Genomic DNA, 56597 nt, shown 5'->3' with positions numbered 1-56597 from the left:
ACCGCACTGCTGGCTTGGGCGGGATCCTACTGGGCGGTGTCGGTGTATATCATCGGGCTCTCGATCATCACGATCATCGCGAGCTTGCTGGCGCCGGAGACGGCGCGCGACGCTCTGAAATAGCAGCTTGCTTCAGCGACAGGCCGCGGCGTCCGGCATCACCAGGAAGGTGATGCTGGCGGGCGGCAGCCGGAGCCGGCCCGCCGGCGCGGGACGCCCCTGAAGGCGCGGCAGGCCGTCGTTGGCGGCCAATTCCATGGGCTCGCCATTCAACCGGACGGTCGCGCTTTGCAGGCGATCAGCTTGCAGCGTGTAGCGCTCGGCAGGGCCCGCCAAGGTCACGACGTGCGGTGCGTTTCGCGCGCTGTTGATGAGGAGCACGGAGACGGCGCCCTTCGTGTTGGGGTGACAATGCGCGTAGGCGTGAAAGTCGGGCATCGATGGAGTCTCCGCCTCGAGCACGGTCGTGCCCATCAGGCGCCGCCACAGCAGGGCGGCCCAATAATTTGGCCTTGGACGAAACGATTGCTCGTCGAGCAAGCCGTAGTCGCTGGCCGCGAGCGTGTTGTGCATCACCACCTGCACGCCGGCTCTCGCCAGACGGCCGAGCTGGTCGAGATAGCGGAAGGTGTCGAGGAAGGTCGCATCCCAGGGATTGCCGCCGCAGGCAGCGTCCGCCGTTTCCGTCAGCCAGATCGGCTTGTCCGGCTCGAACGCGTCGCGCAGCGCGCGGTAGACGGCGAGCGTGGCGTCAGTGCGGGCCAGCCACTCCTCCGACAGCGCCTGCAACGGATCGTCATGGACACCGCAGCGGGGCGAGAGCGTGTTGTAGTGGTGATAGGAGAAGCGATCGACACTGGGACCGGATGCGGCAAGCAGGTCGCGTGTGGTGATGCCCGAGCCGGACGGTGATGGTGCATCGCCGATCGAGCCCGGTCCGAGGATCAGTGCCTCCGGCGCGCTGCGTCGCATCCAGTCGCGGAAGATCCTGAAGTCGCGGCCATAAGCCTCCGCGTCATATCCCGGCGGCGCGCCGTTGTTCGCTGCAAGCGTCGGCTCGTTCATGAACTCGGCGGCGGCGATGCGACCGCCGAGCGAGCGTGTCGCATCGATGAGGCGCTGCGCCTGGTCCGGCATCCACACGCCATTTGCGTCGCGGCTGCCGGGGCTGACCGCAAAGGACGTCACGATCTCCGCATCGGCCGCGCGGGCGAAGTCGATGACGCCGCGCCATTGCGCGCGGCTGAGCACAGTGTTGAAGCCGGCAGGCGGAGCCGACGGCGCGGTCTCGGTGTCCGCAACATAGGTCGCGTTCGCCCAGGTGCCGCTGACGCGGATATAGGCCGGCGACAGCGCCGCCGCGACCTTGCGCAGGCGAGTGTTGGCGAGATCGATCGGAGGCCTGCCGCTGTAGCGATCGCGCTGCATCCGGCCTTCCGCGTAAGGTTTCCAGAAACGTCCGCCCGTCACCTCCACCATCTCGACATTGTAGGATTGGAAGCGCGAGTCGACTGTGCCGATCGCCTTCATGCGCGGCGGCGCGATCACGACTTCGCTCGCGCATGCTGTGCGACTTGTCGCCGCGACGAGCAATGCGACGCCGATCACGTGCGCGATGCGGACGTTGCCGCATCGTCCAGTCGCCGTCCTTGTATACACGTCCTGACGCCTTCTTATGCGCGCTGCCAAAAGCCAATGCAGCGGTCTGACCCATTAGCCGCGTTTATATCGCGAATTTTTACTTCCAATTTTACTTCGCAAAATCTCAGCCATAGCCTCACGCGCAACTGATCACATCCGCAGCCGATCAGCGGCGATCGGGGCGAGCGTTCATCGTAACCAATGAGGGTTGCCATGTCTGACAGGATTAAGGGGACGTCCACTTCCGATCCGGCGGGAACGGAAGCGACACTTACGAAAAAGCTGAGCCGGCGCATGCTGTTGAAGGGGGCAGCCGCGGTTGCGGGCGCAGCCGCAGGGTCGGACGCGATCCGCGGCTTCCCGACCATCTGGGCACAGGAGATCAAGGACATCGAGCTCCGCCATGTCGGCGTGTCCTATTCGGTGGTGAAGGCGATCGGCGACCAGGCTGCCAAGGATCTCGGCTTCAAGGTGACGATGCAGAACCTCGACACCTCCGCCGCCATCAACCGCTTCATAAGCCAGCCTAATACGGTCGACATTGCCGATCTTGAGGGCTGGCAAGCCAAGCTGGCGGCGAAACGCGGCGTGATCCAGGGCATCGAGGTCAAGAAGGTCAAGGAGTTCGACAACATCCTGCCGATCTTCACCAAGGGCGAGATCGACGGCCACAAGATCCCGCGCCAGGGCATTTCGCCCTATGAGGCCATGTACATCGTCAAGCCTGACGCGACCGACCTCAATGACGGCGTCACCGAATGGGCGACCTTCCTGCCGCAGGTCTACAACGCCGACTCCATCGGCTATCGCCCCGACCTCGTCGGCCATGAAGTGACCGAGTGGAAGGACCTGATCGACCCCAAGTTCAAGGGCAAGGCCGCGATCCTCGACGTGCCCGCCATCGGCATCATGGACGCGGCGCTCTGCTTCGAGAGCGCCGGGCTGATCAAGTACGGCAACAAGGGCAACATGACCAAGGAGGAGATCGACTTCACCTGCAACAAGCTGATCGAGCTGAAGAAGCAGGGCCAGTTCCGCGCGACCTGGACCACCTTCGACCAGTCGGTGCAGCTGATGGCGGCGGGCGAGGTCATCATCCAGTCGATGTGGTCGCCGGCGGTCGCCGCCGTCCGCGTCAAGGAAATTCCCTGCGTCTACGCGCCCGTCAACGTCAAGAACGGCAAGGAAGGCTACCGAGGCTGGTGCAACGGCATGGGCCTGATGAAGCACCTCACCGGCAAGAAGCTCGACGCGGCCTATGAATATCTCAATTGGTACCTGTCGGGCTGGCAGGGCGGCTTTGTCGCGCGCTACGGCTATTACAGCCCGGTACCCTCGACTGCGAAGAAATTCCTCACCCCGGCCGAATGGGCATTCTGGTACGAGGGCCAGCCCGCGCCCGAGGTGGTCAACGATCCCTATGGCGTTGCGATGGAGAAGGCCGGCACCAAGCGTGACGGCGGCTCGTTCCTCGACCGCGTCAAGAACATCTCCTGCTGGAACACGCTGATGGACGAGGCCGCCTACATGAACAAGCGCTGGAACGACTTCAAGGTGGCCTGAAACCTGCTTTCCCTGACGAAAGACGCCGGCGCGGCGACGCGCCGGCGGGTGAGATCGACGTCGAGGCGTTCGCTGACATGCAGCCGAGTCCAACTCCATCGCGATCCAACCTGGCCGGCTGGCTCTATGTCTCGCCGCTGGTCCTGGTGCTCGTGCCGTTCTTCGTGGCGCCGATCCTGGTGGTGCTGGCGGCGAGCTTCTTCGCCACCGACGGGTTTGGCGGGCTCACACCCGGCTTCACGCTGGCGAGCTATGTCGAGGTGCTGCACTCGGCGCTGACGCTGAAGCTTTATCTGGCGACGATCAAGTTCACGGTGCTGACCTGGATCTTCACGCTGATCATCGGCTTCTTCGTCGCCTACTTCCTGGTGTTTCACGTCCGCAACCAGCTGCTCGCGATCGGCCTGTTCCTCCTGTGCACCGTGCCGTTCTGGACCTCGAACATCATCCGGATGATTTCCTGGATTCCGCTGCTCGGCAAGGAGGGCCTGATCAACCAGGCGCTGCTGGCGACGGGCGTGATCCGTCAGCCGCTGGAGGTGCTGCTGTTCTCCGATCTCGCGGTGGTCATCGCCTACGTCCACCAGCTCACGATCTTCATGATCGTGCCGATCTTCAACTCCATGGCGCGGATCGACAAGAAGCTGATCGAGGCCGCGATCGACGCCGGCGCCAGTCGCTTCGACATCATGCGCCTGATCGTGGTGCCGATGTCCAAGAGCGGCATCGCGCTCGGCACCATCTTCGTGGTCTCGATCGTGATGGGTGACTTCTTCGTGGTCAAGGTGATGTCCGGCGGCGGCTCGGCCTCGGTGGTCAGCGCCTTCTACGAGGACGTCGGCGTGCTGCAATATCCGACTGCGGCCGCGAGCGCCGTGCTGCTGACGCTGGTGCTGGTCGCGATCGTCTCACTGATCCTGCGCACCGTCGATGTCAGGCAGGAGATCACGCGATGAGCGCGGTTCTCGCCGACATGCCGGAGACGATTGCCCCTGCAACCAGCAAGGCGATCGCGCCGAGCAAGGGCGGAAGGCCTTGGACGTTCTACGTGCTGGCGACGCTGTTTGCGGCTTACGTGCTCGCGCTCTACGGCCCGATGTTCTGCATCTACATCCTGTCGTTCCAGGACATCCGCGGCGGCCTCGTCTTCCCGATGAAGGGCCAGTCGCTGCACTGGTTCGTCGATCTCTTCACCCAGGTGCGGACCGGCGACGTCAAGGGCTCGTTCGACCGCTCGATCAAGCTCGCGGTCATCGTCACCATCATCACGGTGGTGGTGTCGTTCCTCGCCGGCCTTGGTTTCCGCCGGCGGTTTCGCGGCGACACATTCGTCTTCTACATGATGATCGGCAGCCTGGTCGCGCCCGGCCTCGTGCTCGGTCTCGGCACGGGGCTTCTGTTCCAGGCGCTCGGCCTGAATGCGAGCTGGTACACCTCGGCGCTGGGCGCGCAGCTGTCCTGGACGCTGCCGTTCGGCGTCCTCGTGATGTTCGCGGTGATGTCGCGCTTCAATCACGTCTGGGAAGAGGCGGCCTACGATCTCGGCGCCAGCCGCTGGCAGTCGATTCGGCTGGTGATGATCCCGGTGCTGGCGCCCGGCCTCGTCGCGGTCGCGCTGTTCGGTTTCACGCTGTCCTATGACGAGTTCGCCCGCAGCCTGCAGACGGCGGGCTCGCTGAACACGCTGCCGCTGGAGATCTGGAGCATGACGCTGAATGTCACCTCGCCCTCGCTCTACGCGCTGGGCACGGTGACCACCATCGTCTCCTTCATCGTCATCGGTGCCAGCCTCGGCACCATCGTGCTGATCCAGAAGAAGCGCGGCAGCAGGTCCAAAGGTTGAGCTGGGAATGAAGAACGATCGCGGCGATATCGAACTGGCAGGCGTCTGCAAGAGCTTTGACGGCGTCACCAATGTGGTTGACGGCGTCAATCTGAAGATCGCGGACGGCGCTTATTGCTGCTTCATCGGCCCCTCCGGCTGCGGCAAGACCACGATTTTGCGCATGATCGCCGGCCATGAGGACCCGACCGCGGGCGAGATCGTCATCGGCGGGCAGAACGTCGTCGGGCTCGCGCCGGTGCAGCGCCGCACCGCGATGATGTTCCAGTCCTATGCACTGTTCCCGCACCTCACCGTGCGCGAGAACATCGCCTTCGCCTTGCGGGTGCGCGGGATGTCGAAGGCCGATCGTCTGCGCGCGGCCGACGCCATGATCGAGAAGGTGCGGCTGACGCAGTTCGCCGACCGCCTGCCGGCGCAGCTCTCCGGTGGCCAGCAGCAGCGCGTGGCGCTGGCGCGGGCGGCGATCACCGAGCCGCGCGTGCTGCTGCTCGACGAGCCGCTATCGGCGCTCGACGAGCAGCTCCGCGTCCAGATGCGCCAGGAGCTCAGGCGGATGCAGCAGGAGCTCGGCATCACCTTCATCCACGTCACCCACACCCAGCTCGAGGCGATCGCGCTCGCCGACCTCGTCGTGGTGATGGAGCAGGGCAGGATCAAGCAGGCTGGTGCGGCGCGCGAGGTCTACGCCCATCCGCACGACCGCTATGTCGCGGAGTTCATGGGTGGTCAGAACGTGCTCTCGGGTCGGGTCGAGAAGGTCAACGGCGCAAGCTTCACGCTGGCGCAGGCGACGCCTTCCGGCATCGAGGTGCCGCTTCAGGCCCGCCCGACCGTCAGCATCGGCGACAAGGTCGATATCGCCGTGCGCCGCGACGACGTGGCGCTGGTGAGGCCCGGCAGGGAGCTGCCGCCCGGCTGCACCACATCGCTGCCAAGCCGGGTGCTCGCGATCGAATACCAGGGCTATTTCGTCAAGGTCATGCTCGACACCGTGCCCGACGACGAGTTCGTCGCTTACGTGCCGGAAAAGACCTTCTTCGCGGATCCGTTCACCGTCGGCGATGTCGTGATGGCCACATGGGCCACCGGCAGCGCACTTCCACTCGCCTGAAGACCTCATCGCGCACAGGAGTATGACCGTGCAGATATCCTTTACCCTCAACGGCCGGCCAACCACCGTGGACGTCGAGCCCGCAACGCTCGTCGCCGAGCTCCTGCGCGAGCAGCTCAATCTCACCGGCACGCATATCGGCTGCGACACCAGCCAGTGCGGCGCCTGCGTGGTGCATCTCGACGGTCTTCCCGTGAAGAGCTGCACGTTGCTCGCCCCCGCGCTCGATGGCGCGAGCCTGCTCACCATCGAAGGTCTGCAAGGCGCGCCGGGCTCGAACCGGATGCATCCGATGCAGGAGGCGTTTCGCGAGCATCACGGCCTGCAATGCGGCTTCTGCACGCCCGGCATGCTGATGACGGCCGTGGCGCTCGCCACCGACAAGCCGGACCTGACGGAGGCCGATGTCCGTCACGGCCTCGAGGGCAACATCTGCCGCTGCACCGGCTACCAGAACATCGTCGTCTCGGTCATGGCCGGCGCGGCCGCCATGCACGCCGCCAAGGGAGAGTGACCATGGGCAATGTGATCGGCATCGGCGCCGCCCCGAAGCGGAAAGAGGACCAGCGCTTCCTCACCGGCCGCGGCAATTACGTCTCCGACATCAAGCGTCCGGGCATGACATCAGGCGTGTTCGTGCGCTCGCCGCACGGCCACGCGGTGCTGCGCGGCATCGACAAGAGTGCGGCGCTGGCTTCGCCCGGCGTTATTGCCGTCCTGACCGGCGACGATGTCGCCGACGATGGACTGGGCTCGCTGCCCTGCGGTTGGGGCATCACGGACGCCAAGGGCGTGCCGATGAAGGAGCCGCCGTTCCCGATGCTGGCGCAGGACAAGGTGCGCTTCGTCGGCGACATGGTGGCCTTCGTCATCGCAGAAACGCCGGAGCAGGCGAATGCGGGTGCCGAGCTCCTGAAGATCGATTACGAGGTGCTGCCTTCCGTGGTCGGCGTGCTCGAAGCTGTCAGGCCCGATGCGCCGCAATTGTTCGACGACGTGCCGAACAACATCTGCTGCGACTGGGAGCTCGGCGACAAGGCCGCGGTCGAAGCCGCCTTCAAGAAGGCGGCGCATGTCGCAAAGCTCAGTCTCGTCAACAACCGCCTGATCGGCAACCCCATGGAGCCGCGCGCGGCGATCGCCGAATATGAGCCGGGCACCGATCGCTTCACGCTGTGGACCACCAGCCAGTTCCCGCATGTCGTGCGCTTTTTGATGGGCGCGCTGGTGCTGAACATTCCCCAGCATAAGCTGCGCGTGGTCGCACCCGACGTCGGTGGCGGGTTCGGCGTCAAGCAGTTCCACTACGGCGAGGAGGCCGTGATCACCTGGGCCGCCAAGCGCGTGCGGCGACCGGTGAAATGGGTCGCGAGCCGCTCGGAGGGCTATGTCTCCGATCGTCACGGCCGCGATCACGTCACCGAGGCCGAGCTTGCGCTGGATGAGACCGGAAAATTCCTCGCCTTCCGCGTCAACACGCTCGCCAATATGGGCGGCTATCTCTCGACCTTCGGGCCGAACATCCCGACCAATCTCTACGGGCCGCTGCTCGGCGGCGTCTACACCACGCCGGCGATCTACTGCAATGTGAAGGTGGTCTTCACCAACACCGTGCCGGTCGATGCCTATCGCGGCGCGGGCCGACCCGAGGCGACCTTCGTGCTGGAGCGCATCGTTGATGTCGCAGCCAGCGAGATGGGGATCGACCGCGTCGAGATCCGCCGCCGCAACATGATCCCGAAGGAGGCCTATCCCTACCAGACGCCGGTGCTGGTGCAGTACGATTCCGGCGATCCCATGGGCTGTCTCGACGGCGCGCTGGTGGCGGCCGACGTCAAGAACTTTGGCGTGCGCAAGGCGGCTTCCGCCAGCAAAGGCAAGTTCCGCGGGCTCGGTTACTCCACCTATGTCGAGGCCTGCGGCCTTGCGCCCTCTCGCTTTGCAGGACGGCTGGGGGCGCGCGGTGGCCTCTATGAGAGCGCCACGGTGCGTGTGCATCCGACCGGCCAGGTGACGGTGATGATTGGCACCCACAATCACGGCCAGGGTCACGAGACGACCTTCGCACAGATCGTCTCGGACAAGCTCGGCGTCGCCTTTGAGAATGTCGATATCGTGTTCGGCGATACCGATCGCGTGCAGTTCGGCATGGGCACGTATGGCTCGCGCTCGCTGGTCGTCGGCGGCGCCGCGCTGTCGAAGGCGACCGACAAGGTGATCGTCAAGGGCAAGAAGATCGCCGCGCATCTGCTCGAAGCGTCCGAGGGCGACATCCAATTCGAGGCCGGCAAGTTTTCCGTCGCCGGCACCGACCGCATCAAGACCTTCGAGGAGATCGCGGGCGCGGCCTACGTGCCGCACAATTATCCGCTCGAGGTGCTGGAGCCGGGGCTGGAGGAGCAGGCCTATTACGACCCCGTCAACTTCACCTATCCCGGCGGCTGCCATATCGCCGAGGTCGAGGTCGATCCGGAGACGGGCACGGTTACGCTGGTGAACTACACCGCTGTCGACGACGTCGGCACGGTCATCAACCCCATGATCGTCGAGGGCCAGCTGCATGGCGGCATCGTGCAGGGCGTCGGCCAGGCGCTGTTCGAGAACGCAGTCTATGACGAAGGTTCCGGCCAGCTGCTGTCGGGGTCGCTGATGGATTACTGCATGCCGCGCGCCGACCATCTGCCGATGATGAAGGTCGCGACGCATTCGACGCTGTGCACGCACACGCCGATGGGCGTGAAGGGTTGCGGCGAAGTCGGCACCATCGGCTCGCCCGCCGCCGTCATCAACGCCGTGGTCGATGCGCTCTCGCATCTCGGCGTCACCCATGTCGACATGCCGGCGACGCCGAACCGGATCTGGCGCTTGCTGCAAAACGCGTCGCTGCCGGTCGCCGCGGAATAGGGAGGACAACAATGAAACCGTTTGCCTATCATCAGCCGGACCAGATTCCGGACGCGGCCAAGCTCCTGACCTCGATCGAGGACAGCAAGCTCGTGGCCGGCGGCATGACGCTGATCCCGACGCTGAAGCAGCGGCTGGCCAATCCGCCTGCGCTGGTCGACCTGTCCAAGTTCGGAAGCCTCAAGGGCATCACCGACGACGGCGCCACCATCACCATTGGCGCGATGACGCCGCATGCGGTGGTCGCAGCTTCGAAGGTGGTCCAGACGAAAATCCCGGGGCTCGCCGCGCTGGCCTCGATGATCGGCGATCCCGCCGTGCGCAGCCGCGGCACCATCGGCGGCTCGGTCGCCAACAACGATCCGGCGGCGGACTATCCCGCCGGCGTGCTCGGTCTCGGCGCGACTGTCGTTACCAGCACGCGGGAAATCGCTGCCGACAAGTTCTTCCTCGGCCTGTTCGAGACCGCACTTGAGCCGGGCGAGATCATCACCGCGATCCGCTTTCCCGTGCCGCTCAAGGCCGGCTACGCAAAGTTCAAGGCGCCGGCGTCGCGCTATGCGCTGGTCGGCGTGTTCGTCGCGAAATTCGCCGATGGTGTTCGCGTCGCCGTCACCGGCGCGGGACCAGGCGTGTTCCGCGTGCCGCCGATGGAGGCGGCGCTGTCGAGCAATTTCGATCCCTCCGCGATCGCGGCGATCAAGATCGACAATGACGGCCTCACCTCCGACATCCACGCCGAAGCCGATTACCGGGCGCATCTCGTCACGGTGATGGCCAAGCGCGCCGTCGACGCGGCGCTCAGCTAATTCCTTAGGGTTGATGATGACTGATGGTTCCGGCCGAACGGCCTTCCCGCCGGCGCCGACTGGTCTTGGCGCGCTCTCTGTGACCGAGATCTTGGCCGGCTACCGGCGCAAGGCGTTCACCCCGCGCGATGTCGTCGACGACACCATCGCCGCGCTTCAGGCGACCAACGAGGCCTGCAACGCGGTGGTGACGCCGATGTACGAGCAGGCGAGGGCGGATGCCGACCGTCTCACGAAGGAGATGCGTGCGGGCGAAGCCAAGGGGGCGCTTGCCGGCGTGCCAGTCACGATCAAGGATCTCGTCTTCGTCGCGGGCGTGCCGGCCTATGGCGGTTCGCCGATGAACAAGACGTTCGTGCCCGACGTCGATGCCGCCGTGGTGTCTGCATTGAAGGCATCAGGTGCGATCATCACCTGCAAGACCACCACCTGCGAGTCCGGCTACAAGCTGACGGCCGACAGCCCGGTCACCGGCACGACCCGCAATCCCTGGAATCCAGGCCGTACCAGCGGCGGGTCGAGCGGCGGCGCGGCAGCCGGCGTTGCCGCCGGCTGCGGCCCCATCGCAATCGGTACCGACGGCGTCGGCTCGATCCGGGTGCCATCGTCCTTCTGCGGCGTGTTCGGCCTCAAGCCGACCTTTGGCCTCGTCCCGCGCTCGCCTGGTTTCGCGCCACCGTCCTGGGCCTCGCTCGCGCACACCGGACCGATCACGCGCACCGTCGCGGATGCTGCGCTGACGCTGGAGATCATCGCCGGCTACGACATGCGCGATGCCGCGAGTCTGCCCGTGCCATCCCGTCGCTTCGACACCAACGCTGCGGGGTTGAACGGCATTCGCATCGGTGCCAGCGCCGATCTCGGCTACGCCGCGATCAGTCCCGATGTGCGCGCGGCGTTCAACAAGGCGATTGCCGTTCTCGATTCCTGCGGCGCGCAGGTCACCATGGATGGTCCGGCTCTCGATCCCGGTATTCTGGAGCACACGCTGAAGCCGATTGCTTTCACCGAGCAGGCTGCTGCCGTCGCGACCAAAACGGCGGCAGATCTCGCAAGCTCCGAGGCTGACTATCGCGATGTCATCACGGCCGGCCGTCACTACAGCGGCACGGACTATATCGAGGCCGGTTACCGGCGCGGCCAGGCGCGCAATGCATTCCTGAAACTGTTCGAGCGCGTCGATGCGCTGGTGACGCCGACCGTCGCGGTGACCGCGTTCGAGGCCGGGCAGATCGGTGTCGGCTCGATCGACGGCCGCGAGGTGGACTCGCATCTCGGCTGGTCGCCCTTCACCTGGCCGATCAATCTCGCCGGTCTTCCGGCCGCGACGCTGCCCTGCGGCTTTGACAGTGATGGCCTCCCGATCGGCCTGCAGATCGTCGCGCCCTGGCTCGACGAGCCCACCATCTTCCGCATCGCCGCGGCGTTCGAAGCGGCGCAGCCTTGGTCGAAATTCTGGCCGTTGCTGGCGTTGCGCGAGCAAAGCCCGGCGCACGTCAGGGCGTGACGGTGCTTGCGCAGGTCGCTGACGAGGAGTCTTGCGGGCATCTACGCAGCAGATTCTATATTCACCAAGACTTCTCCGGCGATGATCTCGGGATCGCCAAGATCGAGGTCGTGCAAGCTTGCTCGAACGAATTCCAGCACCTTGGCGTTCGCCGCATTCGCGCTTTCGCGGTCCTCAAATATCATCACGGCGACACCAACGCCTTCACCCCCGTCCAACACATAATAAGACTTGAAGCCGCGCGACTCTCTCAGGATCTGACCGACGCCGCTTTTGGCGCGGCGGGCAGCATCCGCGACCGAACGAACCTTGGTGTATTTTCGAATGAATATGAACATCGGGCCATCCCCTTGCGTCTCGGTTCCTGCCCCGCGCATCAAAGCACACCGGGCCGCTGCTGGACTAGGGCGTACTTGCGAAATGGATCAAAAACGGAGATCGAAGCAGACGCCGAGCAATGTCCGATCGCGTGACGGGTGGACGCAGTTGGGGTCGTCTTCGGGGTATCTTTGACCACCTCTGCGATACACTTCAGGAAAGCTCAATCGGTGCGCCGCGACCGCTGAGCTCTTCGTCGAGACGCAGATAGTGCGCGAGATAGTCGTGCAAGGCGGTTGCGGCCTTCGAAGTGGCGCCGCTCGACTTGTAGAGCAAGAGCTCGATCTTCGGCAGTGGCGGCAGACCTTCGTTCGGGCCGATCTCGCGCATCGCCGGCACCAGCGCGCTGCGGCCGAGCACGGTGACGGCCATACCGGCGAACGCCGCGGCTTGCAGGCCGCCGACGCTTTCGCTGACGCAGGCGATGCGCCAGCGCAAGTTTGCGCGCTCCAACGTGTCGATGGCGTAGTCGCGATAGATGTTGCCGGGCGGCAAGAGCGCCAGCGGGATCGGGCGCTCCTGGTGTGCGGCGGATTGCTCGCCGGTCATCCAGACCAGTTGCTCGCGCCGCACCACCTGGCCGCCGGTGAAATCGTTCATGCGGGTGACGAGCGCGATGTCGACGTCGCCGCGCTTGACGAGGCCGACCAGCGGTGTCGACAGCGCGCAATTGAGCTCCACCTGCACGCGCGGAAATGACTTTCGGAACACGCTGAGGATCTGCGGCAGCATGAACGCCGCGTAGAGGTCGGGCGTGCCGAGCACGACCTGGCCCTCGATCTCCTGTGACGCCAGCTGCGAGATCAGCTCGTCGTGCAACCTCAGGATGGATTTTGCGTAGGTCAGGACCGTGGTGCCGTCATCGGTCAGCGTCAGCCTGCGGCCGCCATGCTCGAACAATTGCTTGCCGGTCAGCTCCTCCAGCCGCTGCAATTGCAGCGTGATCGCCGGCTGGGTGCGGCCGAGCCGTCGCGCGGTCTCGGTGATGCTTCCTGTCTCGACCACCGAGATCAGCGACCGGAGCATGCGGATGTCGAGGCTGATGAGGTTCATACGGTGTCCATGTCGCCCAGAATTTATGCAAGTTCCGTGCTAAGGCCGGATACCCCCTGATGTTTCCTACCTCGCTCGCGGCGCTGAAGAAGCGGATTTTCCCGCCGGCCGGCCCTTGCGGACCGCATTCCAGAAATTCTCGGCCGCCCGGGTCATGCGGGCCCGCGTGCGGAACAGCGAGACGCTGATCGGAATATCCCATTCCACGCCGCCGGCGCGCAGCAGGCGTCCGCTGTCGAGATCGGCGCGGACGAGGGTCAACGGCGCCCATGTCACACCGCGCCCTTCGCGCGCCATGTCGATCAGCAGCATGACCGGCGCGGCGAAGCCCGGGGCGAGCCAGGCCGACGGATCCTTCGCCGCCAGGAACGAGGTGACGAGCCGGCCCACGCCCGAGCCCGGATGATAGGCGAGATAGGGCAGCGGCGCCCCCGATGCGCCGGGCAGCGCATAGCGCGCCTGCGGCTTCTTGCTGCTGCGCCCGCCGCGGCCCGGCTTTGTGGCCGGTGCGCTGATCGGGATCAGGGTGTCAGTCGCAAGCTCGATGCGCTGGAAGCGGTCCATGTCGAGCCGGCTCACCAGCGAAGGGTGATAGTGCGCCAGCATGAAGTGAGCCTGCGCATCCAGCAGCAGCTTCTCGCAGCCGGCGAAATTCGAGGCGACGAGCTGCACCGCCGCGCCGGCCCGCGCGCTTTCTGAACTGCGGATCCACTGCGGGAAGAAGGTTTGCGACAGCGCATGCGTTGCCGCGAAGGTGACGGTCTCGGCCTTCAGCCGCGCCACCTCCAGCGCTTCTTCCCGCCCGACCTGGACCCGGCGTAGCACGTCCTCGGCCACCGGGCGGAAGCTCTCGCCCGCGGCCGTGAGCGTGACCGTATGCGTGGAACGTTCGAACAGCGGCGTGCCCAGCCACTCCTCCAGCGACCTGATGCGGCGGCTGAGCGCGGGCTGCGTCACATGCCGGCGCTCGGCCGCCCGCGAGAACCCGCGCTCGTCGGCGATGGCAAGGAAATCCTCCAGCCAGATCAGGTCCATAATAACGTTTTGTCCTCAAATCATACCGATACGGCATTAGCGCCTGAAACGCTGCTGGTCCAATGTAAACGGCATCGCGAGACAAGAACAAAGCGCCACCTTCGCATGGCGCGTCGATGCCGTTGGAGGAAGTGAATTGCAGGTTGCCGCAACGCCGCTGTCCGAGCCCCTGTCGAGCCCGGTCTCGGAACGCCGTCGCAAGCCGCTCTGGCGCGAGCAATATGTCCTGGTGGTTGCCGGCGCCGCGCTCGGCGTGCTGTTCGGCGCCCTGTTTCCGGCCATTGCCGTTGAATTCAAGCCGCTCGCCGACAGCTTCATTTCGCTGATCAAGATGACCATCGCGCCGCTGATCTTCCTGGTCGTGGTCACGGGTATTGCGCAGGTCGGCGACATGAAGGCGGTCGGCCGCATCGGCCTCAAGGCCTTCGTCTATTTCGAGGTCGTCACGACCCTGTGCCTGATGTTCAGCTTCGTCGTGGTGCGCTGGGTGCAGCCCGGCGCGGGCGTGGCGCGCGCCACGGCGCAGCAGGCGGAGACCGTCGCCCGCTATTCGCAGGCCCATGTCGGATCGCTGTCGGCCTATATCCAGCACATGATCCCGGAAAGTTTTGTGGGCGCGTTCGCGGCCGGTGACGTGCTCCAGGTCCTCGTGCTCGCGCTGCTCTGTGGCATCGGCTTGTTGCTCTTGGGCGACAAGGCCGCGCCGCTGCGCTCCGGCATGGAGCGGGTGACCGAGCTGGTGTTCAGCGTCGTGCATGTCGTCGTGGCGCTGGCGCCGATCGGTGCATTCGGTGCCATGGCGTTCACCGTGGCGAAGTTCGGTGCCGCCACGCTCTATGCGCTGGCGCTGCTGGTCGGCACCGCCTGGGCGATGATGGCGTTCTTCATCTTCGTCGTGCTCGGCACCATCTGCCGCATGGCCGGCATCCGCCTGATGGATCTGCTGCGCCTGTTGCGCAACGAGCTGCTGGTCGTGCTCGGCACCTCATCGTCGGAAACCGCCATTCCCGGCATGATGGAGAAGCTGCCGAAGGCGGGCGTCGGGCGGGCGGTCGCCGGCCTCGTCATTCCCTCCGGCTATTCCTTCAATCTCGACGGCGTCGCGCTGACGCTGCCGCTGTCCACGATCTTCGTCGCCCAGGTCTACGGCATCGAGCTTTCGGCCGCGCAGCAGCTCAGCTTGTTCGTGGTGATGCTGTTCACCAGCAAGGGCGCGGCCGGCGTCACCGGCGGCGCATTCGCTGCGCTGGCTGCGACCGTTGTCGCGGCCGGCCTGCCCGCGGAGGGGCTGGCGCTGCTGCTCGGCATCGACCGCTTCATGTCGCTGGCGCGCGCCATCACCAACACCATCGGCAATGCGGTGGCCGCGATCGTCGTCGCGAAATGGGATGGCGAATTCAACCGGGAGGACTGGGCGCAGTCCGCCGCTCAAATCCAAGCAGTGAAATAAGGATCCAAGGTTTCTTCCATGACTACCAGCACCAATGAACTGCCCGTCATCGCGTTGACGCCGGGCGATTGCACCGGCATCGGCCCCGAGCAGATCGCTCGTATCCTGTCCGATGACCGGCTCGCCGATGCCGCGCGCCTCGTCGTGGTCGGCGATGCCCGCGTGCTCGAGATGGGCATGGCGCATGCCGGTGTGAAGCTGAAGCTCGAGCGGATCTCCTCGCCCAAGGCGGCAAACTGGGGCCGCGGCACGGTGCAGGTCGTCGACTTGGGCAATACCGATCCCGCCAAATTCCAGATCGGCAAGGCCAGCGCCGAATCCGGCCGGCTGACCGGCGAGACGCTGTCGCGCGCGATCGATTTCTCCAAGGCGGGCGAGGTCGATGCCATCACCTTCGCGCCGCTCAACAAGCGCGCGATGTTCGACGGCGGCTGGAAGTTTCCCGACGAGCACAAGATGTTCGCCAGCCTGCTCGGTCACAAGACCTACTTCTCCGAGATGAACGTGCTCGACGGGCAGTGGATGTCGCGCGTCACCGGGCACCAGTCGCTGCGCGAGGCGCTCGACGGCATCCATCCGGAGAGCATCACCGACTCGATCGTGCTGGTCGATCGCATGATGAAGAGGGCCGGCGTCGCCAGGCCCCGCATCGCGGTCGCGGCGCTCAACCCGCATGCCGGCGAGAACGGCCTGTTCGGCCGCGACGAGATCGAGATGATCCGCCCGACCGTCGAAGCCGCCGCGAAGACGGGCATTGCCTGCACCGGGCCTTACCCCGCCGACACCGTCTATATCCGCGCCTTCGCCGGCGAGTTCGACAGCGTGGTCGCGATGTATCACGACCAGGGCCAGATCGCGACCAAGCTGCGCGGCTTCAACCGCGGCGTCACCGTTACCGCTGGGCTCGAGACCGTCTTCACCACGCCGTCGCACGGCACGGCGTTCGACATCGTCGGCAAGGGGGGGGCCAACACCGGTGCGCTGGAGAGCGCGGTCCGCCTTGCCGCGAAACTGGTATCGATCAAGGTCAAGGAGGCTGCCTATGCAAACTGATCGCAGGACCCTGCTCCAGGCCGCAGCCGCGCTTCCGCTCGCCACCGCCGGCGCCAACGCTGCCTTCGCGCAAACCCCGGCCGCGGCGCCTGCCGCCGCACCGCCCAAGGAGGTCACGCGCGCGCTGGCGCGTTATCTCGTCACCGCGAGCTATGACGATCTGCCCGCCAATGTCCGCAAGGAGGGCGTCCGCACGCTGCTGAACTGGGTCGGCGTCGCCATCGGCGGCTCGCATCACGAGACGGTCGATATCGCGGTCGCAGCGCTCGGGCCGTTCTCGGGCCCGCAGCAGGCCTCGCTGTTCGGGCGGCGCGAGCGGTTCGACATCATGAATGCCGCCTTCATCAACGGCGTGTCGAGCCACATCTTCGACTATGACGACACCCATCTGAAGACGATCATTCATCCGGCCGGTCCCGTCGCCTCCGCCATTCTCGCGGTGGCGGAAATGCAGCCGGTCTCCGGCAAGGACTTCTTGAACGCGCTGGTGCTGGGTGTCGAGACCGAGTGCCGGATCGGCAACGCGGTGTATCCGAACCATTATGATGTCGGCTGGCACATCACCGGCACCGCCGGCGTGTTCGGTTCCGCGGCGGCCGTCGGCAAGCTGCTCAAGCTGAACGAGCAGCAGATGACCTGGGCGCTTGGCCTTGCCGCATCGCAGCCGGTGGGCCTGCGCGAATCCTTCGGCTCGATGAACAAGAGCTTCAATCCCGGCCGTGCCGCCTCGAGCGGCATCTTCGCGGCGATCCTGGCCTCCAAGAACTTCACCTCGTCGGACGCGATGATCGAGGCCAAGCGCGGCTGGGCCAACACGATCAGCACCAAGCAGGACTACAACGAGATCCTGGGCGATCTCGGCAAGCGCTATGAGGCGGCGCTGAACACGTACAAACCCTTTGCCTGCGGCATCGTCCTGCATCCGGCGATCGATGCGGCGATCCAGCTCCGCAACGAGAACAAGCTGACGGCCGACCAGATCGAACGGGTCGACCTCAAGGTCCATCCGCTGGTGCTGGAGCTGACCGGGAAGAAGACGCCCAAGCTCGGCCTGGAGGGCAAGTTCAGCATCTACCACGCGGTCGCCGTGGCGATCGTCGAGGGTGGCGGCGGCGAGAAACAGTTCAGCGATCGCGCCGTGGCCAACCCGACTGTCGTCGCACTGCGCGGCAAGGTGAATCCGGTCATCACGCCGGGCATCAAGCCGGAGCAGGTCGATCTCACCATCGTGCTCAAGGACGGCCGCACGCTCAATCGCTACATCGAGCACGCGATCGGCAGCGTCGAGGTGCCGATGACCGACAAGCAGCTCGAGACCAAGTTCTCCGATCTCGCGGACGGCATCATTCCTGCCGCGATGATCAGGCGTGTCATGGACGCATGCTGGAACGTCGAAGGTCTGGCGAGCGCAGCGGAAATCGCCAAGATGTCGGTCTCGTCCTGATTCTGGAGTCTATTGGAATGCCCTCACGTCGCCGTTTCCTTCAATCCGCCGGCTCGATTGCCGCTTTGGCCGCAACAGGCGGCCGTACGGCCCTCGCGGCAGGCCCTGGCGTCACTGAGCGGCTTGCGCGCTACATGGTCGCCGCGCGCGACCAGGAGCTACCCGAAAAGGTGCTGCTCGAATGCAAGCACCGCATTCTCGACACGCTCGGCGCGATCGTGTCCGGCGCGCGCATGCGGCCGGGCGAGATGGCGCTGAAATATGTGCGCACGCTCGGCGGCGAGGCGCAGGCCTCCGTCGTCGGCTCCGACTTCCGCACCACGGCGGTCAACGCGGCGCTGGCCAACGCCATGTGCGCGCATGCCGACGAGACCGACGATTTCGAGCCGGTAACCAAGGCGCATCCGGGATGCGCGGTGGTGCCGGCCGCGCTTGCGTTCGGCGAGCGGGAGCATCGCAGCGGGCAAGACGTCATTCGTGCCGTCGCGCTCGGCTACGACCTGACCTGTCGCCTCCTGATGGCGCTGGGGCCGGATCTCGTGCGCGGCTCGCATCGCAGCGCCGAAGGCACGTCCTCGACCTTCGGCGCGCTCGGCGCCGCCGCCTCGCTGGCGCGGCTCGACGAGAAAGGGATGCGCTATGCGATCTCCTATTCATCGCAGCAGGTTTCCGGCCTGTGGAGCTGGGTGAAGGATCACGACCACATCGAGAAGGCGTTCGATTTCGCCGGCATGGGCGCGCGTAACGGCGTCATGGCCGTCGACATGGTCAAGAACGGCCTGACCGGCGTCGACGACGTGCTTGACGGCACGCATAATCTTTTTATCGCGCTGTCGACCGATCCGAAGCCCGAGGAGATGGTGAAGGACCTCGGCAGCCGCTTCTATGTCACGGAAACGGCGATCAAGACGTTTTCGGTCGGCTATCCCATCCAGTCGCCGCTGGACGCGACGCTGACGCTGCGCAAGCAGCATGGCCTCACCCCCGATAAGGTGAAGAGCATCCTGGTCAAGCTGCCCACCGACGCGATGGGCATCGTCGGCGAGAGCGCGATGCCTGACGTCAATTGCCAGCACCTCGTCGCGGTCGCGCTGGTCAAGGGGGCCGTATCCTTCAACGACAGTCATGACGTCGCGCTGATGCGTGATCCAAAAATCCTGGAGCAGCGCGCCAAGGTGACGCTGGTGGGCGACAAGGCCCTGATGGATCCGGCCGCGCCGCGCGGCGCCGTCGTCGAGGTGACATTGACCGATGGCAAGAACGTGGAGCACTTCACCAAATATCCGCCGGGCACCAAGGAAAATCCGCTGAGCACGGAAGCCGTTGCGGCGAAAACCAGGGATCTGATCGCGCCGGTGCTGGGCGCCGAGAAATCGGAGAAGCTGATCGAGCAGATCAACAATCTCGAAAAGGTCGACGACATCGGCAAGCTGAGGCCGCTGATGACGACCTGAGATCTCGGGGCGGCCAACGATAAATAAAAGGGGAGGAAACGCCTGATGTACCGATACTGCCGCCGCTGGGTTCTCGCCGTCTGCGGCGCCATCCTGCTGTCCGGTCCGACGCTCGCGCAGGATTATCCGTCCCGTCCGGTCAAGATCATCGTGCCGTTCCCGGCCGGCGGCTCCAACGACATCATCGCCCGCATCGTCGCGCAGAAGCTCGCCGAGCGGAGCGGGCAGACGTTTGTCGTCGAGAATCGTGGCGGTGCCGGTGGCAATATCGGTGCCGAGACGGTCGCGAGCGCCGATCCCGACGGTTACACTTTGCTGCTGACGGCGCCGCCGCCGCTCACGATCAATGGCTCCCTCTACAAGAAGCTGCCGTTCGATCCGGCCAAGGCGTTTGCGCCGGTGGCATTGATCGCCTCCGTGCCGATCGTCCTGGTCGTCAATCCGTCGGTGCCCGCAAAGAATGTCGGCGATCTGATTGCGCTCGCCAAGGCCAAGCCGGGGACGATGAATTTCGGCTCGTCCGGCATCGGCTCGACCAATCATCTGGCCGGCGAGCTGCTCAAGAGCATGGCCGGCATCGACATCGTCCATGTGCCCTATCGCGGTGCCGCGCCGGCGATGAACGATCTGCTTGCCGGGCAAATCCCGTTCATGTTCGACAACATGCCGGCGGTGCTGCCGCAGGTTCAGGGCAAGGCGATCAACGCGATCGCGGTGGCTGGCGCGAAGCGCGCGGATGCGTTGCCCGACGTGCCCACTGTTGCCGAGACCGTTGCCGGCTTCGAAGCGTCGTCCTGGTTCGGACTGGTGGCACCTGGCAAGACGCCCGCGCCGGTGCTCGCCAAGCTGAGCAGCGAGGTCGAGACCATTCTGAAGATGCCCGATGTCAAAAAGCGGCTTGCTGAGCTCGGAGCGGAGCCCGGCACGGTTTTCGGCGCCGCCTTCGGACAATTCATGACGGATGAGACCGCAAAATGGGGCAAGATCATCAAGGCCTCCGGCGCCGCGGTGGATTAGGTGGGATGATGGCGTCATGGATTTGAATCTGGGCGGCAAGGTCGCAATCGTCACCGGCGGCAGCATCGGCATCGGCCGGGCGATTGCCGCCGAGCTCGCGCGCGAGCAGGCGCATGTCGTGATCGTCGCGCGCGACGCCGAGCGGCTCGCGGCGGCGGCTGGCGAGATGTCGCGCGACACCGGCCGGCGCGTGATCGCCTGTGCCGGCGACATGACCAAGCCGGACGACATTGTGCGGGCGATGAACACGGCGCGCGAAGCCTTCGGTCGCATCGACATTCTCGTCAACAATGCCGGGGCATCGCCGATGGGCCGGATCGCGGAGACGCCGGATGCGATCTGGGCCAAGTCGATCGAGCTGAAGCTGCTCGGCTACATGCGCTGCGCCCGCAACGTTCTGCCCGAGATGCGCGACCGCCGCTGGGGTCGCATCATCAACATCATCGGTCGCAGCGGGCACCAGCCGCGCGCGGCCTATATGGCGGGCGGCGCGGTCAACGCGGCGCTGCTCAACTTCACACTGGCGCTCGCCGAGGAATGCGCGCCCGACAATGTGCTGGTGACCGGCGTCAATCCGGGGCCGGTGCAGACCGAACGCTGGGACAGCCTGGTCGCGCAGGGCGCGGCGATCGCCGGGCAGGATCGCGGCGCAGCGAATGCTGCGGCGATCGCTTCGGTGCCGCTCGGGCGTGTCGGGCAGCCGCATGAGGTCTCCGGCCTCGTCGCGTTTCTCTGTTCAGACCGCGCATCCTTCATTACTGGAACCTGCATCAATGTCGATGGCGGTGGAACGAGGTGTATCTAATGGCTAGCGAACTCAGGAAGATCGGTGTCAGCGAGGATTGCGAGCTTGCGGTTCGCCTCGACGACTATCTCCTGCCTTGGGACACCAGGCCACCGGTCGTGATGCTGCACGGGCTGGCCGAAAGCGGCGAGGCGTTCCGGCGCTGGGTGCCGTATTTCGCCACGCATCATCTCGTGGTGCGGCCGGACTTGCGCGGCTATGGCGATTCGACGCCGATGCAGGGCGACTATGTCTATCGTTTCGCAGGCCTCGGTGACGACATCATCCGGATGCTGGACGCGCTGAAGCTCGACCGCGTGTTCCTGATCGGTGGCAAGATCGGCGGCACGCTGGCCATGCATCTGACGGCAAAGCACCCGGATCGTGTGATCGCGGTCGCCGCGGTCGGTGCGCCGGCTTCGCTGACCTCGTTCAACGAGCGGGCGCCGACCTGGCGCAAGCAGATCCGCGAGCAGGGCGTCGAAGCCTGGGTACGCGAAACCACCGCCGGCCGGCTCGGCTCGTCACTGCCGCCGGCAGCGCTGGACTGGTGGATCAGTCTGATGTCGAAGACCAAGGCCTCGACGCTGGAAGCGTTCCTCCAGATGGTGCCCACGGTCGACGTCACCGGCGAGCTGCCGTCGATCAAGCGTCCGGCGCTGGTCATCACCACGACCGGCTCCGGTCTCGGCAGCGTCGATTCCGTCAAGGCGTGGCAGGAGACGATCCCGGGCTCGAAGCTCGAAGTGTTGCCCGGCGATTCCTACCACGTCGCCGCCACCGACCCCGACGTCTGCGCGCGAAAAGTGAGGGAGTTCTTCGACCGGCTCAAGGCATGAGAGACAAGTCCGATTGAGGCCCGATAGAGGCCCGGACGAAACACAAAAAACGATGGGAGGGAATGATGAGCTTGAGGCGAATGCTTGCCGGCTATCTCGGCGCGACTGCGCTGCTGCATGCCGGCGCTGCGATGGCGGCGACGGTGGAGATATCCGCCCATGACATTGGCGGACAGGTGATCAGCGACAAGGGCGCGGAAGCCGGCGTCTGGGTGATCGCCGAAACGAAAGACCTGCCGACCAAATACGCCAAGGTGGTGGTGACCGACGATCAGGGCCGGTTCGTCATCCCGGATCTGCCTGCGGCCAGCTACAAGGTCTGGGTCCGCGGCTATGGCCTGCAGGACACCGCGCAGCAGGACGCCCATCCCGGCAAGGTCCTCGACTTCAAGGCCGTTCAGGCCTCGCCGAAAGAGGACGCGCAGAACTATCCGGGCATGTATTGGTATTCGATGCTCGACATCCCCAAGCCGGAGGAATTTCCCGGCACCGGCGACAAGGGCAACAAGATGCCCGAGACCATGAAGTCGCAGGCCCAGTGGGTCGATACGGTCAAGAACATGTGCCAGTCCTGTCACGCGCTCGGCACGCGCGGCATCCGCGAAATCCCGAAAGTGTTCACCGACGGCTATGATTCCCACACGGCCTGGGCGGTCCGCACCCAGGCCGGCCAGGCCCAGGAATACATGGCCACCGTGCTCGCCAGCATGGGTCCGGAAAAGGTCTACGACCTCTTCTCGAAATGGACCGACCGCATCGCCGCCGGCGAATTGCCGTTCGCCAAGCCCGAGCGCCCCCGGGGCATCGAGCGCAACGTCGTGTTCACGATGTGGGACTGGGCGGCGCCGACGCGTTATCAGCACGATGCGATCTCGACCGACAAGCGCAACCCGCGCCTCAACGCCAATGGCCTGATCTACGGATCGTCGGAAGAAAGCTCCGACCTCGTGCCGACGCTCGACCCGGTGAAGAACATCGCCGGCACCATCAAGCACCCCTATCTCGATCCGAACACGCCGTCATCGACCGATGCGCCGCGCGGGCCGTCGGCCTATTGGGGCGACGAGCCGATCTGGGACGGCCACACCAGCATCCATAACGTCATGATGGACGAGCAGGGCAAGGTCTGGTTCACCGCGCGTCTGCGCCCGCCGGCCAATCCCGATTACTGCAAGCCGGGCTCGGACCTTCCCTCGGCGAAGGTCGCGCCGCAGGCAACCTCGTTGCGCCAACTGTCGCGCTTCGATCCCGCGACGGGCAAGTGGGACCTGATCAACACCTGCTTCACCACCCATCACCTCTATTTCGACGACGATGCCAACCAGACGCTGTGGACCAGCTCCGGCGGTCCCGGGCTCGGCGGCGGGCTGGTCGGCTGGCTCAACACCAGGCAGTACCGCGAAACCCTGGACGTCGTGAAGTCGCAGGGCTGGACGCCTTTGATCATCGACACCAACGGCAATGGCAAGCGCGATGCCTATGTCGAGCACAAGGATCCCGTCGATCCCACCAAGGACAAGCGCATCGCGGCGTCGTTCTACGGCATCATGCCGAGCCCGGTGGACGATACGATCTGGGGCCAGGCGATGGATCGCGGTTTCTCCCGCATCGACCAGCCCGGCTACATCGTGCGCGTCGTGCCTGGGCCGGACCCGGCGAACACTGCGCTCGCGGAAGTGTACCAACCGCCGGAGGGCACGTTCGGCCCGCGCGGGCTCGACATCGGCCTCGACGGCGTGGTGTGGACGGTCATGTCCAGCGGCCATCTCGCAAGCTTCGATCGCAAGCTCTGCAAGGGGCCGCTGAACGGCCCGACAACCGCCGACGGCAAGCAGGGTCCCGAGGGCTGGAAGACCTGGCGCATGCCCGGGCCGCAGTTCAAGGGGCTCGATGCCAGCGGCAGCGCCAACCACGCCTATTATGTCTGGGTGGATCGCTACAACACGTTCGGCCTCGGCGCCAACGTGCCGATCGCAAGTGCCAACGGAAGCGAGTCGCTGCTGGCGCTGGTCAACGGCGAACTGGTGAACCTGCGCAATCCCTACCCGCTCGGCTTCTTCACCAAGAATGTCGACGGCCGGATCGACGACCCCAACACCGGCTGGAAGGGCCGCGGCCTCTGGAGTACGACCGGGACGCGCGCGAGCTTCCACGGGGAGGGCGGCAAGGAGTCCTCGCCTAAAGTCTACAAGGTGCAAATGCGGCCCGATCCATTGGCCCATTGAGTGTTTCGCCCTATGAATAGCCACGCAGGAAACGAATGCCCAAGCCAGGGACTATGACGATGACAAAAACTTCACGACGTGACGTGCTCACCGCCGCAGCCGCGATGACCGCGGCGGGCATCGCCGAAGCAACGCCGGCCGCCGCGCAGGCCGCGCCCAAGCCGATATTCCCGGTGCCGATGGTCGCGATTCCGATTGTCGGCGAGACCCAGGTGTTCCAGGTCCGCCGCATCTATTGCATCGGGCGCAACTACGCCGCCCACGCGATCGAGCGCGGTTCGGACCCGAACCGCGAGCCACCGTTCTTCTTCCAGAAGCCGACGGACGCGATCCAGAACGTTGCGATCGGCGAGGTCGCCGACCATCCCTATCCCTCGCTGACCAAGAACTATCATCACGAGGTGGAGCTGGTGGCCGCGCTGAAATCCGGCGGCACCAACATCCCGGCGGAGAAAGCACTCGACCACGTCTACGGCTACGCGCTCGGCCTCGACATGACCCGGCGCGATCTCCAGAACGGCATGGCCGCTGAGAAGAAGCCCTGGGAGATCGGCAAGAGTTTTGATCATGCCGCGGTGATCGGCCCGATCCACCCCGTCAGCAAGACCGGTCATTTCGAGAAGGGCGCCATTTCGCTCGCGATCAACGGCACGGTGAAGCAGAACTCGGATCTCAGCAAGATGATCTGGAGCGTCGCCGAGCAGATCGCAAAGCTGTCGGAAGCGTTCGAGCTCAAGGCCGGCGACATCATCTATTCCGGCACGCCGGAAAATGTTGGTCCCGTGGTGAAGGGCGATGTGCTCCTGTGCAAGCTCGAAGGCTTGCCGGACATGTCGATCAAGATCGTCTGACCCTCTTCGCCTCTCCCCGCCTGCGGGGAGAGGCCGGAATTTGCATCAGCAAATTCCGGGTGAGGGGGCTCTCCGCGAGTCCAACTGTCACCGTCCCCGCGGAGACTCCCCCTCACCCCAACCCTCTCCCCGCAAGCGGGGCGAGGGAGCACACCGTCGGCTTTGTTGACGGGGCGTTCAACTTTGGAGGCGGAGATGCTGCGGCATGGTTTGATTGCTGCGTTGGGTTTGATTTTCATGATCGGCATTCCCTCCGCGAACGCCGAAGGCCCCAGCGATATCGCCCCCACCGGTACGTTGCGCGTGGCCGTCGCCGTCGGCCCCGCGGCATCGGCGTTCTGGACCACGCGCGATCCTTCGACCGGAAAGCCGCGCGGCGTCACCGTCGAGCTCGCGAGGGCTGCCGCCGACAGGCTGCACGTGCCGCTGCAACTCGTCGAATACCAGAGCTCCGACGAGATCGCTGCGGCCAGCAGCAAGGACGTCTGGGATCTCTCCTTCATGCCCGCCGACGTCAAGCGAGAGCAGTTCGTCGACCAGGGCCCGGCTTACGTCGCCTATATGAGCGGCTATCTCGTGCGTGCCGGTTCGGACATCCGCTCCGCTGCGGATGTCGATCGGGCCGGAATGCGTGTCGGTTGCATCGAGGGGACGTCGACATCGCGCACGGTCGAGAAGTCGCTGAAGCAGGCGAAACTGACGAAGTTCGTGAAGCCGGAAGAAGCCGCTGAACTCATTGGCAAGGGCGAGCTCGATGCGCTCGCGATGGGCATGGGCGCCCTGGAAGACCTGTCGCGAAAGCTGCCGGGAACGAAGGTGCTGGACGAGGTGATCCAGTCGACCGGCGTGGTCGTCGTCGTTCCCAAGGGCAAGACCGCGGCAAAGGTCTGGGCTGCGCATTTCCTGGATGAAGCCAAGGCGGACGGCACCGTGCGCCGCGCGCTCGACGGCAACGGGTTCACCAGCGACAAGGTCGCGCCGTAGTTGCGCTGATTGGCCTCCGGTGGGCTTTGCCCTTGAATTGCCGGAGTTCCATCGGCGATTGCCCCGTGTTGGGCAACGGACAAACGTCCTGCGGCCATATTTGAGTAAGAGTGGTCTTCCCTCGAGGGAGGCGCTCCGATGAAGAAAGCTCTGATCACTGCCGTCGTTCTGTTGGCCGGCGTGCCTGCGGGCGCTGCCGCACAGGAGCGTGCCGGTGCTGCGGCAATCGGAGCCGTGTCAGGCGCCGTGGTGTTGGGTCCGATCGGTGCGATCGCCGGCGCGGCGATCGGTTACACCGCCGGACCTGCAATTGCCCGGTCCTGGGGCGCGAGAGATTCGCGCTCGGCGCGACAGCGGCCGCCGCGTCGCGAGGCTTACCGCGCAGCCGGCACGCCGCCGCGCACGCGCCAGGCGATGGATGCCAGCGGTCAGATGAGGGCCGCCAGCAATCCGCCGGTTCAAGCCGCGCCTGTGGCGCAGCCTGTTCAAGCAGCTCCTGCGGCTCCTGCTGCGCCTGCGGAGACCACGCCGCCGCCCGCTCAGGGATTCGATTGAGGCCTCGTCTTCAGGCCGCAGTGGTCTTCGGCCGCAGCCGGTCGACCGTCCGCGCGATCAGCGCGGCCACTTCGGGCACCTTCGGACCGATCCGAAACTCCGGCCCGGCGACGACGACGGAGAGCCGGCGGTCGCTGATCGGCAGCGGGATCGCGGCACCCGCAAGATCGCGGCTGTAATCCGCGAAACTCTGGCAATAGCCCCGCGAGATGGAGTTGCGCAGCTCGGTCTCCACGGCCTCGATGCTGATCGGCGTTGACGGGCCGTACTGCTTGAACTCGATCTTGCGATAGACCGAGTCGCGCTCTTCTTGCGAATATTGCAGCAGCAGCGCGCGGCCGCTGGCGGTGGCGTGGATCGGCACGCGATGGCCGATGGTCGCGAAATAGCGGATCGCTGCCTTGGACTCGACGACGTCGATGAACACCGCCATCACGCCGGCTGGCGCCACGATCGATGCGGTCTCGCCGGTCTCGGCGGAGAGATCGGAGATCAGCTGATGCGTCCAGGGCGGCAGCGGCTCGACCTCCGAGATCATCCGCGCCATCGCCAGCCACCGCGGCGTCGGATAGAAGCCGGCACGCGGCCGCGGCTCATAGAGATAGCCCTTTTCCGACAGCGTCGCGAGCAAGTTGAAGGTCGAGGAGCGCGGCCAGCCGAAATGATCGGCGATCTCGGCAAGCGTCGCCGGCTTCTTCACTTGCGCGAAGAATTCCATGATCTCCAGGACATTTGCAGCTTGGCGAACGATCATGGCGAGACTTGCGTTCCGATCTAGGGCTGGCCGAGGATCTTCTTGGCGGCGCGAAGGTGCGGCTTGTCGATCATCTGGCCGTCGAGCCGCAGCGTTCCGGAATTCGGATTGCTCGCGAACGCGGCGATGACCTTTTCCGCCCAGGCGCGCTCGGCGTCCGTCGGCGCGAACGCCGCATTGACGACGTCGACATGCTTGGGATGGATCAGCGCCTTCGCCGAAAAGCCGTCGCGGCGCGCCGCGCGCGTCTCGGCTTCGAGGCCCGCGAGATTGTCGATGTCGGTATAGACGGTGTCGATCGGCGCGACCTCGGCCGCGGCCGCTGCCATCAGGCAGAGATCGCGCGCGAGGCGGTAGGGGCTGTGGAACACGCCGCCGCTCGCTTTCTCGGTGGCGCCGAGCGAGGCGGAGAGATCCTCCGCACCCCACATCAGGCCGGCGAGGCGAGGGGAGCAGCCCTTGTAGCTGCCGAGCCCGAAGATCGAGCTCGCGGTTTCAGTGGCAACGCAGACGATGCGCGTCGTGCCAATCGTGATGCCGGACGCAGCTTCCAGCGCTTCGAGCCAGGCCGCGACCTGCCGCACGTCGTCGCCGCCTTGCGATTTCGGCAGCACGATGCCGTCGGGTCTGCCCGGCATCACTGCGGCGAGGTCGGCGAGCGTCATGTCGGTGTCGAGCGCGTTGACGCGGACATAGAGCTGGTGCGGGCCGGGCCGGCTCTTCAGCATCGCCAGCGTCAGCCCGCGTGCCTCCATCTTCTTCTCGGTGACGACGGAGTCCTCGAGGTCGATGATCAGCGCGTCGGCCTTGCCTTCGCTCGCCTTCTCGAATTTGCGCGGGGAATCGCCCGGCACGAACAGCATCGAACGCATTAGACCGGCCTCTTGTGCATCATCGCCATGCGGCGGCATTTTCCGACGATCTCGTCGTTCTGGTTCAAGGCGTGGTGCTCGAACTCGACGATGCCCGCTTTCGGGCGCGATTTGGATTCCCTCAACGAAAGCACCTTCGTCGTCGCCCGCAAGGTGTCGCCATGGAAGACCGGCTTCGGAAATGTCACGTCGGTCATGCCGAGATTGGCAACGGTTGTCCCCAAGGTCGTATCATAGACCGTCATGCCGATCATGATGCCGAGGGTGTAAAGGCTGTTGAAAATGCGCTGGCCGAACTCGGTCTTTTCGGAGAAATGCGCGTCGATGTGCAGCGGTTGCGGGTTGAGCGTCAGCAGGCTGAACATGGTGTTGTCCATTTCCGTGACGGTTCGGGTCAGCGGATGCCTGAACTCCTGGCCCACGGAAAAGTCCTCGAAATAAAGTCCGGCCATCGCGGTTTCCTCCCTGTATTGGTGCGATTTGGCCCGCGCTGCCGTTACGGCGGCGCGGCCAGATGAACTGCTTTTTGCTGTGCGAGATGCTCGATCTCGTCCGCCGAGAAACCGGCCTCGTGCAAAATGTCGCGGCCGTGCTGGCCGAGCGTTGGCGCGGGACCGGCAGGTTCCGGCTGCGTCACGCTCCAGGTGGAGGGCACGCGCATCTGGCGGATGCGGCCTTCCATGGGGTGCTCGACGGTCCTGAAGAAGTCGACGGCCTTGAGGTGCGGATCCTCGAGGATCGTCTCCAGCGTATGCATCGGCATCACCGGAATGTCGGCGCGCTCCAGCAGTTCGCGCCACTCTGCGGTGGTACGCGTCGCGAAGATGTGGCCGATCTCCTCGTAGATCTCGTCGATATGCCTGGTACGCGCGGCGTGGTTGGCAAAGCGCGGCTGGTCGAGGAAATGCGGCTGCCCGATCGCCTCGAAGAAGCTGCGCCAGTGCTTGTCGTTGTAGATGAGGACGCAGAGATAGCCGTCGCTGGTCTTGTAGGGACGGCGATAGCGCGAGAGCAGGCGGGCGTAGCCGCCATGGTCGAGCGGCGGATCGTAGGTCAGGCCGCCCAAATGATCGACCAGGACGAACTCCGCCATGGATTCGAACATGGGTACGTCGATGCGCTGGCCCTCGCCGGTGCGCTGCTGGTGCATCAGCCCGCCCATGATGGCGTTCACCATCATCAGCCCGACGATGCGATCGGCGATGGTGACGGGAACGTAGCGCGGCGTGCCGTCGCCGGCAGCGGCAAGCAGCGTCGGAATGGTCGCCGCGCCCTGGATCAGGTCGTCGTATGCGGGTTTTGCAGCGTAAGGGCCCGACTGGCCATAGCCGAACGCACCGACATAGACGAGCGCGGGATTGATCGCGGCAAGCGTCTCGTAGTCGAGGCCAAGCCGCGCCATCGCCTGCGGGCGCACATTGTAAACCAGCGCGTTGGCGCGCTTGGCCAGCCGCAGCAGCGTGTCGCGTCCTTCCCTCTTCTTGAGGTCGAGCACGATGCTGCGCTTACCGCGATTGGCGTTGTGGAACATCCCGCCCATGCCGGGCGTGCGGCCGGGACCGATCTGGCGAACGATGTCGCCCTCGGGGCTTTCGACCTTGATGACATCGGCACCCATGTCCGCCAGCACCTGGGTGCCGTAGGGGCCCATCAGCACCGAGGTCAGGTCGAGAATGGTGAAGCCGGCGAGCGGTCCCATGGGGCCTCTTGGGATGAATTCATATCCGTGGAGTTAGAGTTCATAAAAGTTGGGTGTCAATTCGACGCTGCTCATCCCACGCGCATGGGGCTATGCATAGTTCATATACTTGACAGATAAATTCACATATATGTACATTTTCCTCAAGCAAGAAATGGAGTGAGGGCCGGACTGTGCTGCAGCGTTTCGCTGCCACCTTCGGCATGGGGACGCGTCAGGGAGAACAAGATGAAGACGAAACTGGTCTGGGCCGCCGCGGCGTTCGCACTCTCGCTGCCGGTCTCGACGCTTCAGGCGCAGGCGCTGGAGCTGAAGGTCGCCGATAGCTTCCCCGCCGGTCACTATCTCGTCCGCCTGATGCTCAAGCCGTGGATGGACGACGTCACCAAGCGCACCAACGGTGCGGTGACTTTCACCTATTATCCGAACCAGCAGATCGGCAAGGCGGCCGACATGCTGCGGCTGACCCAGTCGGGCGTGGTCGACATCGGCTACATCGGGCCGTCCTATGTCTCCGACAAGATGCCGCTCTCGGAAGTCGCGCAACTGCCGGGGGCCTTTGAGACGAGCTGCCAGGGCACGATGGCCTATTGGAAGGCGGCGCGCGAAGGCGTTCTGGCCAAGCAGGAATATGCGCCCAACAAGATCAAGTTGCTGTTCGAGGTGGTGCTGCCGCCCTATCAGGTGTGGACCGCGAAAACCAAGGTCGACATCACCAAGGACATGCAGGGCCTGAAGCTGCGCACCACGGGCGGCGCGCAGGATCTGACATTGCGTGCGCTCGGCGCGGTGCCGGTGCGCATGGCAGCACCCGATGCTTATGAATCGCTGTCACGCGGCACCATGGATGGTCTGCTGTTTCCGATGGAAAGCGTCGTGGCCTACGGCCTCGACAAGCTGGTCAAGCACGCCACCGAAGGCGTCAGCTTCGGCAGCTTCATCGTCGCCTATTCCATCAACCAGTCGGTCTGGGACAAGCTGCCCGACGACGTGAAGAAGGCGATGAACGAGGCGTCCGAGGCGATCGAGCCGACCGCTTGCGCGCAGGTCGACAAGGAAACGGAGACCACCAAGAAGCACCTTCAGGATCAGGGCGTCAGCTTCGATCCGCTGCCGGAGGCGACCCGAACCGAGATGAAGGACAAGCTCAAGGGCGTCGGCAAGGAATGGGCGAGCGGGCTCGACAGCCGCGGCAAGCAGGCATCCGCCGCGCTGAAGGAGTTCGAGGATTTGCTCGCCGCCGGCGGCAAGTAAAAGCGTCAGGCAATCCGACAGAGAGAAGGAGGCGCCAGAGGTGATCAAGCGGGCAGGAGATGTGCTCGGCGCGCTGGAGCGCGCGCTGACGGTGATCGCGGTGGTGTTCCTGTTCGTGATCATGCTGCTGGTGGTGACCGACGTGTTCATGCGTTACGTGCTGAACAGTCCGTTCGCCTTTACCTATGATCTGATCGGGCTCTACCTGTTGGCTGGCGTGTTCTTCTTCACGCTGTCGGACGGCCTGCGCGAGCATGCGCATGTCGGCGTCGACATCCTGCTGTCGCGCTTCTCGCCGGCGGGACGACGGCTGTCGGAGATCGTCACCGCGCTCGCCGGTCTGTTCGTGTTCGTCCTGATCTGCAAGGTCGGATTCGAGCGCGCCCTGGAGAATTACGAGCAGCACGATGTGCTGGCCGGCGCGATTGCCTGGCCGACCTGGATCTCGGCGGCGCTGGTGCCGTTCGGCTGCGGCGTGCTGGTGCTGCGCCTGGTGCTTCAGCTCGTCGGCAATGTGCTGAGCCTCCTCAGCGGGCGCGATCTCTATCCGCTGCCGCCGGTGACCGGCGTCGGTGAAGCACGCAGCTTCGAGTAACGGGCGATATCCATGACACCCTTCATCGTTCTCGCCCTGCTGTTCGGTTTGCTCGCGCTCGGCACGCCCGTCGGCTTCGCCATGGCCTTTTCCGGCTCGGTCGGCCTCGTCATGGTCGGCGGATGGTCAACGCTGTTCGGCATCCTGCAGACCGCGCCGCTCTCGACGGTGTCGTCCTACGAGCTGATCACCATCCCGATGTTCCTCTTGATGGCGGACCTCGTGCTACTGTCGGGCGTCGCGGATGATCTGTTCAAGACAGCGTCGGCCTGGGTCGGGCGTGTCCCGGGCGGTCTCGGCATGGCGACCGCGCTCGCCGGCGCCGGTTTTGGTGCGATCTGCGGCACCTCGACCGCTTCGGCGGCGACACTGTCCTCGACCAGTCTGCCGGCGATGATCCGTCAGGGCTACGAGCCGAAGATGGCCGCCGGCGTGGTCGCGATATCAGGCACGCTGTCGATGCTGCTGCCGACCAGCGTCGCGCTCGTCATCTTCGGCCTGCTGGCCGAGGTGAACATCGGAAAGCTCCTGATCAGCGGCATCATCCCGGCGATCCTCGTCACCATCACCATCATGGTCACGATCTACTTCCTGGTCTGGCAGGATCCGTCGCGCGCGCCGGCCGCGAAATCAGTGCCGTGGCGCGAGAAATTCGCGTTGCTGTGGCAGGTCTCGCCGATGGTGGTGCTGTTCTCGATCGTCACAGGCACGATCTACCTCGGCGTCGCCACGCCGACCGAAGCTTCCGCTTTCGGCGCGTTCGGCGCCTTCCTGCTCGCGATCGTCAAGGGCAAGATCACGCCGTCCTCACTCTATCACACGCTGCTGCGCGCCTGCCACGGCACCTGCATGATCATCATGATCCTGGTCGGTGCCTCGATCTTCGGCTATTTCTTCACGCTCACGCATGTGACGCAGGATCTCGTCGCCTGGATCGGCTCGCTGCCGGCCTCGCGCTGGGTGATCATCACGCTGATCCTGTGCGGCTATATCGTGCTCGGCTCGTTCATGGACCAGATCGCGATCCTGGTGCTGACCGTGCCGATCGTGCTGCCGCTGATCAAGACGCTCGGCTTCGACCCGATCTGGTTCGGTGTGATCAAGATCGTCACCGCCGAGGTCGGCATGATCACGCCGCCGGTCGGGCTGAACTGCTTCATCGTCGCCCGCTACGCCAAGCGGCCGGTGGCGGAAGTGTTCCACGGCACCTTCCCGCATTTCATCGCGCACCTGATCGCGATCGCGATCCTGGTGGCGTTTCCGTCCATCATCCTCTGGCTGCCCTCGCAGATGGGGCGCTAGGATCGGAGCCCGGCTCCCAAGAAGGAGATCAAGAACATGGATTTCGCGCTCACCGATCAGCAGGAAGCCATTCGCGATGCCATTGCCAAGATCTGCGAAGGCTTTCCCGATGCCTACTGGCTGAAGAAGGACCACGACGGTGGTTTCCCGCATGATTTCCACAAGGCGCTGGCGGACGCCGGCTGGCTCGGCATCTGCGTGCCTGAGGAATATGGCGGCTCCGGGCTCGGCATCACCGAAGCCGCGATCATGATGCGCACGATCGCGGAGTCGGGCGCCGGCATGTCGGGGGCGTCTGCCGTGCACATCAACGTGTTCGGGCTTAACCCGGTCGTGGTGTTTGGCACGGAAGAACAGCGTAAGCGCATGCTGCCGCCGATGGTCGAGGGCCGCGAGAAGGCGTGCTTTGCCGTCACCGAGCCCAACACCGGCCTCAACACCACGCAACTGAAGACCCGCGCGGTCGCCAAGAACGACCGCTACATCGTCAACGGCCAGAAGGTGTGGATCTCGACCGCGCAGGTCGCGCACAAGATCCTGCTGCTGGCGCGCACCACTCCGCTGGAGGAGGTGCGCTCGCCGACCCACGGGCTCAGCCTGTTCTACACCGATTTCGACCGCAAGAAGATCAAGGTCCACGAGATCGAGAAGATGGGCCGCAAGATCGTCGATTCCAACGAGCTGTTCTTCGAGGATTTCGAGATCCCGATGGAGGACCGCATCGGCGAAGAGGGCAAGGGTTTTCAGTACATCCTCGAGGGCATGAACCCCGAGCGCATCCTGATCGCGGCGGAAGCCGTCGGTCTCGGCAAGCTCGCGCTGTCGCGCGCGACCGAATACGCCAAGACGCGCGTTGTCTTCAACCGTCCGATCGGCAAGAACCAGGGCATCCAGCATCCGCTCGCGGTGAACTGGGTCGAGCTCGAGGCGGCCTGGCTGATGGTGATGCAGGCGGCCTGGCAATATGACAAGGGCTTGCCCTGCGGCGCCGGCGCGAACGCCGCGAAATACTTTGCAGGCGAAGCCGGATACCATGCCTGCGAGCAGGCCGTGATGACCCATGGCGGCTTTGGCTACGCCAAGGAATTCCACGTCGAGCGCTATTTGCGCGAAGTGCTGATCCCGCGCATCGCGCCGGTCAGCCCGCAGCTCGCGCTCAGCTTCATTGCGGAGAAGGTGCTCGGGCTCGCGAAGTCGTACTAGACTGGCTGTGGAGGATCGCCCATGAACCTCGCTCAGCATCTTCTGCGTGCCGCCAGGGCCGACGCGTCCGCGCCGGCGCTGTTCAAGGGGCTGACGCTGGTCGCGGACTACGGCCGGCTCGCCGCGACGGTGGCGTCGCTGGCGGCGTCGTTGCAGCAAAGCTTCGGTCTCACCAAAGGCGACCGCGTCGCGCTGCTGATGAAGAACGTGCCCGACTATGTCGCCTGCCTCTATGCCTGCTGGCATGCCGGTCTGGTCGCCGTCCCCATCAATGCAAAACTGCATCCGCGCGAGGTTGCCTTTATTCTCGACAACTCCGGCGCTGCGGTGATGTTCGTGACCGAGGATATGGCAGGCGTCGCGTCGGAGGCGTTGGCGCTCGGCACGGCCAAGCCGCGCGTGATCGAAATCGGCTCGGCCGAGCATCGCGCGCTGGAGAAGGCCGACGGCATCGCCATCGCCGACGTAGGGATCACCGATCCCGCCTGGATCTTCTACACCAGCGGCACCACCGGCCGGCCCAAGGGCGCGGTGCTCAGCCATCGCAATCTGCTTGCGATGTCGCTGAACTATCTCGCCGAGATCAATCCGATTGTGGCGGGCGAAGCGCTATTGCACGCCGCGCCGATGTCGCATGGCTCCGGCCTCTACATGGTGCCGCACGTGCTCGGCATGGGCGCGCAGATCATCCCGGAGAGCGGCCGCTTCGAGCCCGACGAGATCCTGGAGCTGACGGCGAAGCGCGACAACATCTCCTTCTTCGCCGCGCCCACCATGGTGCGGCGCCTGACGGTTGCGGCGGAAGCGGCGGGCGCAACCGCGCCGGGACTGAAGACCATCATCTATGGCGGTGGCCCCATGTATGTCGCCGACTGCAAGGCCGCACTCGGCGTGTTCGGGCCGAAGCTCGCGCAAATCTATGGTCAGGGCGAGACGCCGATGACCATCACCTACCTGCCCAAATCCATGCATGTCGACGCCGGTCATCCGCGCCACGAGGAGCGTCTTGCCTCGGTCGGCATCGCGCAGGGCGTGGTGCAGGTGCGCACCGTGGACGAGGCGGGGCGCGACGTTGCGCCCGGCGAGGTCGGCGAGATCATCGTGCGCGGCGATACCGTGATGTCCGGTTACTGGCAAAATTTGGATGCCACCGCGAACACGCTTCGCGACGGCTGGCTCTACACCGGCGACATGGGTGCCTTCGATGTCGACGGCTTCCTGACGCTGAAGGACCGCTCCAAGGACGTCATCATCTCCGGCGGCACCAACATCTATCCGCGCGAGGTCGAGGAGGTGCTACTGCGGCATGAGGCCGTCGCCGAGGTCTCGGTGATCGGCCGGCCGCATCCGGAATGGGGCGAGGAGGTCGTGGCGGTCGTGGTCGCTGCCGAGGGCAGGGCAGTCACGCGGGACGAGCTCGACCGGATGTGCAACGCCTGGATCGCACGTTTCAAGCGGCCCAAGCACTATTACCTCACCGGCGAATTGCCCAAGAACAGCTATGGCAAGATCGTGAAGACGGAGCTGCGCGCGCTGCTGGCTGAGTCCTCCGCGCGCCTCACCCCGATGGGCTGAGCCGGCAATGTCCGGGGGCCCGCCGCCAATCGATTTTTCCGGCCTGATCCGTGAAGGCGATCTCGTGGTGTGCGGGCAGGCGACGGCGGAGCCGGTCACCCTGACCGAGGCGCTGATGACGCAGGCGGCGTGGCTTCCGCCTTTTCGGATGATGGTCGGAGCGGTGTTCTCGGAGACGTTTTCCGCCGCGTGCGCTTCTACCGTGTCGTTCCAGAGCTATGGTGTGATCGGCAGTACGCGGCGGCTCGCGAGGGCGGGGCGGCTCGATGTGATCCCGAGCAACTACGGCGCCTTCTGTGCCGATTTCGCTGCGCACCGCCACAGGGCGGACGTCGTCCTGGTGCAACTCGCGGAGGCCGACGACGGAAGGCTCAGTGCCGGCCTCTCCAACGACTATGTCATCGATGCCGCGCGCGGCGCCCGCCTCGTCATCGCCGAGATCAATCCGGATGCACCCTTTACGTTCGGTGCGGAGTGGCCGGAGGACGTGCCGATCCAGATGCGCGTCGCGGCGCGGCGCCCGCCGGTCGAACTGGCATCGACGCCGCTCGACGACGTCTCGCGTCTGATTGCCGCCCACGCGGCAAACCTGATCTCCGACGGCAGCACGCTCCAGTTCGGCGTCGGACGCATTCCGGACGCGATCCTGTCGTCGCTGTCCCATGTGCGCAATCTCGGCATTCATTCCGGCCTGATCAACGATGCCGTCGTCGATCTGATCGAGCGCGGCGCAGTGACGAATGCGGAGAAGGGGATCAATGCCGGGACCACCGTCACCAACCAGGTGATCGGGTCGCAGCGGCTCTACCGCTTCGTGCACGAGAACAAGGCGGTGGCGGTGCGGCCGACGTCCTACACGCACGGTCAAAACGTGCTGGCGCGGATCGATCGCCTGGTCGCGATCAACTCGGCGCTTCAGGTCGGGCTCGATGGCAGCGTCAATTCCGAGACGCTGAATGGCGTTGCGGTCGGCGCGATCGGCGGGCAACTCGATTTCGTGCGCGGCGCCAATGCGTCACGCGGGGGCAGGGCGATCATCGCGCTGCCTGCGACGGCGTCGGACGGAACCAGCCGGATCGTCGCCAATGTCGAGACCGTGACCACCCCCCGCGCCGATGTCGATGCCATCGTCACCGAATGGGGCATCGCCGAGCTGCGCGGCTGCGGCCTTGCCGAGCGGGCGCGCCGCATGATCGCGATCGCGGCGCCCGGGCACCGCGACGCGCTGTCAGCGCAGGCTCGCAGGTCCGCCGGCTAGCCTCAGTTCATCATCGCAAGCGTCGGGCGCTGGTTCTCGCCGGACCCGATGATAGCAGGGATATCCGTCGCCTCGCCGGCGATCATGCCCGACATCTGCCAGAACAGGTGCGCAAGGCGAGAGAACACCAGCCGCTCGCGTTCGGCAGGGACGGTGCCATCAGGGATCGTCACGGTCTCCAGGCCGACCACCTTCTTGAAATCAGGCCAGATCGTCATCGACTGCGCGATCACCGAATAGCAGCGCGGATCCTCGTCGCTCTCCTCGGGCGCCGGCGGCAGGCCCGGATATTGCGTCGGTGCGACGTAGAACTTGTAGGCGCCATAGCCGAGCCGGAGCAGGAATTTCTCGGGGACGGCGACGTCGGCGGCGAAGGACACCAGCCGGGCTTCGCTCAGCACGTCTGCCTCGATCGCGCTGAGGTCCGATGCGCGCAGCGCCGAGCAGAAGGCGAGGTCGCGATTGTGCTCGCGGAGCAGATTGGCCAGTGGCTGCTGCTGTTGCACGGTATCGGTGAGCAGGATGATGGTCTTGAGCATCGTCTGATATCCGTCAGGGGAAGAGATGGCGGGCGGTCATGGCCGCTTGGTCGGAGGCGTGGGTCGCGAAGAAATCGTTGGCAATGCGCTGACCCGGCGCGATCTCCAGGATGCGGTAGCGCGCGAGCGCGGCGGCTTCGCGCGCGGCGCCGACGTCGCCTTGCCAGGCACAGAGCGACAACTCGAGCCGGCCGTAGCCGCCGCAATCGGCGGCATAGGCACCGGTCACGGCTTCCACCGTCGCAGCCACCGCGCCGGCGTCGCTGGCCGAGACGTCGCGCAGGATCACGGCGATGCCGTCGCCGGTCGCGGTTTTCGACGTCATCACCATGAAGGCATCGCGGGAACCGGTGCGTCCGGCGCGGCGGGCCGCGCGCGCAATGCCGCCAAAGCCGGGATCTGGACCGAGATCCAGCGTCGTGGTCTGCTGGTCATGCAGGATCGTGGCGCGCATCGCGCCGAGGTCGCCTTTCAGCGAATGATAGGAGCGGGGGAGCCACACGGTGTCGAGCGTCAGCTGTGAGGAGGTCAGGCTCCAGGCCTGATCGAGCAGATAGCCCTCCCAGATCGCGGGATAGGACGCGGCGAGCTGCAGCCAGGTGCGGAGCAGTGTCTCGGCGGCCTTGGTGCGCCCCAGATAGAGCGTGCGCGCCGACATTTCCCAGCGATTCCACTTGTGCAAGGCGACATCGCAGCCGAGGAAGGTCGGAAGCAGCGGCGCCTCGCGCAACACCGCGCCGGCTTCGACGAACAGCAGCGGCTCGCGATACTTGTTCCACATCCGCATCATGAACTCCGCCTTCTCGAAGCAGAGGATGCGGTCGGCGAACTGGGTCTCGATCGGCTCGATGTGGCAGGCGAGGTCGAAGCGCTCGAGCGAGTGCCGCAGCGCGAAGGCCGCGGTCGCATCGGCCCCGCGCGGATAGCAGGAGACGATCCGCGGGCGACCGGTGGATGTGTTGGCGGCGGTGAGGAATTTCGACCAGCCGATGCCGCCCCACCACATCTCGTGCGGGCCGTCCGCGCCGCAGGGGCCGACGGTGCCGAATTCGGTCAGCTTGGACTTGAGGAAATCGAAGCCGGGATTCTCGCTTCTGGGAATGACGACGGCGCAGCCGGGGGTGAGCGAGCGATAGAACAGTTCGGCTGCCGCCCCGCTCGGTGGCTCCCTGAGGATGATGACGCCGTTTCGCCGGCCCTCGCTGAGATCGTCGAGCGTCGGCGCGCCGTACTGCTCGACCAGCCAGCCCAGGCGGTCGCGCTGGGGCGGGCCGAGCCTGACACCGCTGGATTGCAGCAGCTGATCAAGGTTTTCGTGCGTCTCGTCCGTCAATTCCGTGCCCCCTCGCGCCAGCCTTGGACTTCAACGTCCGGGGCGGCGCGATCAGGCGCACTATTTGGTGCCGGCGCCGAGCGGGGTGATCGCGATGGAATAGATCGCGATCTCCTGCGTCATCGGCGCCACCGGGATCAGCAGGCAGCCGTCGTCGCTCTCGGCGCGATAGTGTTCGCCGTTCCGCTGTACGCCGGCGTAGACCAGGCTCCCGGCTGCAATGCCGATGACGTCCTGACTTGCGGCGGCCTCGCAGATCTCGCCGGCGCATTGCATGGTGACGCCATGCAGGAGGCCCTCGGCCGCGAATTTCGGCAGCGGCAGCGCGAGCATGACGATACCCATGGCGCGCGAGACCGGAATGCGCACGCGCAGCTCCCCGAGCCCGGTCCGGTGCACGGCGACCGATTCCAGCGCCGCCTCGCCATTGGCGCGAAACAATCCGACCTGAACCACGCCGCAGGGGCTCTCTTCGAAGACGTCGGCGGGCAGGCGGTTGGCGCCGAACAACGTATAGAGATAGGCGTAGGACGGCGACATCAGCGCGAAGCTGCCGGCAAGCCACATCGGCGGCCCGGCCGACGTGCAGGCAGCCGAGAGGCCGCGGGCGGTGATCTGATTGCGGACGAAGTCGCGGTCGAGCATCGGCGCCAGCGCCTGCGTGCCGAGATTGACATCATGCTGCAGGCCGCCAAGCAGAGCCAGCTCGTCGCCATCGGGCAGCAGCAACAGGCGCGCCAGCGTCGCGGCGCTCCACCGTGCAGCGACGTCGGGCGCGGCATAGGGGCTCAAAGAGAAGTCCCGTGCAACGTCCGCGGCGCCTGCCGCGAAGGCGAGCGCGCCGGCCTGGATGTCGGTGGCCAGCGCGATCTGGCTGGCGGAATGCGGGTTGATCTCGCGCAGGACCTGGTCGCCGTCATAGTCGCGCACCGAGCCATCGGCGGAGCAGCAGGCCTGCTCCAGCAGCGCGACGTTGCGCACCAGCATGCGCTTGACGTGGGGCGTGATCACGAGATCGGAGATGAAGCCTGTGGCGCTGTCCTGCTCGGCGAGATCGTCGAAGGAATCATCAAGGGAGATGAGATAGACGCCATGGAGGCGGATCCTGATCCCTTCCAGGTCGAAGACACGCCGGAGAGCCTTCTGCACGCTGCCGGAATAGCCGAGGTCGGCAAGCACGAGGTCGGTACAGTCGTCAAAGCCCGGTATCGCGTGGCGCAGATAGGCGAGCAGCCGCGCACGCAGGATTTCGGCTAGCTCGAGAAGCTCGCCGGTCTCCATGAGGGCGGGCAGCGCCTCGGCGAGCTCCTGGCCGCTCACGATCCCGTCGGGCGCTTTCGCGAAGAACGCCGCGACCTTCGGTGGCACGACCTTGACCATGTCGCGGAAGGTCGGTGCGTCGAGCTTCGCTATCTTGGCGAGGAAATCGACGAGTGGCTGCATCGTGTCGGCCGAGGCCATCAGGCTGACGCGGCGGTTGATCTCGAGATAGGCCGAGGTCGCCCCGTGCAACTCCTGCCAGATCCGCTGCGACAGAAAGCCGTCACGGCCGAGAAAGCCGAGCGCCACCCGCCGGCCGGGACCTCCGATCTGCTCGCAGCGCTCCGAGACAAAGGCGTCGAAGGCGGTCATCACCGGACCGAGCACTGTCGCGCCAAGGTGAAAGGCCGGAGACTTCTCGGCGCTTCGTGCGGCCATCATGCGCCGCAGCGTGCGCGAACCGTGATCGAGCCGCGAAGGGGCGCCCGGGCAAAGCAGCTCGAACAGCGAGGTTTCACGCTGCAGCTTCGAAGCCAATTCGCGCGAAGCCTGGGGATAGTAACGTGGCCGAATGCCGTGGCGTCGCGCGCCCTTGATGTCGGCCTGCTCGTTGTCGCCGATGTGGAAGGAGGCGCCGGCGTCGACGCCCTGCTCGGTCAGGTACTTCGCGAACAGCGCTTCGCTCTTGCCGCTGCCATGGTCGCAGGAGGCGTAGAGAAAGTCCCAGACGAGGCCGGGGCGGCAGGCGCGCAGCAGCCGCGCCAGCCGATCGGAATCCCAATAGGTATCGGAGATGAATCCGACGCGATGGCCGGTGCGTTTCATTTCCGAGTATTGCCGAAGCATGTCCGGATTGACGCGACAGAGCTCCAGCTCGGCCGCGAACTCCGATTCGACGAGGTCGCTCAGATCGCTACGCGTGAGACCGAACAGATTGAACGGAAAGAACGAATAGATGTCCTCGATGTGAACTTCGACCGCGCCGCGCTTGTCCTTCGCGGCCCTGCGTGCGCGCCCTTCGGCCTGGATTCGATGCTGAACGAAACTGACAGAAACATTCGGACAAGTTCTTGAAATGCCCGAGAGCTCGTAAGTCCTTTCAAATACGCCATCTGGTGTCGTGCAGGCTCGAACCAGAAATGTATCGAAAACATCGAACGACCAAGCGGAAACAATTTGGGCGCTGCGCGCTGCGCCGGTCGTTGCGATCGTCATGCTGCACTTCCCCGTCCACCAGGACGATTAACGTGCGCATTTGACGAGTCAGGCGCCGCACGCGCGAAAAAAGTTCACGCGCGATTCAAAATCGCATTCGCAGCGACTGACAGATTCAAAAAAATCGCTAGGTTCGAAAAAGGTGATTCGGAAAAAATTGCCGGGTGCGGAAGTCGTCTCGCGTTCATTCACACTCGGAAACAATCGCGTCTTGATGCGCTGCGCGCGTGTCGCGTTCGATCGCCTAGTGCTGCGTAATGTCAGCGTTTTCTCTCCACGACATCTGTTCAGGATGGATGATCCGCCATGGCGCGAGACGATGTGATGATTGCAGGTGTGACGCGCGAGATGATCGCGCGGTCGGCAATTATTGCCCGACACTCGGCAAAAACGACCGGCTAACATCTTGAAAAATAACAAAAATTCTCCGCCTGGATCGTTTTGGTGGCCCGTTCAACGCCTGGAAGCCGTGTGGCATGTGCGCCGCCGGCGTTGCGGGTTGGAGGTTGCGGGATGAGTTACGCTGCTGATGTCTGGGCTCCCGCCGAGGCCGAGATCACGACGACGGCGCCGGTCGATGCGGTCGTGCAGGTGACGCCGTCGGTGCCGCTCGCGCCGGACAGCGCGCCCGCTGCCGACGATGTCGTCTTCGACGAAGACAGCGAGCTGCTGGACAGGCTCGCTGCCGACGACGAGGCGGCGTTCCGCATGCTGGTCGAGCGTCACATCGATCGCGCCTATGCGATCGCCCTGCGCATCGTCGGCAACGCGGCGGACGCCGAGGACGTGGTGCAGGACACCATGCTCAAGGTCTGGAGCCATCGCGGTCGCTGGCAGCACGGCCGCGCCAAGTTCTCGACCTGGCTCTACCGCGTCATCTCCAACCGCTGCATCGACATCAGGCGCAAGCCGCGCAATGAAAACGTCGAGACGGTGCCGGAAGTCGCCGACGGCCAGCCCGGCGCCGTCGAGATTATCGAGCGCAACGAGCTGAACGACATGCTGGAGCTCGCGATGCAGCGCCTGCCCGAGCAGCAGCGCATCGCGGTGATCTTCTCGTACCACGAGAACATGAGCAACGGCGAGATCGCCCAGGTGATGGACACGACGGTCGCCGCGGTGGAGTCGCTGCTCAAGCGCGGGCGTCAGCAGCTCCGGCAATTGCTGCGCAAGCACGAACGCGACATCCGCACCGCGTTTACCGACTGCTAACCATAAAATTCACGCCGCAAAATTTTCCGCGCCTGATCTCTCTGCGCTCCGCCGTTTGAGCGAACGGACGGGGCTGCGGTCCGCGTCGTCGTAAGTCGATTTCCACGATGCGGCACGCCATGCCCATCAGCACAGGAGCTTTCAATGCCCGCAATCAATACCAATACCGCCGCCAACGCCGCGGTCCGTTACCTCAACATCAATTCGTCGCAGGAGACCAGCTCGCTCTCGAAGCTGTCGAGCGGCTCGCGCATCACCTCCGCGTCCGACGACGCCGCCGGCCTTGCGATCTCGACCCGCATCTCCTCGGACGTCACCACCCTGCAGCAGGCCGCGACCAACGCCTCGCAGGCGACCGCGATCCTGCAGACCGCCGATGGCGGCGCTTCGAACATCTCCGACATTCTGGCCCGCATGAAGTCGCTCGCCTCCGAGTCCGCCTCGGGCACCACGACCGACTCCAGCCGCGCCTACATCAACTCGGAATTCACGCAGCTCACGAGCGAAATCGACTCGATCGCGTCCGGCACCCGCTATTCCAGCCAGAGCCTGCTCGACGGCTCCAGCGTGTTCGCCTCGGGCGTCTCGGTGCTGGTCGGCTCGTCCGGCTCGGACACCATCACGATCACGCTCACCAGCCTCACCGCATCCTCGCTCGGCGTCTCCTCGCTGGACGTCAGCACGCTGTCGGATGCGACCTCGGCACTGACCACGCTCGATACGGCGATCGATACGGTTTCCGCCGCCCGCGCCAGCATCGGCGCCCAGGAATCGCGCTTCAACTTCAGCGCCGACTCGATCTCGACCCAGACCCAGAACCTGCAGTCCGCGAATTCGGCGATCAAGGACGTCGACATCGCGGCCGAGCAGTCCAAGCTCTCGTCCGCGGAAGTGAAGACCCAGGCCGCCGTCTCGGCGCTGGCCGCGGCGAACCAGATGCCGCAGTACCTGCTCAAGCTGCTGGGCTGATGATGATCCGGGCGGGCCGGCATGACGCCGGCCCGCTCTCTGCCAGGGGATAGTCAGGCAAAGTGACCAGCGTCAGCTCAACCAGCAGCAGCACAAGTTCCGGCGTCACCGTCACCACGAGCGGGACGACCAATTCGAGCAGCATCGACTGGTCCGCGCTGATCCAGTCCGCAGTCGACGCGAAAACCGCGCAGGCGGACACGATCTCGACCACGATCACGAACAACGAGGCCAAGATCTCGGCCTATCAGACGCTGCAGACCGATCTGCAGACGCTGTATTCGGGCCTGTCGTCGCTCTCGACCGCGGTGGTCAACTCGCTCTCCAGCAGCGCGTTCGCGACGCGCGCCGCGAGCATCAGCTCGACCGGCGATGTCAGCGCCTCGTCGGCGCTCTCCATGACGATCAAGAACGGGGCTGCGATCGGCGACCATACGCTGACGATCAGTCAGCTCGCGACCGCACACAAGGTTTCCGGCACCGCGCAATCGAGCCAGACCGACGAGCTCGGCTATTCCGGCACGTTTTCCATCGGCCTTTCGGGCGGTGCTACGTCCGACATCACCGTCACCAGCACGATGTCGCTGCAGGACGTCGTCGATGCCATCAATGCACAGACCTCGACGACCAACGTCCAGGCCTCCATCGTGCAGGTCTCCAGCACGTCGTACCAGATGGTGCTGACCGGCACCGAGGATGCGGCCGATATCACTTATTCCAGCACGTCCGGCGACGACATCATGAACGAGCTCGGCGTGACCGACAGCTCGGGCAGCTTCACCAACGTCATCCAGGAGGCGCAGTCGGCCGAGTTCACGCTCGACGGCATCTCGATGACCCGCGATACCAACGACATCTCGGACGTCCTGAGCGGGGTCACCTTCAGCCTGCTCCAGGCGACGCCGGACGGAACCTCGCTGAACATCAGCATCGAGACCGATACCAGCCAGATCGAATCGGCGCTGGAGACGTTCGTCACCAACTACAACGCCTTTCGCGACGAGGTCGTCGCCCAGCAGGCGACCGCAACCGACGGCACAGCGGATTCAAGCGCGGTCCTGTTCGGCGACGGCACGATGCGCAACATCATGGATGCGCTCCAGAACGCCCTGAACAGCACCGTGGGCGACATGACCATGGCCGATCTCGGCCTGTCCTTCAACGAGAAGAACGAGCTCGAGCTCGACACCTCGACGCTGTCGGATATCCTGAGCACCAATCTGAGCGGCGTGACCAAGCTGCTGTCGGCGCAGACCACGACGTCGTCGAGCCAGCTCAGCGTCGTCAACACCGGGACGTCGCCGCAATCCTTCACGCTGGATCTCACCGTCGATTCCGACGGAAATCTCACCGCGGCCTCGGTCGGCGGCGATTCCTCGCTGTTCACGGTCAGCGGCACCACCATCATCGGCGCCTCCGGCTCGATCTATGCCGGTATGGCCTTCACCTATAGCGGTTCGACCTCGCAGTCGATCACGGTGACCTCGACCACCGGGATTGCATCGCAGATCTATCAGATCGCGAAGAACTATTCGTCGTCGTCAGGCGCGCTGCAAACGCAGATCACCAGCCTGACCAACCGCGACGACGAGCTTCAGCAGAAGGTCGACGACATCAACAGCGCGGCCTCGACGCTGCAGTCGCAGCTCCAGACGCAATACGCGAAGTACCAGGCCGCGATCGAGAGCGCCAACAGCACGCTCGACTATCTCAAGGCCCTGCTCAATTCCAGCTCGAGTGATTGATGATGCATAATCCGATGGCGTACATGGCCAACCAGGCCTATCGGGGAACGGCGACGACCGTGCCGCCGCTCAAGGCGGTCTCGATGCTGCTTGGCGGCACGATCACGTTTCTGCAGAAATCGCTGGCGGCCCAGGAGGCGCGGCGCTTCGAGGAAGGGCACGACTACCTGATGAAGGCGACCGCGATCCTGCGCGGGCTCAGCCACAACCTCGACTTCGCCAAAGGCGGCGACGTCGCGGAGCGTCTGTTCCAGACCTACAACGCGATGATCCTGGCGAGCCTCAAGTCCTATGGCCGTCCGCACGCCCGCCAAAGTTTCGGCCGCATCATCGCCGGGCTGACCGAGCTGCGGGAGGCCTGGGAATTCGTCGACACGACCGTGCGGAGCGGCAAGCCTGGGCCAGCCGATTCGGCCCGCAAGGGCTGACGACGCCTGCTCCTCCGCGACGCGGGGAAGGCAGGGTGCCGTTTCCACCGCTTTCCGTAGCGCCGCGGGCGCTTTTGGCGCCCGAGGCCGTTGAAATCCGGTTTCCGCCGCGCCTGCAATGCTTTATGACGAGCCTGACCGAGGCGGGATCGGCGGGCGATGGACGTCACCGAGTTTGAGGAACTGATCGATCGGCTGGGCGAGGATCTCTCCCTCTGGCCCGACGACCGGCGTTTGCCCGCCGAAGCGCTGCTGGCGCAATCCTCCGCCGCGCAGGCCCTGCTGGACGAAGCGCGCGCGTTGCGCCAGGCGCTTACTGCGCCCCCGGTCCGTGCGCCGAAGGGCCTCGCCGACCGCATCGTCGCTGCTGCTGCGAAAATGAAAGGCGACACCGCCGAGCCGCGCACGGAAGGCGAGACGGCGGAGAGCTGAACGGCCTCTCTCGACTAGAACTCGTTTCTTGCTTCGCCTCTCCCCGCTTGCGGAGCGAGCGAGCGCAGCGTCACCGACGATGCAAATCACCTTGAACTCACCGCTCTTTTAAGACGCGCACGCGGCAGATTTTGCCGTGTCGAAAGCCATTTTCTCACGCGCGAATCCTCGCCTGAATCCGCGCGTCCACGCGTTTCATCAGCACACAGATTTCAAGCGCCGCGACCCGACACCGGCTCGCCGACCGCGCAAGAAAGCGGAGTTTCTGATGACCGTTTCCGCCGTAAGTTCAGCGACGACCGCGACCACGACGACGTCGTCGTCGAGCACGTCATCGAGTTCGTCGCTGACGTCGAGCGACTTTCTCAGCCTGCTCGTCAGCGAGCTCCAGAACCAGGATCCGCTGAACGCGACCTCGACCACCGACTTCATCAACCAGCTCACCTCCTACGCCAATTTCACCCAGCAGGAGTCGATCAACTCCAACATGTCCTCGCTCGCGAGCTCGTTCTCGAGCCTCGTGACGCTGAACTCGGTGAACTATATCGGCCACACCGTCGAGGCGAAGACCGACACCTCGACCCTGAGCAACGGCTCGGCAACGTTCGGCTATTCGCTGTCCTCGGCGGCTTCGAACGTCTCGATCAGCATCTCGGACTCCTCCGGCAACGTCGTCTACACCGGCACCGGCACGGGAAACTCGGGCTCGAACACCTTCACCTGGGACGGCAAGGATTCAAGCGGCAATCAGCTCTCCGACGGCAGCAAGTACACCATCTCGGTGACCGCGACTGATAGCGCCGGCAACTCGGTCCTCAATTACACGACCGTCACCGGCACGGTGACCGGCATCGACACCTCGACGTCCACGCCTTCGCTGACGGTGAACGGCGTCGCCGTCAGCGCCGCCAACATCCTCGGCGTCACGTCCTGATCTCAAGGCCTGCTTTTCTAGGAGTTTCATCATGAGTCTCACCGGTGCATTGTCCTCGGCGATCTCGGCGCTCAGTGCGCAGAGCCAGTCCCTGTCGATGATCAGCGACAACATCGCCAACTCCGATACGACCGGCTACAAGACGACGTCGGCGATGTTCGACGCGCTCGTGACGGCTTCGAGCAACACCACCTCCTACGCGTCGGGCGGCGTCACCGTCTCGGGCCGTTCCAACATCACCCAGCAGGGCCTGCTCGCCGCGACCTCCAATGCCACCGACGTCGCGATCCAGGGCTCGGGCTTCTTCGTGGTGACCAGTGCCACGTCCGGCGGCATCACGTCCTATACCCGCAACGGCGCCTTCACGATCAACAATGCCGGCTATCTCGAGAACAGCGGCAGCTATCTCGAGGGCTGGCGCACCGATGCGGACGGCAATGTCGTCGGCAGCGAATCGGCGAGCAATCTCGAGGCCATCAACACCCAAATCGCCTCGACCAGCGGCAGCGCCACCACCAAGACCACGATTGCGGCCAATCTGCCGTCGGATGCCGCCACAGGCGACACCTATACCAGCTCGATGACGGTCTACGATTCGCTCGGCGCGGCGAATACGATGCAGATCACCTGGACCAAGACCGGCACCAACGCCTGGAGCGCGAGCTTCGCCAATCCGACCTCGACCTCGGACACCACGACCGCGACGGGCACCGCCTCGGGCACGATCGACATCACCTTCAACAGCGACGGCTCGCTGGCGAGCACCAGCCCGGACCCGGCAACCGTCTCGATCACCGGCTGGACCGACGGCGCGGCCGACAGCACGATCACCATGGATCTCGGCACGGTCGGCGGCACCGATGGCCTGACGCAATATGCCTCCGGCGAGACCACGCCGTCGGTCAACGTCACCAGCATCGACTCGGACGGCCTCTCCTACGGCAAGCTGTCGAGCATCTCGATCGGCGACGACGGCCTCGTCAACGCGACCTATTCCAACGGCGAGACCATTGCGATCTACAAGATCGCAGTTGCGACCTTTGCCGATCCCAACGGGCTCGCCGCGTCCAGCAACGGACTCTATTCGGCGACCGTTACGTCGGGCAATGCCTCGCTGCAGGGCTCCGGCGAGAACGGCGCGGGCACGATCTACGGCAGCGAGCTGGAGTCCTCGACCACCGATACCTCGAGCCAGTTCTCGAGCATGATCTCGGCGCAGCAGGCCTATTCCGCCGCGTCCCAGGTCATCTCCACCGTCAACAAGATGTACGACACCCTGATCTCGGCGATGAGGTGAGCGATGGCCGGTGAAAAGGCAAACGCGGCCGGCGAAGCGCTGTTGCGCCGAATGCAGCGGCTGTTGGCGCGGGCCGCGACCGTCAGGGGCCGTGACCGCAAGCAGCTCCTCGCCCTGCTCGACGACGTCGAAACGACACGCCGCGGTCTCCTGCGGGAATGCGCGGAGATCGAGGGCGAGATGAGGCAGGCAACCGTCAGGGCGACCGCGATCGGTGCGTATTTGCGCAGCTCGCAAGTCCGCCGCGGCAACCGGCATAACTAGAAGAAGGCGATGACCATGAGTGTAGCCCAGGCCAAGATGACGAACGCTGCGAATGGCGACGTCAGGATCAAGTCGCTGATCACGCTGATCGACACGCTGACCGCGCTTGTCGCCGAGGAGAATGCCGAGCTCGCCAAGGGCCTGCCTGCCTCGCGCCTGAAACAGGTCGACGAGAAGAACCGGCTGGCGGAGATGTTCGAGCGGACGGTGGCCGAATGCGCGGCGGGCTCGACCAGCCTGCATGTGCGCGACCTCGTCCTGCGCGAGCAGCTGATGGACAAGATCCTGAAGCTGCGTGTGGCGATGGACGAGAATCTGGTGCGGCTGCGCGCGGCGATCGAAGCCAGCAACCGCCGGATCGAGGCGGTGATGCAGGCGATCCGCGAGCAGATTGCCGCGGTGTCGCCCTATGGTGCCTCCGGCCGCGTCGCCGCCGCTCGGGCGGTCTCCAGCGGCACCAGCCGCAGCGCCTGACGGTTCGAGGAGCCCGCCGTGTCACTCGATATCGCACGATCGATCGCTTTCAGCGGATTGTCGGCGACGTCCGTGCAGATCAGCGTGACGTCGTCGAACATCTCGAACGCCGACACGACGGGCTATACCAAGAAGTCCGCAAGCCAGTCGAGCAGCGTCACCAACGGCGTCGGCACCGGCGTCACGGTGACGGGCATCACCTCGACGGTCGACAAGCTACTCTTGAAGTCGCTGGTCGGTGCGGATTCCGACCTCGGCGCGGCCGACACCACCAACACCTATCTGACGTCGCTCCAGAAGCTCTACGGCTCGATCAGCAGCAGCGACGATTCCTCGTCCGGGACCTCGCTCGCCAACAGCATTGCATCGCTGGAATCGGCGCTCTCGTCGCTGGCGAGCACGCCGAGCAGCGCCTCGCTGCAATCCAACGTCGTCAGCGCGCTCGACGACGTCGCAAGCCAGTTGCGGGAGACATCGAGCGGGATCCAGAAGCTGCGCTCCGACGCCGACCAGGACATCGCGTCCTCGATCGACGACGTCAACACGGACCTGCAGCAGATCGCGGATCTCAACGCCCAGATCAAGCAGACCGCGGCGGCGGGCCAGTCGACGGCGGACCTGGAGGACCAGCGCAACACCGCGCTCCAGGATCTCGCCTCGAAGATGAACATCAGCTATTTCACGGCATCGAACGGCGATCTCCAGATCTACACCACGTCCGGCCAGGCGCTGGTGGACTCGTCCGCGCACACGATCAGCTATACCGCCGCCGCCAATGTGACGGCGGCGACGACCTACTCGGCCGGCTCGTCGTCGAGCGGCTTCAGCGCGATCACGGTGAACGGCGTCGACATCACCTCGCAGATCACCGGCGGGGACATCGGGGCGCTGATCACGCTCCGCGACGACACCTTGCCGGACGCGCAGTCGCAGCTCGACCAGCTCGCACAGCAGCTTGCTTCGGCGATGAACAGCGTCTCGAATAGCGCCTCCTCGGTGCCCGCGCCGACGAGCCTGACCGGCACGACATCCGTCACCAGCAGCATGGCGCTGTCGGCCACCGGCACGGTGCGCCTTGCCGTCACCGACCAGAGCGGCAACCTGGTCTCTTACAGCGATCTCGACCTGTCGTCCTATGCCACGGTCGGCGATCTCGTCACCGCCATCAACGGCATCTCGGGCCTGTCCGCGTCGGTCGATGCGGACGGCCATCTCTCGATCACCGCGACCGGCTCCGGGAACGGGGTCGCCATCAACGAGATGTCGAGCTCGGTGGGGAGCTCCGGCGAGGGATTTTCCGAGTATTTTGGCCTCAATGACCTCGTGACGGGAACGAGCGCGGCGGATATCGCGGTCAACAGCAAGATCCTGTCCGGAACGAACGAGCTGCAGCTCGCGACGCTGGATTCGTCGTCGACGCTGACGGTCGGCAGCACGGTGCTGTCCTCGGGCTCCGCCACCGTGATCAATGCCTTCTACGACGCGTTGACGGACTCGCGGACCTTCGCGTCGACCGGCGGCCTTGCCGCCACCACGGGGTCGCTGGCCGATTACGCTTCGGCCATCGTGTCCGATGTCTCGAGCAAGGCCTCGCAGGCGTCGGCCGACTACACCTCCAAGGAGACGGCGCAGTCGACCTACGCGAATTCGCTGTCGTCGCAGTCCGGCGTCAACCTCGACGAAGAATCGGCCAATCTCAGCACGCTCCAGAACAAATATTCGGCGGCTTCGGCCCTGATCCAGGCCATCAACTCCATGTACTCGGCGCTGCTCACCGCCGTGCAGTCGACGTAAGAGGGCACGCGGATGGTCGCGATGCGGGTTGCCACCTTCGCCCAGTCGAACAGGATGATCGCCGACGCCATGCGCGTGGAGTCGGTCATGGCCAACAAGCAGATCCAGGAATCCTCGGGCGTCGTCTCGACCGATTTCGGCGGCTACGGCTCCGATGCTCAGCACGTCGTCAATCTCCAGGTCTCGGTGACGCGCGCGCAGTCCTATATCGATGCCGCAACGCTCGCCGACAGCAAGGTCCAGGTGATGTATTCGGCGGTCGGCTCGGTCACCGACATCCTCACCCAGCTCCGCTCCCAGCTCAGCGCCGCCTCGACGGGGAGTTCGACCGAGGTGAATTCGGTGATCGGCTCCGCCCAGCAGATGATGGAGCAGATGGGCTCGTTGATGAATACGCAATATGACGGCCAGTACGTCTTCGCCGGCGGCAAGACGGAGACGGCCCCGGTCGATCTCACGACCTTTTCAACCGGCACCGGCTCGACGACCACGGCGGACACCAGCTACTACAATGGCGACAGTGAGATTGCATCGGTGCGGGTTGCGGCCGACGAGACCGTGTCCTACGGCGTCACCGCCGACAATTCCGCATTCGAGGAGGTGATGCGTGTGCTGAAGTTCGTGGCCAACAGCACCACGCTGTCGTCCTCGGACATCACCAGCGCGCTGGATCTCGCCAGCACGGCCCTCGACGACACCGCGGCGGTGCAGGCAAAGCTCTCCAGCGCCGCGTCCTCGATCGAGACCGCCAGCGCCCGCCAGACCGACTATAAGAGTTATGCCGAGACGCTCTCGAACGACCTCACCAGCGTCGACGTCGCCGCCATCACGGCGCAGCTTTCGACCTACCAGACGCAGCTCACCGCGTCCTATTCGGCGCTCGGCAAGATCCTGAGCATGAATCTCGCGAGCTACCTGAAATAGGACGGGCTCATTCGGCGGCGATGCGCTCCATTGCCATGGTACGAAGCCTGGCGCGCTGGATCTTGACGCCATTGGCGCTGTCGGTGACGGGGAAGGCGTCGACGAGATAGATCCTCGCGGGCACCTTGTAGCCGGCGAGCCGCTCGCGCAGACGCGCGGTCAGAGCCTCCTGCTGCGGCGGCTTCTTTGTCGGGATCACGAAGGCGACGCAGCGCGCCTGGCCTTTCAGGTCGACCGCGACGACCTGGGCATCGGCAACACCCGGGCAGGACTTGAGTTCGTCCTCGATCTCGCCGGGCGCCACGAGAAAACCGCCGAGCCGCATCGCATCGCCTGCGCGGGTCTCGTAGACGAAGGCACCGTCGCCGCGCAGCCGGCCGATGTCGCCGGTGCGGAAGAACCCGTCGGCGGTGATCGCGTCGCGTGTCGCATCCGGATTGTTGAAATAGCCGAGGAAGCGCGAGGGCGCGCTGATCTCGATCTCACCGGAGACGCCGTGGGCCGCGAGCTCGCCTGTCTCGGTGTCCCGGATGCGCACCTTCGCCTCCGCCGACATCGGCCAGCCGCCGCCCTCGATGCGATCGGCAAAGGCGTCGCTGGCACGGCCAATCGAGAACAGCGCCTGCACCTCGCTCGAGCCGTAGAGGCCGAACAGCGGCAGGCCGCGGGCCTCGGCCTCTGCAGCCAGCTCGCGCCAGCCGGGCTGGAACGCGGCGAAACCGCAGAGTTCGAGATGCGGAAACGGCCGCGGTGCATCGGTAAGGGCGAGGATGCGGCGAAACATCTCGTCCGAACCGAACGAATGGGTGATCTTCTGCGCTTCGAGGATCTTCAGCGCCGGCGCGGCCTCAAAGGCGTCGAGCACATGGACGGTCGCGCCCGCCGCGATGAAGCCGAGCAGGCTCGTCATGCCGAACGTGCCGCAGAACGGCAGCATCGCCAGCAATGAATGACGCTGCGGCGAGAGTGTGAGTGCCCTGGCGACGGAGGTCGCGTGCGTGGCCAGCGTCCGCTGCGAATGCGCGACGAGTTTTGGCCCCTTGGTCGTACCCGACGTCGTGTAGAGCAGCACGGGCAGGTCGATGTCATTCTGAGCCGGCGGGGCGGCCGGATAAGACCGGCCGAACGCGTCGAACCGCACGCAGGGCCAGTGCGCCGAAATCGCGTCCGCGCCGACCACCGCAAGCTTCTGCAGTGCTGGCGCCTCGGCCTTGGCGACATCGGCGAGAATGGCGGCAAAATCGATCGAGCGGAATGCCGCCTCGACCACCATCAGCCTGGCGCCGGACACCTTGAGCAGATGTGCGACTTCCGCGCCGCGGTAGCGCGTGTTGACAGCGGCAACGATCGCGCCGAGGCGGGCGGCGGCGAACAGCAGCGCGATCCACTCGATCCGGTTGACCAGCCAGACCGCGACGACGTCGCCCTTGCCGATGCCTTGGGCCGCAAGCCAGGCCGCGGTCTGCTCGATCTTCCCCTGGAATTCTGCGCGTGAGACCGGCACGCCGTCGAACACCAGGGCCGGATCGGCGGCGTCTTCGATCCGGATCAGCGATTGCAGCGAAAAGTCGTCGGTGCTCATGGCAACCGGAGTAACCCGATCGCGCAAACCTGTCTACTTGGTGCCGAACATCCGGTCGCCGGCGTCGCCCAGGCCCGGCACGATATAGCCGTGGTCGTTCAGGCGCTCGTCGATCGCGGCGGTCCAGACCGGCACGTCGGGGTGTTCGCTCTGGAACTTGGCTATGCCCTCGGGCGCGGCCAAAAGGCACACGAAGCGGATGTCGCGGGCACCGCGGTCCTTGAGCAGGGACGCGCCGGCGCAGGCCGAGTTGCCGGTCGCCAGCATCGGATCCATCAGGATCACGGTGCGGTCGGACAGGTCCTGCGGTGCCTTGAAGTAATATTCCACGGCCTGCAACGTCTCGGGGTCGCGGTAGAGCCCGATATGCGCAATGCGCGCCGAGGGCATCAGCGCCAGCATGCCGTCGAGGAAGCCGACGCCGGCGCGCAGGATCGGCGCCAGAGTGAGCTTCTTGCCGGCGATCTTCGGCGCCTGCATCGCCGCGATCGGCGTCTCGATCTCGACCAGCTCCAGCGGCAGGTCGCGCGTCACCTCGTAGCCGAGCAGCATCCCGATCTCGTTCAGGATCTCGCGAAAGCTCTTGGTCGAGCGGTCCTTCTCCCGCATCAGGGAGAGCTTGTGCTGGACCAGGGGGTGGGCGACGACGTTGACGCTGCTTGTGCTCATGAAACCGCTCTACACGGTTCCGTGAAATTGCGCCAGATCGGGCGGCTTTTTTCCGCGGGATACGGACCCCTCAGGCAGGCACCGCGACCGCGCTGCGCGCCCGGTTGCTTGCCTCATAGGCAGCCATGGTCAATTCACGGTCGATCGCCGCCCGCATGGCATCCATGGTCGGCTGGCGCAGGCGCTTCTTTGCGATCGCATGTGATGGCTTGTGGATCGCACGCAAGACCGCGATGATCTCCTCGAGGGCGTCATCGATGGCCTCCGGCGCAACCACGCGGTCGAGGAAGCCCGCCGTCTGCGCCTCGTCGGGCTTGTACATCTCGCCCAGCGTTGCGGTACGGCTGAGCCAGGCCGGATGCACGCGGCTGCGCGCGAGCTCGATGGCGAAGCTCGGCGGGGCGATGCCGATCGCGACCTCGTTCAGTCCCATGCGGTGTGGCCCCCGCGCGCCCAGCCTGACGTCGCAGGCGAGCAGCAGGAATGTCCCCATCGGAAAGGCATGGCCCTCCATCACGCCGATGGTCGGATGCGGAAACGCCATCAGCCGCAGCGCAAGCTCCGCGCCGACCCGGACCATCTCGAGGCTTTTGGCGGCATCGCCCGAGGCGAACACTTTTAGGTCGAAGCCCGCGGAAAAAATGCCCGGCCGCGCCGAGCGCAGCACCACTATCTCGGCTTCCTTTTCGGCGCGGTCGAAGGCGGCGCCGATCCCGCCCAGCATCGCGGCCGACATCACATTGACCTTGCCGTCGTCGAGGACGATCCGGGCCACGCAGTCGTTCAACTCGTAGGTCACTCCCTCAGGCATCTGCCTCTCCCTGTCGTTGTCATGTCTTGACTGTCGGAGGTTGATGTAGACCAATCAATATAATTTTCGACCGAAAGGAGAGCGCCATGCCGGCCGTGCCAAAGCACCGCCAACCCATCATCAATGCTGCGGTGACGCTGTTCCGCCGCCAAGGATTTGCCCGCACCGGCCTCAACGATATCGTCGACGTCAGCGGCGCGCCGAAGGGCTCGCTCTATCACTACTTTCCCGACGGAAAATCCTCGATCGCCGTGGCGGCGGTCGGGGAGGCCGGCCGCCGTGTGGCGGAAACCGTCGCAAAGCTTGCGGAAGAATGCGGCTCGACCGGCGAGCTTCTGCGCGCCCATGCCCGGCTGCTGGCGGGGTGGATGCGGGGCTCCGGCTTTCGCAACGGATGCCCGATCACGACCGTACTGCTCGAGCTGGCACCGCGCGAGCGCGCGGTTGCGGAAGCCGGACGTAAGGCCTATGCGGCTCGGATCGCACTTCTCCGCGACAGGCTGATTGCGGATGGGTTCGCAAGGCCGCGGGCGGAAGCGCTTGCCGTGCTCTGCACGTCGGCGCTCCAGGGGGCGCTGATCCAGGCCCGCGTCGAGCGCAGCGGCAGGCCGATCGAGGTCACGGCGGCGGAACTGGCCCGGCTGATCGAGGCGGAAGCAAAGAGGTGAGGGCTAGACTCCAAACCCGCGCGCGACGAGCGTGATCACGATCGTCAGGATCGCGCCCCAGACCAGGCTCAGCGTCATGGTCAGGATGGTCGTGGTGACGGCGTGCTCGAGATTTCCCTTCAGGAGCTGCACGCTACTTGTCCTGGGCGGGCGTTGTACCGAAGCGCATGCCGAGCAGCAATGCACCCATCAGCGCAACCAGGATGGCGATCTTGAGTTCGATCATGTCGTCAGCCTTGCGACGATGCGCGTAAGAAGCCGCCTGGCTCCTTCCGCCAGCACGATGACGGGATTGCCGCGGTTCTCGATGTCGAGCTCGAAGCTTTCCAGGGGGAACACCAGGGCGCAGCGCGCCGGCGCGCTCTGGCGGTTGGCGAAGTCCACCGCCGAGCTCTTGAACAGGAACAGACCGCCGACGCGTCCATTCGCTTCGCGCGCCACCCAGAGGCCGGCGCGGTTGCGTCCAATGAAGAAGGCGGGGATGGCGGCACTGACGACATCCGGATCGAGTGGCTTGAGCGTCGATGCCGGTCCATGCGTGGTGTTGGCCTGGTGACGCGAAGCCTGAATGGCAATTGCGGCCATGGCGGCCTCCTCACACATCTGCAAGGTCATGATGGCCTCCCGGCCGGTCAGGCATGAAGGTGCCAGACATAGATTGCCGTCCTCAGCGCGATCAGCGCGGTGAGCGCGCTACCCATCGAGAGCAGCGTCAGCGCGCCGATGGCGAAACGTTTGAGCTGCGTCTTGCGTGCCTCGGAAATGCGGGCCGGATGCTCAGGCACGAAGGGGTGGTCAAGGCCATGTGTCAGGATCGACATTTCTTCAGTCCTTTTCCGGTGCGGCGAGACGGCCGCTCCAATCTGCCTTCCATGATGACCATCGCGGCGTATGATTGCGAGGTGACCACTGCGGCTGCTGTATAGGAAAGTCATAAAGGCGCCGGCGGTCGCGCCGGCAGCCCCCTGAAGAGGTTCGGGTCGCGTTTCGGTTGCGGTCTGGATCGTGCCGGCTTCGCTCGCGCGAGCCCCA

Annotated in this window: 55 protein-coding genes and 1 pseudogene (2 of these 56 running past the window's edge); 38 read left to right on the top strand and 18 right to left on the bottom strand. The window is 65.1% G+C overall.

Going from position 1 to position 56597, the window contains the following annotated elements:
- Window positions 1-123, top strand: partial view of an MFS transporter gene (locus JQ603_RS13230; protein ID WP_212339889.1) — the end only. Its footprint begins 1176 nt before the window's first position; only the last 123 of its 1299 coding nucleotides appear in the window; the start codon falls outside the window, past its left edge; the stop codon is at window positions 121-123.
- Between the two features lie 9 nt (window positions 124-132).
- Here JQ603_RS13230 and JQ603_RS13225 read toward each other — a convergent pair whose 3' ends face one another.
- The gene (locus JQ603_RS13225) at window positions 133-1659 is read right to left on the bottom strand and encodes a hypothetical protein (RefSeq protein WP_349630734.1); all 1527 of its coding nucleotides are present in this window, start codon (window positions 1657-1659) and stop codon (window positions 133-135) included.
- A 195-nt stretch (window positions 1660-1854) separates the two neighbouring features.
- Between JQ603_RS13225 and JQ603_RS13220 the strand changes: the two genes are divergently transcribed.
- The 8 genes from JQ603_RS13220 (at window position 1855) to JQ603_RS13185 (ending at window position 11381) form a co-directional block, all read left to right on the top strand.
- Entirely contained in the window at window positions 1855-3204 is a 1350-nt protein-coding gene (locus tag JQ603_RS13220; protein ID WP_212339888.1) for an ABC transporter substrate-binding protein, read from the top strand.
- Between the two features lie 77 nt (window positions 3205-3281).
- Entirely contained in the window at window positions 3282-4160 is an 879-nt protein-coding gene (locus tag JQ603_RS13215; protein WP_212339887.1) for an ABC transporter permease, read from the top strand.
- Complete coding sequence (locus JQ603_RS13210) at window positions 4157-5047, top strand: ABC transporter permease (RefSeq protein ID WP_212339886.1); 891 nt, start codon at window positions 4157-4159, stop codon at window positions 5045-5047. The genes JQ603_RS13215 and JQ603_RS13210 overlap by 4 nt, the downstream gene beginning before the upstream one ends.
- A gap of 7 nt (window positions 5048-5054) precedes the next feature.
- Window positions 5055-6161: an ABC transporter ATP-binding protein gene (locus JQ603_RS13205; protein WP_212339885.1), complete on the top strand. Its 1107-nt coding sequence runs from the start codon at window positions 5055-5057 to the stop codon at window positions 6159-6161.
- Between the two features lie 22 nt (window positions 6162-6183).
- Window positions 6184-6675 (top strand): (2Fe-2S)-binding protein, encoded by a 492-nt coding sequence (locus JQ603_RS13200; protein WP_212339884.1) that lies wholly within the window; start codon window positions 6184-6186, stop codon window positions 6673-6675.
- A 2-nt stretch (window positions 6676-6677) separates the two neighbouring features.
- The gene (locus tag JQ603_RS13195; RefSeq protein ID WP_212339883.1) at window positions 6678-9065 is read left to right on the top strand and encodes a xanthine dehydrogenase family protein molybdopterin-binding subunit; all 2388 of its coding nucleotides are present in this window, start codon (window positions 6678-6680) and stop codon (window positions 9063-9065) included.
- A gap of 11 nt (window positions 9066-9076) precedes the next feature.
- The gene (locus tag JQ603_RS13190) at window positions 9077-9874 is read left to right on the top strand and encodes an FAD binding domain-containing protein (protein ID WP_212339882.1); all 798 of its coding nucleotides are present in this window, start codon (window positions 9077-9079) and stop codon (window positions 9872-9874) included.
- Between the two features lie 16 nt (window positions 9875-9890).
- Window positions 9891-11381, top strand: coding sequence for an amidase (locus tag JQ603_RS13185; RefSeq protein ID WP_212339881.1), 1491 nt, complete (start codon window positions 9891-9893; stop codon window positions 11379-11381).
- Window positions 11382-11422: 41 nt separating this feature from the next.
- Here the strand turns inward: JQ603_RS13185 and JQ603_RS13180 are convergent, their stop codons facing one another.
- From JQ603_RS13180 to JQ603_RS13170, 3 genes are all read right to left on the bottom strand, one after another.
- On the bottom strand, window positions 11423-11719 hold the full coding sequence (locus tag JQ603_RS13180; protein ID WP_212339880.1) for a hypothetical protein: 297 nt from the start codon (window positions 11717-11719) through the stop codon (window positions 11423-11425).
- 193 nt (window positions 11720-11912) lie between these two features.
- A complete protein-coding gene (locus JQ603_RS13175; RefSeq protein ID WP_018641158.1) occupies window positions 11913-12812 on the bottom strand; it encodes a LysR substrate-binding domain-containing protein in 900 nt (299 codons plus the stop codon).
- A gap of 66 nt (window positions 12813-12878) precedes the next feature.
- Entirely contained in the window at window positions 12879-13847 is a 969-nt protein-coding gene (locus JQ603_RS13170) for a LysR family transcriptional regulator (RefSeq protein WP_212339879.1), read from the bottom strand.
- A 136-nt stretch (window positions 13848-13983) separates the two neighbouring features.
- Between JQ603_RS13170 and JQ603_RS13165 the strand changes: the two genes are divergently transcribed.
- The 11 genes from JQ603_RS13165 to JQ603_RS13115 all read left to right on the top strand — a co-directional run bounded on the left by JQ603_RS13165 (window position 13984) and on the right by JQ603_RS13115 (window position 26503).
- Entirely contained in the window at window positions 13984-15297 is a 1314-nt protein-coding gene (locus JQ603_RS13165) for a cation:dicarboxylate symporter family transporter (RefSeq protein WP_212339878.1), read from the top strand.
- 18 nt (window positions 15298-15315) lie between these two features.
- Window positions 15316-16350 (top strand): PdxA family dehydrogenase, encoded by a 1035-nt coding sequence (locus JQ603_RS13160; protein WP_212339877.1) that lies wholly within the window; start codon window positions 15316-15318, stop codon window positions 16348-16350.
- Window positions 16340-17794 carry an MmgE/PrpD family protein gene (locus JQ603_RS13155; protein WP_212339876.1) on the top strand — a complete coding sequence of 485 codons (1455 nt, stop codon included), beginning with the start codon at window positions 16340-16342 and terminating at the stop codon, window positions 17792-17794. The genes JQ603_RS13160 and JQ603_RS13155 overlap by 11 nt, the downstream gene beginning before the upstream one ends.
- A gap of 17 nt (window positions 17795-17811) precedes the next feature.
- Complete coding sequence (locus JQ603_RS13150) at window positions 17812-19248, top strand: MmgE/PrpD family protein (protein ID WP_212339998.1); 1437 nt, start codon at window positions 17812-17814, stop codon at window positions 19246-19248.
- 45 nt (window positions 19249-19293) lie between these two features.
- Window positions 19294-20265, top strand: a complete 972-nt coding sequence (locus JQ603_RS13145) for a Bug family tripartite tricarboxylate transporter substrate binding protein (RefSeq protein ID WP_212339875.1) — start codon at window positions 19294-19296, stop codon at window positions 20263-20265.
- Window positions 20266-20281: 16 nt separating this feature from the next.
- Window positions 20282-21070, top strand: coding sequence for an SDR family NAD(P)-dependent oxidoreductase (locus JQ603_RS13140; protein ID WP_212339874.1), 789 nt, complete (start codon window positions 20282-20284; stop codon window positions 21068-21070).
- Window positions 21070-21888: an alpha/beta fold hydrolase gene (locus JQ603_RS13135; RefSeq protein WP_212339873.1), complete on the top strand. Its 819-nt coding sequence runs from the start codon at window positions 21070-21072 to the stop codon at window positions 21886-21888. The genes JQ603_RS13140 and JQ603_RS13135 overlap by 1 nt, the downstream gene beginning before the upstream one ends.
- Window positions 21889-21953: 65 nt before the next feature.
- A complete protein-coding gene (locus JQ603_RS13130) occupies window positions 21954-24113 on the top strand; it encodes a carboxypeptidase-like regulatory domain-containing protein (protein WP_212339872.1) in 2160 nt (719 codons plus the stop codon).
- Between the two features lie 59 nt (window positions 24114-24172).
- Complete coding sequence (locus JQ603_RS13125) at window positions 24173-24964, top strand: fumarylacetoacetate hydrolase family protein (RefSeq protein WP_212339871.1); 792 nt, start codon at window positions 24173-24175, stop codon at window positions 24962-24964.
- A 195-nt stretch (window positions 24965-25159) separates the two neighbouring features.
- Window positions 25160-25948, top strand: a complete 789-nt coding sequence (locus tag JQ603_RS13120) for a transporter substrate-binding domain-containing protein (RefSeq protein WP_212339870.1) — start codon at window positions 25160-25162, stop codon at window positions 25946-25948.
- A gap of 138 nt (window positions 25949-26086) precedes the next feature.
- Complete coding sequence (locus JQ603_RS13115; protein ID WP_212339869.1) at window positions 26087-26503, top strand: hypothetical protein; 417 nt, start codon at window positions 26087-26089, stop codon at window positions 26501-26503.
- A gap of 10 nt (window positions 26504-26513) precedes the next feature.
- On the opposite strand, the gene JQ603_RS13110 is transcribed toward JQ603_RS13115, so the two are convergent.
- The 4 genes and pseudogenes from JQ603_RS13110 to JQ603_RS13095 form a co-directional block, all read right to left on the bottom strand.
- Entirely contained in the window at window positions 26514-27257 is a 744-nt protein-coding gene (locus JQ603_RS13110) for an IclR family transcriptional regulator (protein ID WP_212339868.1), read from the bottom strand.
- Window positions 27258-27277: 20 nt separating this feature from the next.
- Window positions 27278-28129 (bottom strand): HpcH/HpaI aldolase/citrate lyase family protein, encoded by an 852-nt coding sequence (locus JQ603_RS13105; RefSeq protein ID WP_212339867.1) that lies wholly within the window; start codon window positions 28127-28129, stop codon window positions 27278-27280.
- Window positions 28129-28596, bottom strand: a pseudogene (locus tag JQ603_RS13100) (MaoC family dehydratase); the annotation flags it as partial. The gene JQ603_RS13105 and the pseudogene JQ603_RS13100, both read right to left, overlap by 1 nt.
- Window positions 28597-28625: 29 nt before the next feature.
- A complete protein-coding gene (locus tag JQ603_RS13095; protein ID WP_212339865.1) occupies window positions 28626-29828 on the bottom strand; it encodes a CaiB/BaiF CoA transferase family protein in 1203 nt (400 codons plus the stop codon).
- Window positions 29829-30056: 228 nt separating this feature from the next.
- On the opposite strand from JQ603_RS13095, the gene dctP reads away from it, so the two are divergent.
- From dctP to JQ603_RS13065, 6 genes are read left to right on the top strand one after another with little or no spacing between them, the layout of a single operon-like run.
- Entirely contained in the window at window positions 30057-31082 is a 1026-nt protein-coding gene (gene dctP / locus JQ603_RS13090; protein ID WP_212339864.1) for a TRAP transporter substrate-binding protein DctP, read from the top strand.
- A gap of 40 nt (window positions 31083-31122) precedes the next feature.
- Window positions 31123-31677, top strand: coding sequence for a TRAP transporter small permease (locus JQ603_RS13085; RefSeq protein WP_212339863.1), 555 nt, complete (start codon window positions 31123-31125; stop codon window positions 31675-31677).
- Between the two features lie 12 nt (window positions 31678-31689).
- Window positions 31690-32979, top strand: coding sequence for a TRAP transporter large permease (locus JQ603_RS13080; protein ID WP_212339862.1), 1290 nt, complete (start codon window positions 31690-31692; stop codon window positions 32977-32979).
- Window positions 32980-33015: 36 nt separating this feature from the next.
- Window positions 33016-34182, top strand: a complete 1167-nt coding sequence (locus tag JQ603_RS13075; protein ID WP_212026728.1) for an acyl-CoA dehydrogenase family protein — start codon at window positions 33016-33018, stop codon at window positions 34180-34182.
- Between the two features lie 21 nt (window positions 34183-34203).
- Window positions 34204-35757 carry an AMP-binding protein gene (locus JQ603_RS13070; RefSeq protein WP_212339861.1) on the top strand — a complete coding sequence of 518 codons (1554 nt, stop codon included), beginning with the start codon at window positions 34204-34206 and terminating at the stop codon, window positions 35755-35757.
- Between the two features lie 7 nt (window positions 35758-35764).
- Window positions 35765-37015, top strand: coding sequence for an acetyl-CoA hydrolase/transferase family protein (locus tag JQ603_RS13065; protein ID WP_212339860.1), 1251 nt, complete (start codon window positions 35765-35767; stop codon window positions 37013-37015).
- A gap of 2 nt (window positions 37016-37017) precedes the next feature.
- Here the strand turns inward: JQ603_RS13065 and JQ603_RS13060 are convergent, their stop codons facing one another.
- From JQ603_RS13060 to JQ603_RS13050, 3 genes are read right to left on the bottom strand one after another with little or no spacing between them, the layout of a single operon-like run.
- Complete coding sequence (locus JQ603_RS13060; RefSeq protein ID WP_212339859.1) at window positions 37018-37554, bottom strand: hypothetical protein; 537 nt, start codon at window positions 37552-37554, stop codon at window positions 37018-37020.
- A gap of 13 nt (window positions 37555-37567) precedes the next feature.
- Window positions 37568-38887: a hypothetical protein gene (locus JQ603_RS13055; RefSeq protein WP_212339858.1), complete on the bottom strand. Its 1320-nt coding sequence runs from the start codon at window positions 38885-38887 to the stop codon at window positions 37568-37570.
- Between the two features lie 60 nt (window positions 38888-38947).
- Complete coding sequence (locus JQ603_RS13050) at window positions 38948-41362, bottom strand: HAD family hydrolase (RefSeq protein WP_212339857.1); 2415 nt, start codon at window positions 41360-41362, stop codon at window positions 38948-38950.
- Between the two features lie 513 nt (window positions 41363-41875).
- On the opposite strand from JQ603_RS13050, the gene JQ603_RS13045 reads away from it, so the two are divergent.
- From JQ603_RS13045 to JQ603_RS12995, 11 genes are all read left to right on the top strand, one after another.
- Window positions 41876-42574, top strand: coding sequence for an RNA polymerase sigma factor (locus JQ603_RS13045; protein WP_212339856.1), 699 nt, complete (start codon window positions 41876-41878; stop codon window positions 42572-42574).
- Between the two features lie 144 nt (window positions 42575-42718).
- Window positions 42719-43543 (top strand): flagellin, encoded by an 825-nt coding sequence (locus JQ603_RS13040; protein WP_018641141.1) that lies wholly within the window; start codon window positions 42719-42721, stop codon window positions 43541-43543.
- Window positions 43544-43605: 62 nt separating this feature from the next.
- Window positions 43606-45288 carry a flagellar filament capping protein FliD gene (fliD, locus tag JQ603_RS13035; protein ID WP_212339855.1) on the top strand — a complete coding sequence of 561 codons (1683 nt, stop codon included), beginning with the start codon at window positions 43606-43608 and terminating at the stop codon, window positions 45286-45288.
- A complete protein-coding gene (fliS, locus tag JQ603_RS13030; RefSeq protein ID WP_212339854.1) occupies window positions 45288-45716 on the top strand; it encodes a flagellar export chaperone FliS in 429 nt (142 codons plus the stop codon). The genes fliD and fliS overlap by 1 nt, the downstream gene beginning before the upstream one ends.
- Window positions 45717-45875: 159 nt before the next feature.
- Window positions 45876-46148, top strand: coding sequence for a hypothetical protein (locus tag JQ603_RS13025; protein ID WP_212339853.1), 273 nt, complete (start codon window positions 45876-45878; stop codon window positions 46146-46148).
- Between the two features lie 268 nt (window positions 46149-46416).
- The gene (locus JQ603_RS13020; RefSeq protein ID WP_212339852.1) at window positions 46417-47082 is read left to right on the top strand and encodes a flagellar hook assembly protein FlgD; all 666 of its coding nucleotides are present in this window, start codon (window positions 46417-46419) and stop codon (window positions 47080-47082) included.
- Window positions 47083-47113: 31 nt separating this feature from the next.
- The gene (flgE, locus tag JQ603_RS13015; protein WP_212339851.1) at window positions 47114-48379 is read left to right on the top strand and encodes a flagellar hook protein FlgE; all 1266 of its coding nucleotides are present in this window, start codon (window positions 47114-47116) and stop codon (window positions 48377-48379) included.
- Between the two features lie 3 nt (window positions 48380-48382).
- Window positions 48383-48643 (top strand): hypothetical protein, encoded by a 261-nt coding sequence (locus tag JQ603_RS13010; RefSeq protein WP_212339850.1) that lies wholly within the window; start codon window positions 48383-48385, stop codon window positions 48641-48643.
- Window positions 48644-48658: 15 nt separating this feature from the next.
- A complete protein-coding gene (locus tag JQ603_RS13005) occupies window positions 48659-49117 on the top strand; it encodes a flagellar protein FlgN (protein WP_433996639.1) in 459 nt (152 codons plus the stop codon).
- Between the two features lie 18 nt (window positions 49118-49135).
- On the top strand, window positions 49136-50911 hold the full coding sequence (flgK, locus tag JQ603_RS13000; RefSeq protein WP_212339848.1) for a flagellar hook-associated protein FlgK: 1776 nt from the start codon (window positions 49136-49138) through the stop codon (window positions 50909-50911).
- 12 nt (window positions 50912-50923) lie between these two features.
- Entirely contained in the window at window positions 50924-51835 is a 912-nt protein-coding gene (locus JQ603_RS12995) for a flagellin (protein WP_212339847.1), read from the top strand.
- Window positions 51836-51842: 7 nt separating this feature from the next.
- On the opposite strand, the gene JQ603_RS12990 is transcribed toward JQ603_RS12995, so the two are convergent.
- From JQ603_RS12990 to JQ603_RS12980, 3 genes are all read right to left on the bottom strand, one after another.
- On the bottom strand, window positions 51843-53417 hold the full coding sequence (locus JQ603_RS12990; protein ID WP_212339846.1) for an AMP-binding protein: 1575 nt from the start codon (window positions 53415-53417) through the stop codon (window positions 51843-51845).
- 33 nt (window positions 53418-53450) lie between these two features.
- Window positions 53451-54086 (bottom strand): uracil phosphoribosyltransferase, encoded by a 636-nt coding sequence (gene upp / locus JQ603_RS12985; RefSeq protein WP_212339845.1) that lies wholly within the window; start codon window positions 54084-54086, stop codon window positions 53451-53453.
- A 70-nt stretch (window positions 54087-54156) separates the two neighbouring features.
- Window positions 54157-54897: a crotonase/enoyl-CoA hydratase family protein gene (locus JQ603_RS12980; protein ID WP_212339844.1), complete on the bottom strand. Its 741-nt coding sequence runs from the start codon at window positions 54895-54897 to the stop codon at window positions 54157-54159.
- A gap of 86 nt (window positions 54898-54983) precedes the next feature.
- Between JQ603_RS12980 and JQ603_RS12975 the strand changes: the two genes are divergently transcribed.
- Window positions 54984-55565 carry a TetR/AcrR family transcriptional regulator gene (locus JQ603_RS12975; protein WP_212339843.1) on the top strand — a complete coding sequence of 194 codons (582 nt, stop codon included), beginning with the start codon at window positions 54984-54986 and terminating at the stop codon, window positions 55563-55565.
- Window positions 55566-55568: 3 nt separating this feature from the next.
- Here JQ603_RS12975 and JQ603_RS38295 read toward each other — a convergent pair whose 3' ends face one another.
- From JQ603_RS38295 to JQ603_RS12960, 4 genes are all read right to left on the bottom strand, one after another.
- A complete protein-coding gene (locus JQ603_RS38295) occupies window positions 55569-55697 on the bottom strand; it encodes a hypothetical protein (protein ID WP_271585473.1) in 129 nt (42 codons plus the stop codon).
- 90 nt (window positions 55698-55787) lie between these two features.
- Window positions 55788-56180 (bottom strand): hypothetical protein, encoded by a 393-nt coding sequence (locus JQ603_RS12970; protein WP_212339842.1) that lies wholly within the window; start codon window positions 56178-56180, stop codon window positions 55788-55790.
- A gap of 17 nt (window positions 56181-56197) precedes the next feature.
- A complete protein-coding gene (locus JQ603_RS12965; protein WP_212339841.1) occupies window positions 56198-56386 on the bottom strand; it encodes a hypothetical protein in 189 nt (62 codons plus the stop codon).
- Between the two features lie 110 nt (window positions 56387-56496).
- Window positions 56497-56597: the 3' portion of a hypothetical protein gene (locus JQ603_RS12960; protein ID WP_245003561.1), read on the bottom strand. 241 nt of this gene lie beyond the right edge of the window; the window shows 101 of its 342 coding nt (coding positions 242-342); its start codon lies off the right edge, out of view; the stop codon is at window positions 56497-56499.

Source organism: Bradyrhizobium liaoningense (assembly GCF_018130825.1).
GTDB lineage: Bacteria > Pseudomonadota > Alphaproteobacteria > Rhizobiales > Xanthobacteraceae > Bradyrhizobium > Bradyrhizobium liaoningense_B.
Note: the sequence above shows the minus strand (reverse complement) of the source record. Positions and strands in the feature narration are given on the sequence as shown.

Coding starts and splice junctions, on each gene's coding strand:
- JQ603_RS13050 (WP_212339857.1), bottom strand. CDS start 41,362: ATGACGATCGCAACGACCGGCGCAGCGCGCAGCGCCCAAATTGTTTCC.
- JQ603_RS13040 (WP_018641141.1), top strand. CDS start 42,719: ATGCCCGCAATCAATACCAATACCGCCGCCAACGCCGCGGTCCGTTAC.
- JQ603_RS13070 (WP_212339861.1), top strand. CDS start 34,204: ATGAACCTCGCTCAGCATCTTCTGCGTGCCGCCAGGGCCGACGCGTCC.
- JQ603_RS13075 (WP_212026728.1), top strand. CDS start 33,016: ATGGATTTCGCGCTCACCGATCAGCAGGAAGCCATTCGCGATGCCATT.
- JQ603_RS13135 (WP_212339873.1), top strand. CDS start 21,070: ATGGCTAGCGAACTCAGGAAGATCGGTGTCAGCGAGGATTGCGAGCTT.
- JQ603_RS13215 (WP_212339887.1), top strand. CDS start 3,282: ATGCAGCCGAGTCCAACTCCATCGCGATCCAACCTGGCCGGCTGGCTC.
- JQ603_RS13195 (WP_212339883.1), top strand. CDS start 6,678: ATGGGCAATGTGATCGGCATCGGCGCCGCCCCGAAGCGGAAAGAGGAC.
- JQ603_RS12980 (WP_212339844.1), bottom strand. CDS start 54,897: ATGCCTGAGGGAGTGACCTACGAGTTGAACGACTGCGTGGCCCGGATC.
- JQ603_RS13060 (WP_212339859.1), bottom strand. CDS start 37,554: ATGCTCAAGACCATCATCCTGCTCACCGATACCGTGCAACAGCAGCAG.
- JQ603_RS13140 (WP_212339874.1), top strand. CDS start 20,282: ATGGATTTGAATCTGGGCGGCAAGGTCGCAATCGTCACCGGCGGCAGC.
- JQ603_RS13010 (WP_212339850.1), top strand. CDS start 48,383: ATGGCCGGTGAAAAGGCAAACGCGGCCGGCGAAGCGCTGTTGCGCCGA.
- JQ603_RS13025 (WP_212339853.1), top strand. CDS start 45,876: ATGGACGTCACCGAGTTTGAGGAACTGATCGATCGGCTGGGCGAGGAT.
- JQ603_RS13205 (WP_212339885.1), top strand. CDS start 5,055: ATGAAGAACGATCGCGGCGATATCGAACTGGCAGGCGTCTGCAAGAGC.
- JQ603_RS13170 (WP_212339879.1), bottom strand. CDS start 13,847: ATGGACCTGATCTGGCTGGAGGATTTCCTTGCCATCGCCGACGAGCGC.
- JQ603_RS13020 (WP_212339852.1), top strand. CDS start 46,417: ATGACCGTTTCCGCCGTAAGTTCAGCGACGACCGCGACCACGACGACG.
- JQ603_RS13150 (WP_212339998.1), top strand. CDS start 17,812: ATGCCCTCACGTCGCCGTTTCCTTCAATCCGCCGGCTCGATTGCCGCT.
- JQ603_RS13145 (WP_212339875.1), top strand. CDS start 19,294: ATGTACCGATACTGCCGCCGCTGGGTTCTCGCCGTCTGCGGCGCCATC.
- JQ603_RS13005 (WP_433996639.1), top strand. CDS start 48,659: ATGAGTGTAGCCCAGGCCAAGATGACGAACGCTGCGAATGGCGACGTC.
- JQ603_RS12970 (WP_212339842.1), bottom strand. CDS start 56,180: ATGACCTTGCAGATGTGTGAGGAGGCCGCCATGGCCGCAATTGCCATT.
- JQ603_RS12990 (WP_212339846.1), bottom strand. CDS start 53,417: ATGAGCACCGACGACTTTTCGCTGCAATCGCTGATCCGGATCGAAGAC.
- JQ603_RS13185 (WP_212339881.1), top strand. CDS start 9,891: ATGACTGATGGTTCCGGCCGAACGGCCTTCCCGCCGGCGCCGACTGGT.
- JQ603_RS13180 (WP_212339880.1), bottom strand. CDS start 11,719: ATGTTCATATTCATTCGAAAATACACCAAGGTTCGTTCGGTCGCGGAT.
- JQ603_RS13095 (WP_212339865.1), bottom strand. CDS start 29,828: ATGGGACCGCTCGCCGGCTTCACCATTCTCGACCTGACCTCGGTGCTG.
- JQ603_RS13115 (WP_212339869.1), top strand. CDS start 26,087: ATGAAGAAAGCTCTGATCACTGCCGTCGTTCTGTTGGCCGGCGTGCCT.
- JQ603_RS13200 (WP_212339884.1), top strand. CDS start 6,184: ATGACCGTGCAGATATCCTTTACCCTCAACGGCCGGCCAACCACCGTG.
- JQ603_RS13110 (WP_212339868.1), bottom strand. CDS start 27,257: ATGATCGTTCGCCAAGCTGCAAATGTCCTGGAGATCATGGAATTCTTC.
- JQ603_RS13105 (WP_212339867.1), bottom strand. CDS start 28,129: ATGCGTTCGATGCTGTTCGTGCCGGGCGATTCCCCGCGCAAATTCGAG.
- JQ603_RS13080 (WP_212339862.1), top strand. CDS start 31,690: ATGACACCCTTCATCGTTCTCGCCCTGCTGTTCGGTTTGCTCGCGCTC.
- flgE (WP_212339851.1), top strand. CDS start 47,114: ATGAGTCTCACCGGTGCATTGTCCTCGGCGATCTCGGCGCTCAGTGCG.
- dctP (WP_212339864.1), top strand. CDS start 30,057: ATGAAGACGAAACTGGTCTGGGCCGCCGCGGCGTTCGCACTCTCGCTG.
- JQ603_RS12965 (WP_212339841.1), bottom strand. CDS start 56,386: ATGTCGATCCTGACACATGGCCTTGACCACCCCTTCGTGCCTGAGCAT.
- JQ603_RS13130 (WP_212339872.1), top strand. CDS start 21,954: ATGAGCTTGAGGCGAATGCTTGCCGGCTATCTCGGCGCGACTGCGCTG.
- JQ603_RS13160 (WP_212339877.1), top strand. CDS start 15,316: ATGACTACCAGCACCAATGAACTGCCCGTCATCGCGTTGACGCCGGGC.
- JQ603_RS13065 (WP_212339860.1), top strand. CDS start 35,765: ATGTCCGGGGGCCCGCCGCCAATCGATTTTTCCGGCCTGATCCGTGAA.
- JQ603_RS13190 (WP_212339882.1), top strand. CDS start 9,077: ATGAAACCGTTTGCCTATCATCAGCCGGACCAGATTCCGGACGCGGCC.
- JQ603_RS13125 (WP_212339871.1), top strand. CDS start 24,173: ATGACAAAAACTTCACGACGTGACGTGCTCACCGCCGCAGCCGCGATG.
- fliS (WP_212339854.1), top strand. CDS start 45,288: ATGATGCATAATCCGATGGCGTACATGGCCAACCAGGCCTATCGGGGA.
- upp (WP_212339845.1), bottom strand. CDS start 54,086: ATGAGCACAAGCAGCGTCAACGTCGTCGCCCACCCCCTGGTCCAGCAC.
- JQ603_RS13220 (WP_212339888.1), top strand. CDS start 1,855: ATGTCTGACAGGATTAAGGGGACGTCCACTTCCGATCCGGCGGGAACG.
- JQ603_RS13120 (WP_212339870.1), top strand. CDS start 25,160: ATGCTGCGGCATGGTTTGATTGCTGCGTTGGGTTTGATTTTCATGATC.
- JQ603_RS13045 (WP_212339856.1), top strand. CDS start 41,876: ATGAGTTACGCTGCTGATGTCTGGGCTCCCGCCGAGGCCGAGATCACG.
- JQ603_RS13155 (WP_212339876.1), top strand. CDS start 16,340: ATGCAAACTGATCGCAGGACCCTGCTCCAGGCCGCAGCCGCGCTTCCG.
- JQ603_RS12975 (WP_212339843.1), top strand. CDS start 54,984: ATGCCGGCCGTGCCAAAGCACCGCCAACCCATCATCAATGCTGCGGTG.
- JQ603_RS12995 (WP_212339847.1), top strand. CDS start 50,924: ATGGTCGCGATGCGGGTTGCCACCTTCGCCCAGTCGAACAGGATGATC.
- JQ603_RS13175 (WP_018641158.1), bottom strand. CDS start 12,812: ATGAACCTCATCAGCCTCGACATCCGCATGCTCCGGTCGCTGATCTCG.
- JQ603_RS13210 (WP_212339886.1), top strand. CDS start 4,157: ATGAGCGCGGTTCTCGCCGACATGCCGGAGACGATTGCCCCTGCAACC.